Here is a 45,289-nt window from a genome sequence, read left to right as displayed (position 1 = left end):
GCGACCCTCATTCCAAAAGAATGTTCGAGCGTTAGAGAGGGAAATGCGCAGCGCTGAACAGCTAACAAGCTTCGAAGCATCAGCATACAAGGGATGAGCCCCAGCGAAGCATATCCGTCTCTAAAAGCGACCCTCATTCCAAAAGAATGTTCGAGCGTTAGAGAGGGAAATGCGCAGCGCTGAACAGCTAACAAGCTTCGAAGCATCAGCATACAAGGGATGAGCCCCAGCGAAGCATATCCGTCTCTAAAAGCGACCCTCATTCCAAAAGAATGTTCGAGCGTTAGAGAGGGAAATGCGCAGCGCTGAACAGCTAACAAGCTTCGAAGCATTCAGCATAAATGATTACGATTGGAGGAACGACTATTATGAGAAACGTAAAAGTAGCAGCTACACAGATGAGCTGCGCGGCAACGCGCGAGGAAAATATCGCGAAAGCAGATGCATTTGTACGTGAAGCTGCCAAGCAAGGTGCACAGATCATTTTGCTGCAGGAGCTGTTCGAAACGTATTATTTCTGCCAAAAGGAAAAGGCGGATTACTACGCTTATGCTACCGAGCAGGAGAAGAATCCAGCGATTTTGCATTTCCAAAAGGTCGCGAAGGAGCTGCAGGTCGTATTGCCAATCAGCTTCTATGAAAAGAAAAACAATGCACGCTATAACTCCGTTGTCGTCATTGACGCAGACGGCGAAATTTTGGGAAAATATCGTAAAAGCCATATTCCGGATGGACCGGGCTACGAGGAGAAATTCTACTTCAACCCTGGCGACACTGGATTTAAAGTATGGGATACAAAATACGCTAAAATTGGTGTGGGCATTTGCTGGGATCAATGGTATCCTGAAGCCGCTCGCTGTATGGCGCTGATGGGCGCAGAAATTCTATTCTACCCAACTGCAATTGGCTCGGAGCCGCAGGATAGCGGCATTGACTCCAAGGATCATTGGCAGGTTTGCATGCTCGGACATGCTGGTTCTAACCTTGTTCCAGTCGTTGCTTCCAATCGTGTTGGAACAGAAAGCGATGAAGATTCATCCATCACGTTTTACGGTTCCTCGTTTATTGCAGGACCGCAAGGCAACAAGGTGACAGAGGCTGGTCGCAGCGAGGAAACCGTGCTGGTTGCTGAATTCGACCTAGACCAAATTGAAACGATGCGCATTGAGTGGGGTGTATTCCGTGATCGCCGTCCTGATTTGTACGGCATTATCGGAACGTACGATGGCAGTGAGCGTTTTGTGAAATAAACAGAAAAAAGCAATTCAAAACACCTTCAGACTTGTCGTTCATGCTATAGGCCAACAGCCATAGTAGAATTGGCGGCTTGAAGGTGTTTTTGCTTCAATCACAATGCTAGTTAGCGAAGGAAGAAGGTGGAATGGCATGGATATTGCAGTGAAAAACATTGTATCGAAAAGCATTTTAAGCAAAGCGCAAGGCTATTTGGATATTGGATTTACACACTCGCTCAACCCATACAGCGGCTGCATCTTCGCTTGCAGCTATTGCTATGTAAGAGAGATGCCGATTCAAACGTTTAAAGAAATGTCTTGGGGAACATGGCTGGAGATAAAAACAAACGCTGCGGAGGTTTATCGCTCCGAGCTTCGCAGGCTTCGGCGTAATGGTAAGCCAGTCAATCTTTTTATGTCCTCAGCTACCGATCCGTACCAGCCGATTGAACGGAAGGCGCAAGTATCTCAAGCGATTTTACAAGCTATGGTCGATGATCCGCCAGATCTGCTGCAAATCCAGACCAGAAGCCCTCTTGTTACACGAGATCTTGATTTATTAGTCGAGCTGAATAAAAAATGCGAGCTGCTCGTTTCGATCACCGTTGAAACAGACCGCGAGGATATGAAGCGAATTTTTGCACCGTATGCACCAGGAATTAAGCTGAGGCTGAAAGCTTTAGGCACACTACATCAAGCGGGAATCCGCACGCAGGCTGCAATTTCACCAGTGCTGCCATTTACTCCGAATTTTCCCGATGCGTTACACGGCATTGTTGATCGCATTTGGATCGATACGCTTATGCTTGGCGATGGCATGAAGGGCAAACGCTCGGAACGGCTGGGCATGCCTCAATTATTTGCCGCACACGGGCTGGAGGAATGGTATCGTAGCGACATTCATACGCGAGTTGAAAGCTATTTTAAGAAACATTTCGCGAAAACGATGATCCATGTCTCCAAGCAGCAGGCTTTTCCTAATCGCATCTAGCTATTAGCACAACGACTAGAATGTCTTATAATAAGGATGTATTATACGAATTCAGCATTACGAATTAATGCTGCTTATGAAAAGGTGAAAACAGGTAATAAAGTTGAACGAGTTCAAGGTTGAATAGGATAATCCTAACAAGGTGTTCGGACAGTAAGTAGAGTTCAGTAAGTAGAGTAAAGCTTGAAAAACTCGCTAACACTTTTGGTCGTAAGGAGGATTTTCGTGCCACATCAATGGCAAGGTAAGTGGATCATAGATCCGGAGTTTGCTGACTATCAGCCGCTCGCTGTTTTTCATAAGGAAAATGAGGCGCGAGAAGCAGCGTATCATCCAGCGCATTTGCGCAACAGACATATGCTTGTGCGAAAAACGTTTGTGCTTGAGCATCAGCCCTTGCAGGCGATGCTGCGGATAACAGCTGATGATTATTATAAGCTCTATATAAATGGTCAATTTGTAGGTCAAGGCCCTGCTCAAGGCTATCCTTTTCACTACAACTATAATGCGTGGGATGTTGCTTCTCATTTGCAAACCGGGGTTAATGTCATTGCCGTGCATGTCTATTATCAAGGACATATTAATCGCTCCTATAATAGTGGGGACTTGCGGCAAGGCATGATTGCAGAGCTGTATGTTAATCGGGAGTTGTTTCTTCTAAGCGACAGCTCATGGAAGTATCAGATTGCAAAGCATTATGGCAATGGCGAGATGGTAGGCTATGAGACGCAATATTTGGAGCATATCGACCAAAGGCTTGCTGAGCCACAGTGGCAAACGATAGATTACGACGATGGGCATTGGGCAGGTGCAGCGGAAAAACAGGGCGTGGATTATAAGTTGGTTGCACAGCAGACGCCGCCCGTTTCTGTGTATGAGCATGCTCCCGAGCAAGTGATGGAACTGAATAAGGGGCATTATTTGATCGACTTTGGGATGGAGCTAACAGGACAGTTCACGCTGAAGGCTTGCGGGCTGGAAGGTCAGCAGCTCGAAATCCGCTACGGAGAAGAGCTGCTGGAGAACCAGCAAGCGGTTCGATATGATATGCGCTGCAATTGCTTGTATAAGGAAACATGGATATTATCAGGCAGAGAAGAGTGGTTTGAACCCTTTGAGTATAAAGCGTTCCGTTATGTCGAGGTAATCGGACCACCAGAGGCTCTGTTGCCAACCAGCTTTAAAGCTATTGTTAGACATTATCCGCTTGATCCGCAAGCAAGCAGCTTTCGATCTACTGATGTTATGCTTAATCAAATTTGGGACATATGCAAGCGGGGTGTTCAGCTTTGCGCTCAGGAAAGCTTTGTCGATTGTCCGTCACGTGAAAAAGGGCAGTATTTAGGCGATAATACGATCATGGGACATACCCATATGTATATAAGCGGAGATTTGCGGCTGTTTAAGAAGGCAATTTATGATTTTGCGCGATCCTCTGTAATTTGCCCAGGGCTCATGGCGGTTGCGCCAGGCAACTTTATGCAGGAAATTGCTGATTTTTCCTTGCAATGGCCTCAGCAGGTGCTGCTTTATTATGAGCATAGCGGGGACCTGTCATTTTTAAGAGAAATGTATCCCTATGCTGAAAACGTGCTGGCTTATTTCCACAAATATCGCCGCAGTGACGGCTTGCTGGAAAGTGTGCAGGAAAAATGGAATTTGGTTGATTGGCCCGAAAATTTGCGTGATGGCTATGATTTTCCGTTGACACGACCAGTAAGCGACGGCTGTCATAATGTTATAAATGCCTTTTATTACGGCTGCCTTGCTGCTGTGCAAAAAATGAAGGATGTTCTCGGAATCTCTTATTCCGACGAGCTTCCTGCGTTGCGCAAAGCGTTTATCGATGCATTCTACCGGCAAGAAACGGGGCTGTTTGTTGATGCTGTTCATTCAGCTCATCACTCGCTGCATGCGAATATCTTGCCGCATTATGTTGGTCTTGCGCCTAATGAGGCGAAGCCAGCCTTTGTGGCGATGGTACGCAGCAAAAGGATGAGCTGCGGCGTATATATGTCATACTTCCTGCTTAAAGCCCTAGCTGCATGCGGGGAGACCGATTTGCTTTATGAGCTGATGACTTGCAGTGATGAGCGTTCATGGGTCAATATGATCAATGAAGGAGCGACTGCGTGCTTTGAAGCATGGGGCAAGGAACAGAAGTGGAATACCAGCTTATGTCACGGCTGGGCAAGCTCGCCGATTCCTTTACTGATTGAGGAGATCATAGGCATTAAGCCTGCGGCGCCAGGCTGGTCGGAGGTTGCCTTCGATCCTCGTCTTCCTGAAACAATGCCTGATTTCAAGCTTGAGTTTCGTACAATGCGCGAAGTGATTCGTGTCGAGTATAAGAACGGCGAGCTGAGCTTTGAACAGAAATAAATATGAGCGAATTAAAAAAGGATCTCCATCCCTGCCAATACCAGGGGAAGATCCTTTTGTCATACATATGAACAGTCTTGGTTATACGATTAGCTGTCAATCGATTCGGAGCTGTTAGCGCCGTGCTTTTTCTTGACGCTCCATGGCGTACCAAGCTTCGGCAGTGCCCAGCGATCAAGTCCATACCAGCCTGCATTTTTCCAAGCCAATACCAACCAAGTTGCAAGAACGAAAAGCAGCGGGTTGGAGCTGACTGTACCTGCGAATAGAAAGCTGACGTTCATCAAGCTGCCGCAAAAAGCGGCAATACCCGTTAGCAGGCCTAGAATAAGGCCAAGACCTACAAGCACTTCACCGAAAGCAACCACATAGGAGAAGACTTTCGCATTTGGAATAACAAAGTGTTCTAGAAATGCTGCATACCATGCGGAAACATCCTTGCCTTCCTCTGCTTTAGCCAATGCCCCTTGCATGAAGCCCTTTACAGCCGCACCTGCATTTTCGCCAGTCCATGCATCGCTGTTTACTTTTTTCCAACCTGAAGTTAACCACACGTAACCGACATATAGACGAACGACCAGCCAAATCCATCCAGCTTGCGTACTGCTGAATAGGAAGCGTGAAACCGGGTTTTCTGGAATATGAATCATTTTATCAGACATCTTGTACCTCCTGTATCAATTGGTGATCATTACCACATTTACTATAATAAATGTACAAAGTCCAAGAAGTGATTTTTGTCACAGGTGCTGTTCTTTTTCTCCAAGAAGGGTTAGACTCAACGCGGCCTTTAATCTATGCTATAATCGTATAAAGAAACGAACGGATGAAGGTAGGGGCGTAGCGTGAAAGCAAAGATGAAATTTTGTATAAGCTGTGGTCAAGAAAAACCGCTCAATGATTTCCTTCGTAGAACAGGCAGACGCGAGCGTCCTGACAGCCGCCGAGGAACCTGCAAACAATGCAGACAAGCTGGTACGGCAGTTGGACAACCGACCGATGAAGCAAAATTTTCAGTTGCATTACCGCTAACGCCGAGTAGAGCTCGCTGGAATCGGAAAAAGAGACAGCTCCTTACCTATTATCGCCAGCCGGACAGTAGTGGGCTGCAAGCAGATGATCTACGCCCAATTTGGCGCGGCGTTGTGCGCATGCGTGGTCGTTCGGACACGGGTCGCCGCTGGATACAGGAAATTGATCCTGCTCAAGCGAGATTGCTCGTTAGGGAAGGCGCGGCTGTCATCATTAATCCGTATACGATTCGAATGATATATAGCAGTAAGGAGTTTCGCCGTTTTATATTGGCGCGTGATCATCATACCTGTCATTACTGCGGGGAGTATGGCGATACGATTGATCATCTGCTTCCCCGAGCCAAAGGCGGACATACGACACCGGTCAATTGTGTCTGCGCGTGTTTAAGCTGCAACCAGCAAAAAGGCAATTTAACGCCAGAGCAATTTATGCAGTATTTGCTGAGTCAGAACCCAAAAGAACAATCATTAACGTGACTTTATTATTCATCATTATGAGTAATGAAGTCTTTTTTTATATTTAAATGCATATGTTGGTATTGATAATAATTATCAATCTCGATATAATGATGAAGATCAACACTGGTAAATTTTATATAGAACCGTAGGAGGTGCGAATCTGTTGTCAGAGGGATCAATACGAAAAAAGGCAGCTGTGATAGGGAGTGCAGGGCTTCTCTTGATCCTTTCCACACTTCTTGCAATCGGATTAGGCAGTGTAAGCGTCAATCCTTTGACAACCTTACTAACACTGTTTGGCTACGGTGATGATACAAGCTCCGTTATTTTATGGGACATTCGTATTCCAAGAGTGCTGCTAGCGCTAATTGTTGGTGCTAACCTCGCGATTTCTGGGGCGCTAATGCAGGCTGTGGTGCAAAATCCGCTGGCAGACCCAGGTGTTACGGGCGTATCGAGCGGTGCAGCCGTAGCGGCTTTGTTCATTATGTTGGTTCGACCTCAAGATAGTGGCTGGATTCCTTTAGCTGCTATTGCCGGAGGATTACTGGCTGCTGGTATTGTGTATGGGATGGCTTGGCAGCGCTCGATTGGCTTTCAGCCTGTTCGAATTATTTTGTCTGGAGTGGCGGCGAATGCGATATTTGGTGGAGTCATCGGTTTATTATCCTTGCTTTACAGTGATCGTCTGCCTTCAGCAATCCATTGGATGAATGGAAGTCTTGCAGGCAAGCAAATGAGTGATGTGTGGACGATCCTTCCTTATTCTGCTGCAGGTTGGCTGCTGGCCCTGCTTTGTATAAGACACATGAATATTATTAGGCTGGGCGAACAAACTGCCCATAACCTGGGACATAACATGAACCGAATCCGTCTGCTGCTTAGTCTGCTTTCGGTAGGCTTGGCGGCGATTTCGGTATCTATGGTAGGGTTAGTAGGCTTTGTTGGCTTAGTTGTTCCTCATATCTCACGGATGCTGATTGGTTCTAATTACCGCTACAGCTTGCCGTTAAGCATTCTGCTTGGTGCTGTCATTCTGCTAGTAGCCGATATGCTTGGACGATCATTGTTCGGCTCCATTCAAATTCCCGCCGGCATTGTAATGGCGATGATCGGAGGACCGTATTTTCTATACTTGATGAGAAAGGGAGGGGCTTAGCTTGCTGGCGCTTAACGAGATTGCAATTCAATATTCCAACCAGAGCATTATAAAAAATGTATCGCTGCATGTGAAGGAAGGTGAAATCGTCAGTATTATTGGACCGAATGGAACAGGGAAATCGACGATTCTAAAGGCGATATCAAAGCGCATGCCAGTTGCAAGCGGCTCGATCCAATTTCATCATCAGGCGTTAACGGATATGTCAGTCAAGGAAATTTCAAAGCTGATGTGCATGGTTTCGCAGTCCAATTCCAGTCCTCAGGATATGACAGTTGGTGAACTCGTTACATACGGTAGAATTCCATTCAAAAAGTGGTATGAACGCATGACCAGAGAAGATGAGGAGATTGTTCAGTGGGCGCTGGAGCAGACGCATATGGAAGCATATCGAGATCGTCTCGTCGTTCAGTTGTCAGGCGGGGAATCACAGCGTGCATGGATCGCAATGGCACTAGCACAGCAACCGAAAATGCTGCTGCTTGATGAGCCGACAACCTATCTCGATATTGCCCATCAGCTTGATGTGCTGGAGCTTGTCAAACGATTGAATGAGGAGCTTGGCATTACAATTATAATGGTGCTGCATGATTTGAATCATGCGGTTCAGTACAGTGATAACATATGTGTCATACATAACGGAGTCGTGCACGCCTATGGTGCTCCAGCTCATATTATGACACCGCAGCTTATTGACGAGGTGTACGGCGTGAAGGCAGATATTGATTACGTTGACGGGACGCCGCGTATTCATATATTAAAAAAATAGTAAAGGATGAGTGAGTTGCATGATGAACATTAAGCCTATGGATGTTGCAGTTCTCAAGGAAAACTATCAGAATCTGGTTAAGAGCACGAAATCAATATTTTTGAGCACAATTGCCCTTGATGTGGCCCCGTTTCTATCCTATGCACCCTTCGTTGAGCATGAAGGCAAGGTGTACGTATACTTAAGCAGAATTGCTGAGCATTACCGCAATCTTGAAGCGAATCCCGCTGTTGATGTGATGCTGATTGCTGATGAATCGGCTACGAAAAACATTTTTGCCAGAGAGCGTGCTCGCTTTAAAGGCCGTGCAGCTAATGTAGGCAATGAGGGCTATGAAGAGGTATTTGCCAAATTCGAACAAAAATTCGGTGCGCCTACTTTCAATATGCTGCGCACGCTAGATTTTTCGTTATTCGAGCTGGAACTGGCACAAGGACGTTATGTGGTAGGCTTCGGGCAAGCGTTTGACGTGGATTTCCCTGGTCAGCACTTCGAGCACGTGAATCGCGATGCGCATGGAATCGACGTTAAACAAGGTGAAAAATAGGAGGAGCAGCATGGATACCGTAACAATTATCGCAATGTGGCAAGCGACGCAAGCTCGCTTTCACAATATGGTTAAGGAGCTGCCGGAAGAGGCGTTGTCGCTGGCAATCGGTCCAGCCTCTATTGGGTACATGATTCGTCATAGTGCAGAGGTTGAGTATGTTTATGCCGATTGGGTATTCGGCAAATCGAAGCCAGATGCACTTGAATACGTTACACTGCGGGGACCGGGACATACTACTGCTTCCTTTACTAATTTAGCAGAGCTCGTTGCGCTTTTGGAAGCGTCTAATGCTGTCATTGTTGAGGCGATTGAGTCCTTGCCTGCTGAGGACTGGACGAAGGAAGTGAAAACACCAAGAGGTACCTTTACACCGCTGGACGCGATTGCACAGCTTATGTATCATACAGGCATTCATGCCGGACAAATTTCATTAATTCAGAAGTATGCGTAACCAAGCATGCTAAAATAGAACGGTAATCTGATGGCATTCCTCAGATTGCCGTTTTTTATGTTGGATTTTTTATGTTGGATTGAACGAAATGATTCAGTCGTGCGTCTAATGGGTGGAAAGAGGTGAAAAGCATGTTGGATGAACAGCTGATCCGCGCTGCGATGAAGGGTGAAGATGAAGCGTTGATTGCTCTGCTTCGACATTACGAAGCGCCGTTGTATCGCGTGGCGTACAGCTATTTGCATAATGAGCATGATGCAATAGAAGCGATCCAAGAGCTGAGTTATCGCTGCTTCCGCAGTATTGGCGCCGTAAAGGAGCCGCGTTATATCGGAACGTGGCTGACGAGGATCATGATGAATATATGCCGCGATATGCTGCGCAAGCGAAAAAGAGAATTGCCAAGCTCCCTTGAACAAGAGCAGCTTGCCTACGTACAATCAATGGATGTTGAATGGCTTGATCTGCTGTCGGAGCTGGATGAGCAGCAGCGCGAGCTTATTTATATGAAGTATGTAGAGGATCGGACGAATGCTGCGATTGCCCAGCAGTTAAGCTTGCCTGAGGGAACGGTGAAGTCTAAGCTTCACTATACGCTGCGTAGGCTTAGGCATCTTTTTAGAGAGGAGCGGTTGTAATGGATGAACATGGACGTTATATGGCTCAGTTAGATACGATTGATGTGCCGCAGCTTGAGCATGCGATTCTCGCAGGTCAGCAGCGTGCCAAGCAGGAGCTGCGTCAGGCTCGACTTATGAAGTTGAAGAAAAGACTTATTGCTTCTACGGTAGCGGTATGTCTGATGCTGGCCTTAATTGTGGGTATTCGTGTATCGCCTGTGCTTGCGAGCACACTATCACACATTCCGTTTGTCTCCGAGCTGGTCGAGCTGATTGCAGGCAGTCAAGATAAAGGGATACTGGATATTATAGATAATGAATATTATGAGGTGCTGGATACGACCGTAGAGAAGAATGGTATATCGTTAACGATTAAAGGGGTTGTCGCTGATGAATCGGGAATGATTGTCTTCTATCGGGTGACGACTGAGGAGCCCAGTATGCTTTTAGGTCTTAATACTAGCAGTCTTCAGATCTTACAAGATGGCAAGGATTTTGAAGCGAGCAGTGGTTATTCGTTTTTCTATCGCGAGGGTGATGATGCGATAGAGGATCAGTTCAGAATGGATGTCCCGGATAAAATAGATTACAGCTCTAAGCAATTTGAGTTTGTTGCAAGCTTTACCGATCGGCATAAGACAGTGATCACGATACCATTCGAATTGAAACAGCCGATTGCAGAAACGAAAAGCTATCCCATTAACAAGAAAGTGGAGATTAGCGGGCAAACGATATGGTTGGATAATCTGAACATATCTCCGATACGTGCTGAGCTAAAGCTGCGTGCTGATGAAAGCAACAGCTGGAGGCTGCTTCATATTGTCAGTTTAGAGCTAATCGATGAACATGGTGAGCAGTGGGGAGCGATTAAAAATGGTATTACAGGTAGGGGTTCATTCGATGAAGGCTACTCGCTTTTTATTCAAAGCAATTATTTCCGTAATCCACAGCAATTAACGCTGCGGTTAGGGCAGATTGAGGCGTTGCCGAAAGGCGAGGATTACATCGAGGTAGATTTCGAAAAGCAAGAGGTGTTGTATCAGCCTTCCTATATCCAAGGTGAGCTTTCCGTTATGAACGATATGGTCTTATATGAAGGGGTACAGGAGCTGAACGAGCATTATCGAGGTACTTTAGTCTCGACAGGAATAGATGCTTCAGGTAAAGAGATCTTTAGCAGCTTTGGTTCAGCGATTACAGGTGACCAATACATCATACGTAAACGGTATGAGCTTGAGGATTATACGAATCCTGTTCGTCTGTACATTTGGTCCTATCCGCATTATCTGCCAGGTTCCATCGAAGTGGACATTCCGATGTTGCCTCAATAAAGCCACTTGTATTGTGTCGCTAATTTTGGGAAAATAGAGAGCGAACACATTTATGGAGATTATGAGCTTGGAGGCCGGCAGGCTTATGTTGGCAACGAGGCGAAATGAGGATAGAGAGTATGAAGTCATCAATATATGGGTTAACCTTCGAGCAGCTGTCCCAGTGGCTGGAGGAGCAAGGAGAGAAGCGCTCGCGTGCGCTTCATATATGGCGCAATCTGTATCGCAATCGGGTGCGCAGCTTTGAGGAAATGACTGATGTCAATCCGGCTGCTATTGCGTTGCTGCAGGAGCATTTTGTAATAGAAACGCTAACGGAGCATACGCGCCAGCAGTCGCAGGATGGAACCGTGAAGTTTTTATTCCAGCTCACTGACGGCAACTTAATTGAAACTGTGCTTATGCGTCATAAGTTCGGTTTGTCAGTATGTGTGACGACTCAGGTTGGCTGCAATATTGGCTGCAGCTTTTGCGCTAGTGGTCTTATTGCAAAAAGCCGTGATTTGACAAGTGGAGAGATTACGGAGCAGCTGATGCAGGTGCAGTTTTTCTTGGATGCTGAGGGCAAGGGTGATCGTGTCAGCCATATCGTTGTAATGGGGATTGGCGAGCCGTTCGATAATTTCGAGCATATGTCGAACTTTATTCGTACGGTAAAGGATCATCAAGGCTTGGCTATCGGACCGCGCCATATTACTGTATCTACGAGTGGTCTAGTGAATAAGTTCAAGGATTTCACCGACAGTGATCTTGGAGTGAATCTGGCGATATCACTGCATGCGCCGAACAATGAGCTTCGTTCGCGGATTATGAAGATCAATAAGGCATACCCGCTTGAAAAGCTGATGCCTGCTATTGATTACTATCTAGAGCATTCCAATCGTCGTGCTACGATTGAATATATTTTACTGCGCGGTGTAAATGATCAGCCTGAGCATGCTGCTGAGCTTGCCGAGTTGATGCAATCGCGCAAGCAAATGGTGAATGTTAATCTGATTCCGTACAATCCTGTTGATGAGCACAGTCAATATCAACGCAGTACACCAGAGGACATCCGCACATTTTACGATATATTGAAGAAGCATAAAATCAGTGTCAGCGTTCGTCTTGAGCATGGCACAGACATTGATGCTGCATGTGGTCAGCTGCGCAGCAAGCAGCTCGACAAAGCTTCGAACGGTTAGATTACTACTATTTAATAGTAGCCATACAAAAAGAGGGTGCACATCGCGTGCGCCCTCTTTTTTGGTATATATAATAGGAAAGCTTAATTTAAACTGCCTCGTTTGAGCACGATATCCACCTTTTGCAGATGCGCTGAAATGAGCTGCTCTGCACGCTTGGCGTCCTGATCAGCAATTGCATCATAGATCGATTGATGCTCCTTCAGCAATTGGCTCGCAGAAGACTTATCCTCGAAAAACCACAGCTGTCTTGATTTGCCGATTGTTTCGGTCAGCTTGCTGGACAGCGAGCTCATCAATGCGTTCAGAAGCTGGTTATGCGATGCGCTCGCGATTGCAAGATGAAAGTCAATATCTGCTTTCTCGCTTAGTGCAGTATCGTCCTGCTCAAGCGCCAGCTCCATCGTGCTCACAATATGCTTCAAGGCTGCTAGATCCTGCTCTGTTCTGCGCGACGCAGCGCTTGCTGCAGCACCGCTTTCCAAATAAATGCGCACCTCCAGCAGCTCCTTCAGATCATCCGCATCAGCGAAGGGGTCCTTCGGCTCCAACTGTGTACTAGGCAGCACCTTGCTTACAAAGGTGCCGCCCCCATGCTTGACATCGATCCAACCTGTTGCCTTCAGCGCACTAAGTGCTTCACGTATGGTGGAGCGTCCTACGCCATAAACAGCTGCTAGATCGACAACCGAAGGCAGGCGCTGACCCGGCTGCAGTGTTCCATCTTCTATTTGTGAAAGGATCATGCGTTTTACGATTTCATGTCCTTTTTCTGTCTCAACTTTAATTGATTGCATACGGCCTCCAAAAATTTGTAGCGTATGACTATACTGTACACTGGATTTCAGCTATAATCAACAATAAAGTCATCAGATGACCTGCTCACTTATCATAAGGAGGATGTATATGATTACGGAATCAATTAGCAAACAATTAAAAGCCATCGTTGGCGATAAATACTTTAGAACCGATCAGGAGGCGCTTATTGCGCATTCCTATGATGGAACACCTATGCTTCAAGCACTGCCAGATGGTGTGATCTATCCGGAAACGACAGAGCAGGTAAGCGAAATTATGAAGATCGCCAGCGCGAACCTGATTCCGATTGTAACGAGAGGTTCGGGATCTAATTTGTGTGGCGGCACAACTCCGCTTCAAGGCGGCATTGTGATGGTCATGCATCGCATGAACAAAATTATAGAGGTCGATATGGAGAATTTGACCGCTACGGTGCAGCCCGGTGTCATTACGGCGAAGTTCAGCAAGCACATCGAGGATCTTGGTCTGTTTTATCCGCCTGATCCAAGCAGCATGAAAATATCAACGATTGGCGGCAATATCGCTGAATGCTCAGGCGGCTTGCGCGGCTTAAAATACGGCACGACCAAGGACTACGTGCTTGGGTTAACGGCTGTGCTTCCTAACGGGTCGGTTATTCATACAGGCGGCAAGCTGACAAAGGATGTAGCTGGCTACGATCTTACGAAGCTGCTGGTTGGTTCCGAAGGAACGCTCGCTGTTATAACGGAGGCGATTCTTAAGCTCATTCCACCTCCAAAAACGAAAAAGACGATGGTAGCAATGTACAAGGACATATATGGTGCGGCTCGTACAGTATCTAAAATTATTAAGCAGCAAATTATTCCTGCAACACTCGAAATATTAGACAATCCGACAATCCGCGTAGTGGATGACTTCGCTAAAATCGGTTTGCCGCTGGATATGGCTGCGATTTTGATTATTGAGCAGGACGGCGAGCTAGAAATGGTTGAACGCGATATCGAAAGCATCTACAAGATTTGCCGCGAGGAGCAGGCAGATCGCTTGGAAATCGCAAAAACACGTGAGGAAGCAGAAAAGCTACTAACGGCACGCCGCAGTGCATTTACGGCATTAGCACGCTTGCGTCCAACTACGATATTGGAGGATGCGACTGTGCCACGCTCCAAAATTGCCGAGATGATCCTGAAAACGAATGCGATTGCGCAAAAATACAATGTTAATATCGCCACCTTCGGTCATGCAGGGGACGGCAACCTGCATCCTACTGCAACAACAGATGCAAGGGATACGGAAGAGGTTCATCGCGTAGAGGAAGCATTTGCAGAAATTTTTGAAGCAGCGATTGAGCTGGGCGGAACGATTACAGGCGAGCATGGTGTTGGAATTGTGAAGGCGCCATACCTGGAGTGGAAGGTAGGAGAAGCGGGAATCGAAGTAATGAAAGGGATTAAGGCTGCCTTCGATCCGCTTAATATATTGAATCCAAGCAAAATGTTTGCGAAGGAAACGAAGAAAAGAGTGGTGATTCATCATGGCTAATTCATCTGCGAAATTTGGCAAGCCAGCTATTGAGCACAGCAATCCGCTTGCGCGGACGCTGCTGGAGAAGCTGGATTATGACCAGCTGACCAACTGTATGCGCTGCGGCTTTTGCTTGCCTGCATGTCCTACCTTTAATGAAACAGGAATGGAGCCTGCCTCTCCTCGCGGTAGAATTGCGATGATGAAGGCGGCAGTAGACGGCCTTATGGTACCGGATCAGCAATTCGAGGATCAGATGAACCTTTGCCTGGGCTGCCGCGCTTGTGAGCCTGCATGTCCAGCCGATGTGAAGTATGGTCAGCTTATTGAGCAGACGAAGGAAGCAATTGAGGAGCATGCCCATCATTCCGCACCAGTAAAGGTTATGCGTAAAACGTTATTTAAAGGGGTTTTCCCTAAGCGTGGCAGCTTGAAGCTGCTAGGCGGCTCACTTGCTTTCTACCAAAAGTCAGGCTTACAGAAAATTGCGCGCGGCACAGGCATTATGAAGCTGTTTCCTAAGCATTTGGCAGAGATGGAAAGTATTTTGCCGCCAGCAACCAGTAAAGGTGTTGTTGAGCAGCTCGGTACGTTTTATGCAGCCAAAGGCGAGAAGGTGGGCACCGTTGCGATGTTCCGCGGCTGTATTATGGATGTGATGTTTGCAGGAACGAATGTGAATACCGTTGAGCTGCTTTCGGCGGCTGGCTTCGATGTGCATATTCCTGATGCGCAAGTATGCTGTGGCGCCTTGCACGCACATAGTGGCGAGATGAATGATGCAAGAGCTCTTGCCAAGGTCAATATCGAGGTGTTCAAGAAGCTGGGCGTTGACTACGTCGTATCTAATGCTGGTGGCTGTGGCGCGCTGTTAGTGGAGTACGATCATTTGCTGGAGCAGGATGAGCAGTACCGCGAGGATGCAAAATGGTTTGCAGAACGCGTCATTGATGTGAGCGCGCTCTTAGTAGAAAAGGGGAACCCGCTGCAGTTTGCTGAACAGGAAGCTGCGCAGGAAGGCGTAAAAGTAACCTATCAGGACTCCTGTCATTTGCGTAATGTGATGAAGGGCTCCAGTGCGCCGCGTGTGCTGATGAAGAAGGTTGCCAATACGGAATACATCGAGATGGTTGATGCTGATCGCTGCTGCGGCTCCGCAGGGGTATATAATGTCGTACAGCCTGAGATGGCAGGGTCGATCCTTGAACATAAGATGGAGCATGCCAACAACACGCAGGCTAGCTATATGCTGACGAGCAATCCAGGCTGTCTGTTGCAGATGAAGCTAGGAATTGAGAAGCACCAGCCAGAGCAGACAATGAAGGCGATGCATATTGTTGACTTTTTGCATGAGCGAATGATATCCTCGAAATAGTCAAAATAAGTCGAATTGTGAATCGCGCACAACTAGTACAGCTAGATGATAACATTCATTCAGCGAGTTTTGCTTTTGTCTTGCTTATGATGGAATTAGAAAGAATAAAATCGTGAGTAGGTAGATTATGAGTATTAATAATAATGTGCTAATAAAAATTCGTGACATGAAGGATAGTCTAACGCCGGTTGAACGCATGGTCGCAGACTATATTTTGGAAAACACCGAAGAAATTCCACATCTTTCCATCAAGGCGTTGGCACAAGCAAGCAAAACAAGCGATGCTTCCGTGCTTCGTTTTTGCAAAACGATGGGTTATAGCGGCTATCGTAATTTTATTGTAAGTATTTCCGCCTCGCTGGGCTCTCGCGAGGATGACCAAAAGGCGCAATACACCGATATCCAGCCGGGGGACGACCTTTCTACGATCATATCGAATATATCCTTGAACAATTGTCAGTCGATCGAGGATACGCTTAGTGTTATTGATCGTAAGGAAATTGCGAAGGCGGTCGAGGCACTTCGCTCCAGCAAAAGGATCGCATTTTTCGGCATCGGAGCATCAGGTCTTGTGTGTATGGACGGCGAGCAGAAATTTTCGAGAATTAATAAAATGTGTCATTCCTATACAGATGGGCATAGTCAGCTTACGGCAGCAACGCTGCTGGAGGAGCAGGATGTCGCCATATTTGTATCCAATTCAGGAGAAACAGTTGAAATTCTGGATGCGCTCGACATTGCACAGCGAAATAAAACAAAGTGTATTGCCATTACGAAATATACAAAAAGTGAGCTTTCAGAAAAAGCAGATATTGTGCTAAGCATCTCAACGCCTGAGTTGACGATACGCAGCGGCGCAATGGGCTCGCGCATCGCAATGCTGACCATCATAGACATACTGTTTGCAGGTGTAGCCAGTGCTGAATACGAGCGTATTAAGGTGTATCTGAAAAAGACGCATAATATTCTATTAAAAAAGCATAGGCATTAATCGTGTTAAGAGAATAATAGAGAGACATTGATCGCATTTGCAGATTGATGTCTCTTTTTTGTAGTTTTTGAAATAAAACATCAAAATTTTATTTTTATTTGAAATTTTATTTCAAAAACTATTGACGTTGTGTAAGCGTTACATTAATATATAAGTATAGGAGTTGTGAAAAAACCTAACACACTAAGTTAATATGGTGTTAGTATTAGACAGCGAGGAGGGAGACTATGAATGACTACCTTGCGGGATTGACAACTGAGGCGATTAACCCGGAAACATTCAAGATTGATGAATGCACAACAGAAGAAATGGTGCAAATTATGAATCAACAGGATGCACTGGTGCCTGCAGCTGTCGCAAAAGAAATTCCGCAAATTGCGAAGGCGGTAGATATTCTACACCAAAGGTTATCTCATGGTGGGAAGATGTTTTATATAGGAGCAGGCACATCTGGACGATTAGGCGTATTGGATGCTTCTGAATGTCCACCAACATTTGGTACTGACCCTTCCTTAGTTCAGGGGTATATCGCAGGTGGAGACATTGCATTGAGAAATGCGGTTGAAGGCTGCGAGGATAATTCAGAAGAGGGTATAGCCTTAATCGACAGCATTGGTGTAACAAACAAAGACGTGGTCATCGGCATATCGGCTAGCGGCAGTGCAAAATTTGTCATTGGCGCGTTAACCAGAGCAAAGGAGTTAGGCGCAACCACTATTGCAGTTTGCAATAATAAGGGCTCCAAGCTCGAACCGATTGTTGATGTTGCCATTGCACCAGTTGTCGGTCCAGAGGTCATTAGCGGCTCCACTCGTTTGAAGGCAGGAACTGCTCAAAAGCTTGTGCTCAATATGCTCACCACCTGCACAATGGTGAAGCTGGGGAAAACCTATAACAACTTAATGGTAGACCTGAAGGCAAGCAATCTTAAGCTTGTGGATCGCTCTGTTCGCATCATTATGAGAGCAACTGGCGTAGATTCTACAACCGCTTCTGCAGCGCTTGAAAAGGCATCTATGAACTGCAAGCTAGCCATTATGATGGTGAAGACAGGACTAGAAGCCAGCGAAGCAGAAAAAGTGCTAACTCAGCATGATGGTCGCTTAAAACTTGCGATACATGCACTAATGTCGAGTTAGACGAAGAGAAAACAAGAAGGCTAGGTTTGATGCAATTAAAAATCGGGGAGGCAAGTATCTATGAAAAAAGGATTTCGCAGTTTTACTCTGTTTTTAACCGTAATTATGCTCGTTTCATTATTGGCAGCTTGCGGAAGCAACAACAATAACAGCCCTAATTCAACAAATACTGGATCATCTAACACAGGCAGCTCTAACGGCAACAGCGGTGAAGATTTGGAAAAAGATACAATCACTGCATTGCTGCCGCCAGTATCTGCTAACTATCAAGCAAGATTCTCAGACATGGAAAAAGAATTCAATGAGCTTTATCCGCATTTGACTTTGAAAATTGAACCAGCGAGCTGGGAAGATATGACGCAAAAGCTTGACACTCAAGTTAATGCAGGTTCTCCTCCAGATATCGCATGGGTAGGTTCTACAGCAGTTTCCAAGTATGCTGCGCTTGATGTTCTTTTGGACCTAAACGGTGTGCTTACAGATGACATGAAAGTAGACTATGATCCAATTCCAATGAAATACTTCCAATTGGGTGATGCACAATACGGCTTGCCAGCTTACATGGCGATCCACTCTATCGGCGGTAACAAGCAATTCCTTGAAGAAGCTGGTATTGACTGGAGAGCTGTACAGCAAAACGGCTGGACGTATGATGAGTTCCGTGAAGCGATTAAAGCAGGCGTAGTGAAAAATGACAAAGGCGAAACAACTCGTTATGGCTTCGTATTCGCAACTGCTGGTGTTACTTCTAAAGACTATCTAAGCATTATGGCTAAATCTGCTGGTTTGCCAGAATACTTCGATGAAAACATGAAATTCACGTACACGAGCAAAAACTTCCTAGGTCTACTTGAAGCGATTCGTGAAATGATCGACGATGGTTCTATGCCTAAAGAGCTAAGCTCTATCGATGCTGGTAAACGTTGGAACATGTTCCTAACTGGTCAAACGATGATTACTGGTAAAGGTCTAGCAAGCTTTGAAAACTCTGCTCGTCTAAACAATGAAAAAATTCAAGCAAATGATGGCTCTGCAGTTGCCGATTCTATCGAAGCTGAATATATCGCGCTACCGGTTCCAACATTCAACGGTGCTGAATATGTACCTACAACGGTTGTTGATGGTTACATCGCACTTCGTGGTAAAAAAGAGCCAACAGAGCAGCATGTTAAAAATATTGCTCTAGCGATGCACTTCTTGTCTTCTGGCTCTATCGCAGCAAATTACAGCAATGAGCTATTCCTAACTCCAGTTACAGAATCTGGTCGTAATGCAGCAGTAATTGAAGAGTATCCTCGTAACGAAGATAACATTAAAGCAGACCAAGCAATGATGGCGAAAGCAGTTGCGGCTCGTACGGATATTCCTACAAACCTAGCTGCTGAAGCAATTAAAATCGAAACTGAGGTTATCGTACCTAAGCTTCAGGCATTACTTGCCAATGAAATTACACCACAAGACATGTATGATGCAGTTAAAGACGCTGCAGTTAAATCATTCGGTGAAGATGGCGTTGTAGTTGACTAATCTGTAAAAAGTAAGCAGATGAAAGCTGTACGTATCTTGAACGTACAGCTTTCATTCTGAATATCGTCTATCGTTTTAACTGTTCTAGGAAGAGAGGTGCGGCCCAATGAATCAAACGTTGACTAGAAAAAGAAGATTAAAACTCGAAAGTGATACAGGTTGGGGATATGCATTCATAGCGGTAGCTCTGATTGCGTTTAGCTTATTCACCGCATATCCGGTAATCAATGCTTTTGTGATCAGCTTGCAAGAATATAGACCATTAGGGTCCACTTATGTAGGATTAGAAAACTTCAAGGAATCATTTACTGATTCACTGTTTTGGAAGGCTGTTAAAAATACAGTCGTTTATACCTTGCTGACAGTTCCAGCAAATATTTTCATTTCGTTTTTAATTGCGATCTTGATTATTCCATTCAAAAAAAGAACACAGACAGTATTCAAAGCGATTTATTACTTACCGGCTGTAGCTTCAGGTGTAGCGCTAGCGGTCGTATGGCTTTGGATCTTCGATCCGTTGAAATCAGGTATTGCCAATCAAATCGTAGCATTTTTTGGGATGAGCAATCAAAACTGGCTTGGCTCCAGTGCAACTGCAATGTTTTCACTCGTATTAATGTCATGGTTATCCAGCCATGGTACAGCGATCATTATTTATCTAGCTGCATTACTCGGTATTGATAACAGCTATTATGAAGCAGCTGAAATTGACGGTGCGACATTTCTACAAAAGCTATGGTATATCGTCGTTCCTTTCCTTAAGCCAACAACGCTTTTCCTACTCGTTACAGGCCTTATCGGCTCCTTCCAGGTATTCCAGAACGCTTACCTAATGACAGGCGGCGGACCAGACCATGCAACGACAATGGTAGGATTGTTAATTTTTAACAACGCGTTCACATATTTTGAATTTGGAAAGGCAGCAGCACAATCATTGGTTCTTGCAGCAATTATTGCAATTATATCCTTCATCCAATTCAAATTCATGGGTAAAGATATCGAATACTAGGAAAAGGGGCGGAACATATGGCTTTATATAATAACAACTTTAAAAGCAAATGGGCTTTGTTCGCTCGCAATGGTTTGATAATTGCGTTCCTGGTTCTGTTTGCCTTAGCTACCATTTTCCCTATTTACTTTATGATTATCTCCTCTTTTGGAGATCCAGTGGAAGCTGGAGCAATGAGCTATTCCATCATACCAAATAAAATTTCTTTCGAGTCTTATAAATTCTTCTTTGAATTCAGTCCGCATTCCTGGGATTGGCTATTGAACTCATTAATCGTGGCAGCATGTATAACGATCTCGAACGTGTTTTTTGCAACGTTAGCAGGTTATGCTTTTGCAAAAATGAGATTTAAGGGCAAAAATATTTTGTTTGCAATCCTACTAGGTTCCATGATGATCCCGGGCCAAGTAACGCAAGTACCGCTTTATATTTTGATTGTTAACATTTTTGAATTGCAAAATACGTATGAGGCCTTGATTATGCCAAGTATCGTAACGGTATACAACATCTTCTTGGTTAAGCAGTTCATGTCTTCTATTCCAGGTGAAATTCTTGAGGCTGCTAAAATCGAGGGCTGCTCTCAGCCTAAAATTTTCTGGCACATTATTTTGCCACTGTCCAAAACAGTTATGGCTGTACTGGCGATCCTGACGTTTATGGCGGCATGGAATGATTTCTTCTGGCCATTCCTCGTAACCAATACGATGGATATGCAGACGATTCAGGTCGGCTTGAAAAGCTTCCGATTTGCCAATACGACATACTTTGCGCCAATGATGGCTGGTGCGACAATCTCTGCTGTACCAATGTTTATCCTGTTCTTCAGCTTGCAACGTTACTTCCTTGAAGGGGTAACAGTAGGAGCGGTGAAGGGATAATGTATGGATCAAAAGCATACGCTGTTGGGTTAATGTCAGGGACATCCGTTGATGGAATTGATGCAGCTGTAATAGAGATAGACGCTGCAAGTGAGCAAGAGGTTAGCGTTCGACTGCTGGCTTTCGAAAACACGCCTTTTCCAGATCAGACACGAAACCAAATATTTGAGCTTTTTGATCCAGCAAAGGCAACGATCGATAAGGTCGGAATGATGAATATGTGGCTAGGCGAGCTATACGCTAACGCCACATATTCTGTTATTGCCAAGTGTGGATTAAAGCCAGAGCAAATCAGTGTGGTAGGCTCACATGGACAAACCATCTACCATGCGCCATGGGATCAAGCAATTGACGGTCATACGGTCCGTTATACGGTGCAAATCGGAGACGGTGCTGTAATTGCTAATCGAACGGGTATTCCGTGCGTATCAGATTTTCGCACGGCAGATATGGCAGTAGGTGGTCAGGGCGCACCGCTTGTGCCGTTTACCGAATACTTGCTTTATCGAAGCGACAAGCAAACAAGATTGCTGCAAAATATTGGCGGTATTGGCAATGTAACTGTGCTGCCCGCAGGAGCTTCTGCTGAAGAGGTCTATGCCTTTGATACGGGCCCTGGAAATATGATTATTGATGCGCTTATTGCACAGCTGTATGCACCGCTTGCGATGGATATCGGTGGTCAAATTGCAGCTAAGGGTCAGGTAATTGAAGAACTGCTCTCTTGGATGCAGCAGGACGAGTACTATGCGATGCCCCTTCCTAAATCAACTGGACGAGAACGGTTTGGCACACAGTATACAGAGCAGATTATTGCTATGATGCAAAATAAACAGTGGCGTGCAGAGGATGTTATCGCGACTGCAACCTATGTAACGGCATGGTCGATCTATGACAGCTACAAGCGATTTATTGCCCAGCGGAACCCGGCGCAGCAGCTGCTGGTCGGAGGTGGCGGCAGCTATAACGCGACGCTTATCGGTTACTTGAAGCAGCTGTTTTCACCGCTTGGTGTAGATGTGCTGACGCAGGAGGATATTGGCGGCAACAGCGATGCAAAGGAAGCGGTTGCATTTGGTCTGCTCGGCTATTATACGCTTCAGCAGCGGCCCAACAATATTCCGAACGTAACCGGAGCAAGCCGTCCTGTCATTATGGGCAAGCTGAGCTGGCCAACACGTTAATTAGTTATTGTAACGAACGGTAATTGACGAATGAAAAATGAACACATGCGTGTGAAAACGCTCCGTACTGGAGGGAATCAGATGATCATAAGACAATATGCAGCAGATGATTTACCGGAAGTTGTAGCGCTATGGAATGAGGAAGCGGTCAAGCATCATTATAAGGGCTTGACGAATGAATCGTTTAACAGCACATTTATCGAGCAGCCTTACTACGATCCAGAATGTGTGCTTGTTGCATGCAGTGAGCAAAATGAGCTTGTTGGTTTTGCAGCAGGTTGCACTGGTGATGATTTGCCGCTTGGCGATGTTGCTGGATACATTACATGTGTTTGGGTGAAGGAAGGCAGCGACCAACAGCTTGTGCATCAATTGGTGGAGCGGCTTGAGCAGAGATTTGTTCAGCTTGGCAAGGTACAGGCTGAGGTGCTCTTTTTCAACCCGATCAAGCTGGTGTGGAATATGCCTTCAGAGCCTAAGCATGAGCATAACAATGCTCCTGGCATAAGCAAGGATTTACCGTTGTATCACTGCTTGATTGAGCGAGGATACGCCGATCGCGCGACACAGTGCGGCATGTACTTGAAGCTGGGAGAGTTTGTAGTGCCAGATGATATTGTCGCGAAGGAGCAGCGAGCTGCAGAAAAGGGATATACGGTGACGCGTTTTGATCCTGCCGTGCATCACGAGCTTCAAGGCTTGCTAGCAGCACTAGGCAATCCGCAATGGCAGCGTGAGATTTTGGAAGCCGCAGCGCAGCGCGTTCCTTTTGTTGTAGCTGCATTAGATGACCAATGTGTCGGCTTTGCAGGACCAATCGTAAGGCAAGACAATGGTCGCGCTTATTTTAGCGGGATTGGCGTGCATCCAGAGCATGAAGGACATGGGCTTGGAAGTGTACTGTTCTTCCGAATGGTAGAGGCGTTCCAGCAAGTAGGCTGCGAGTATTCCTCGTTATTTACAGGCAGCAATAACCCGGCAATCCGAATTTATGAGAAGGCCGGCTTTACGATAGAGAAGCAGTTTTCCATATTGCGAAAGGAGCGATTAGCATGAGTGAACAACAAACGATTTTAGCAATTGGTGCACATGTCGGAGATGTGGAGCTTGCATCGGGCGGCGTGCTGGCTAGTCACAGCTTGAAAGGAGATCGCATCGTAACGCTGGCATTAACGGCTGGAGAGCGAGGCGTACCGGCTGGGCAAGATATGGCGCAATACCGTGAGCAGAAGGTTCAGGAGGCTAACATATTTGCCGAGATGCTGGGTGGAGAGGCAATCGTGTTCGATTATCAGGATGGCGAGCTTCCTGATACTGAGCAGGTTCGGATGGAGGTTTGTGATGTGATCCGCCGCGTAAAGCCGAATGTCATTATTACGCACTGGAAAAACAGCATGCACAAGGACCATGCGCTTACACATCATATCGTCAATGATGCTCGCTTCTATGCAAGCATGCCTACTATTGAGCGCGAGCTGCCTAATCATTTTGCAGCAAAATTGTATTACTCCGAGAACTGGGAGGATGCCGTTGATTATGTGCCGTATGTATATGTTGATTTCGATCAGGCTGCGTTTGATCTGTGGATCGAAGCGCTTAGCAAGCATTGGTTCGTAACAGGCAGCAAATCATTCAAGTACTTGGATTATTATAAGGCGTTAGCAGTTGTTCGCGGCTGCGAGGCAAGAAAAACGTATGCGGAAGCCTTTATGGTTCCTGCTGAAACGATGAAAATAAGACAATCAAGTCTACTATAAATGCATAAAAAGAGGGAGTGTTTCTTGGATTAGCAGGATGCATTCCCTTCTTTTTCACATTATACTGCGGCAATGCTGGCAATGCAGGCACAATAGCTGTCGCATGCAGGCTGATTAATATAGAGTATGGGATTAGGAGGCAGCACGAAATGGTACTTAATGGAGTCGATTCGCTATTGAACTACCGTCATCTGCTGGAAGGCAAACGAGTAGGCTTAATTACTACTCCTACGGGCATTACAGCAGACTTTAGATCGACGATTTCTATATTGCATGAGCATTTTCACCTGGCGGCGATGTTTTCGCCAGAGCATGGCGTTCGCGGGGATTTGGACGCAGGCGCGCTAGTTGATACGTATATTGACCCTTATACGCAGGTTAAGGTTCACAGCCTGTACCGCAAGGATTCCAAGCGTCTTACGCCAGAGATGCTGGAAGAGGTGGATGTGCTTGTCTATGATATTCAGGACGTTGGCGTACGCTACTACACGTTTATTTATACGATGCTCTATGCGCTTGAGGACTGTGCGAAGGCGGGGATTCCTTTTGTTGTGCTTGATCGCGTGAATCCGCTCGATGGCGTAACCATTGAGGGTAACATCTTGAAGCCGGGCTTTAAGTCATTCGTCGGCAACTATGAGCTGGCTGTCCGCTATGGATTGACGGCTGGCGAGGTTGCGATGATGGCGAATGATCAGAAGGGCTGGAATGCGGAGCTTCACGTTGTACCGCTTACGGGTTGGACACGCGATATGCGTTTTCCACAGACGGGCTTGACGTGGGTGCATCCATCGCTTGGCATGCCGCGTTATGAGACGGCGCTGCTCTATGCAGGTACGTGCTTATTCGAGGGGACGAACTGTTCAGAAGGAAGAGGCACGACCTTCCCGTTTGAAATGATCGGTGCGCCTTACATCGAGGCACAGCAGCTGGCAGATGTGATGAATGCGAAGCAGCTTTCGGGTGTTCGCTTCCGTCCCGTACATTTTAAGCCGACTGCATCAAAGCATGCAGGCGAGCTGTGCGGCGGCGTTCAGCTGTACGTAACAGACGACCAGTTGATCAGGCCGCTTGAGATCGGCGTAACGCTGCTGTTTGCCATTCGCGATATGTATGAGCAGTTCTCGTTCTTGCCGCCGATTAAGGAGGGCTCTCGTCCGTTTATTGATCTTCTGTGCGGTGACAGCCTGTATCGTGAGTCACAGGTATCCGCCAAGCAGCTGCTTGAGCAGTTTACTGAGGAAAGCAAGCAGTTCGCCGATCTGAAGAAGCAATACCATATTTATTAGTAAGGGCTGGGATATGCAATGAAAACAATAGAGCAAATGACCTTGCGCGAAAAAATTGGACAGATGTTTGTAACTGGCTTTCCGTCCACGACATTATCTGATGAGCTGAAGGATGTTATTGAACATTATAAAGTAGGCAATATTATATTATTTTCCCACAATGTGCAGAACAAGGTGCAGCTCGGAGAGCTGGTCGCGGATCTGCAGCATGAATTTACGACACATACGGGCGTTCCTGGATTCATTACAATCGATCAGGAGGGTGGACGTGTAACGCGCATGCCAAGTGATGCGACAAATGTGCCCGGTGCGATGGCGATTGCATCGACAGGCCGACCTGAGAATGCGTATGCTGCGGGGCGCATAACAGCGCGAGAGCTGAAGGCACTGGGTATTAACTTCAACCTGGCACCTGTAATGGACATTAACAACAATCCGCTTAATCCGGTTATTAATGTCCGTTCGTACGGCGACTCGGCTGAAGTGGTGCAGGAGTATGGCATTGCGATGATGAAGGGGCTGCTGGATGGGGGCGTTATGTCCTCGCTGAAGCATTTTCCTGGACATGGAGATACGAATGTTGATTCCCACATCGGGCTGCCGACCATCGACAAGTCGCTGGAGGAGCTTGAAGCGCTTGAGCTTCGTCCTTTCGTAGAGGCGATCAAGCAAGGCGCCAAGGCGATTATGAGCGCGCATATTTTGTTCCCGCAAATTGAGAAGTCAGGCGTACCTGGAACAATGTCTTACGCCATTATTACTGAGCTATTGAAGCAAAAGCTTGGATTCAAGGGGCTAGTTGTGTCTGATTGTCTGGAGATGGATGCGATCAAGCGCTTCTACGGTACGGCTAAGGGTGCGTTAGGTGCGGTGAAGGCTGGGGTTGATCTGGTCTTTATCAGTCATTCGCCTTCCGTTGTGAAGGATGCAATTCATTTGATTGAAGACGCCGTTGCTGCTGGAGATCTGGAGGAGGCCGTTATTGATCGAGCGGTAAGCAATATATTGAAGTATAAGGCTGAAGTGGCAGCTGTAACTCCGCCTCAATATGAAGTGGTTGGCAGCGACGTGCATCGTCGGGTGAATGAGCTTATGCGTACAGAGACGATTTGTCTTGTAAGCGGGGAGCTGGTGTCCGTACAGGCTGGCAGCAAGGACGTGCTGTTTATTGGCTCTTATTCTTATCGTACAGACTTGGCATCGAGCAGCGTAAATGAGGAGGAGCAGTTTGCCTATTATATGGGTGAACGATTGCAAAACGATTATGTTGCAATTGACATTAATCCAGCTGCAGAACAGATTCAAGCTGTATTGGAGCAGGCCAAGGGCTATCAGCATATCGTGCTGGGCATGTTCAACGGACGCGAAAACAAAGGGCAGCTGGAGCTTGCTAATGCGCTTGTCGCTGCTGGTTGCAAGGTAACGGTTGTTGCGCTAGGTCGACCTTATGATCTGGCACTTATTCAAGGAGAGTGCGCGAAGCTAGCTGCCTTCGAATATTCGAGAAATGCATTTGCTTCCTTGGTTCCTGTTTTAACGGGTGAAGTTCTTCCTACTGCAGCCTTGACGATTGAGCTATAAGCGCGTACAGTAAGGCTGCACTCGGCTTAGGTGAAGGAGGATATAAAGTGGCATATGTCATTGGTATAGATGGTGGTGGAACGAAAACCGCGGTAGCAATTGCTTCTAATCAAGGTGAATTGATCGAGCAGTTCCATGTAGGAGCGATTAATTACAACGGCGGTGATGCCGAGACCATTGCAGCATCCTTTCAAGAGATGTTCGATCGAATAAAGGCATGCTGTGGTTCGCTTGGCGATATTCAGCAAATCGTAATTGGAGCGGCAGGCATTAGCAATCCGCAAGTCAGCATGAGGCTTGAGCAAAACGTTCGCAAGCAAGGCTATGAGGGAGCGATATGGATTACTGGTGATCAGGAGACGGCACTGTATGGCGCGCAAAATGCCATGCAGGGGATTATATTGATCGCAGGAACAGGTTCAATCTGCTTTGGGGTGAACGGCAGCGGCGAGAAGCATCGAAGCGGAGGCTTTGGACATCTCATCGATGATGAGGGCAGCGGCTACAGCATTGGCAGACAGCTGTTGTCAGCGCTTGTTCAGGCGGAGGATGGCAGACTGAAGCATTCGATAATTCCGGCGATGGTGTACGAGCAGCTTGGGCTGAAAACCGTGCAGGAGATTATCGGCTTCGTCTACAGTAAGGAGACGACGAAGAAGGATATTGCTGCACTAGCGCCAATTATGACAGCAGCATGCGAGCAAGGAGATGAGCAGGCACTGCTCATTGCAAAGCGCAGTGCAGACAGCTTGCATGAGCTGCTTGCACCAGTTATCGACAAGCTTGGGCTGCACCATAGTCCAATTGCAATGGCTGGCAGCGTGCTGCAAAAATCTCCATTTGTCCAGAAGGCGCTGGAGAGCAAGCTTCAGGAAACGTATCCGAACACATGCTTGATGCTGCCAATTAAGGATGCCGCTTATGGAGCAGTGCTCATGGCATGCAAGCTGATAAACGAACGTTAATCTGTTTCTTCGTGAGCAGATGAGCTGTTTGAAGACAGCTTAAAAGGTATAACAAAAGGCAGATTGCCATTGATCCTCGCTGGGATCACGGCAATCTGCCTTTTTGTTATGCTGCTCGTCTGGTCATTGTAAGTAACTGATCAAGGCTATGAGTAAACTCTTAAGCCGCAAACTAAACGATCAGAAAGCCCATATTGCGTTTGGCTTTCAACAGCGTTTCATTGGCCACAGCAGCAGCGCGTTCAGCGCCATCGCGTAAAATCTGATCGAGCTCATCAGAGTGAAGAATTTCATTAAACCGCTGCTGGATCGGCTCCAGCTTCGCTATAACCACCTCTGCAAGCTCCTTTTTGAAGTTGCCGTAGCCCTGTCCCTCGAAATGCTTCTCTACCTCAGGGATAGACAAGCCGGAGAAGACGCTGTAAATTTCAATCAGATTGCTGACGGCTGGCTTTGTATCCCAATCATATCGAACAGACATATCGGAATCGGTTACCGCGCGCGAGAACTTCTTGCGAATAATGGCTGGCTCATCTGTCATTAGAATGTAGCTGCTCGCATTAGGATTGGACTTGCTCATTTTTTTGGATGGATCATCCAGTCCCATAACGCGCGCGCCTGTATCTTGAATAATCGGCTCTGGTACAATAAAGGTTTCGCCATAGCGGTTGTTGAAGCGGTTGGCAAGGTCGCGGGTTAGCTCTACATGCTGCTTTTGATCATCGCCAACAGGCACATGCGTAGCTTGGTATAATAGAATATCGGCAGCCATTAACGCAGGGTACGTGAATAACGCCGAGCTGACCGTATCTTTGCCGTCGGACTTATCTTTAAATTGCGTCATACGGCTTAGCTCGCCAAAGTGTGCCTGTGTTTCCATCAGCCAGCCCATTTCAGCATGTGCGGATACATGGGATTGAAGAAAAACGGCTGAGCGCTTCGGATCAATTCCGGCTGCAATATATAGGGCAGCCAGCTCGCGAGAGCGTTCATTTAGTTCCTTTGGATCCTGATATACAGTAATGGCATGCAGATCGGGAATAAAGAAAAAGCATTCGTGTTCTTTCTGATTGCGTACAAATTGACTAAGCGCACCTGAATAGCCGCCGATATTCAGAACGCCGCTGGGCTTAATGCCTGACAACATGCGTTTCATTCAACTACACCTCATTTTATTTAGAATGATAAAACAAAAAAGCTCCGTCCCTTATAAATAAAAGGGACGAAGCATGAACTCCGCGGTACCACCCAAATTCGACGAATTGTCGCACTTGCGCCTATGACAGCTCTGCTGTCAAAGCAGCTCGGATAACGGCGAGCTCCGGCAATGCCTACTGATCTGCTGCTTGCGCAGCCTGCGTTCGGATTGCAGCGAACAGACCCATTCATCATGTGACATGTACCGATCTTCGCACCAACCATCGGCTCGCTATAACATGCCCTTCATGATTACTCTTTCTATTCATTGCTTTAGCATATAGAACATATGGATTAAATTCAGCATACTGATTATTGCGAATCAAGTCAAGGGAAGATAGCATTGACATTAGGCGCTTTATTTGTTATCTTAAATTTAAGATATTAACAGGAAGGAAGGCTTCAATTGAGCGAAACGAATCGTTACAAGCAATCGGAAGCTGCACTGGATTTGTATATTGCACTCTCTCGAGCGAATCAGTGGGTTATGGCTCACGGCGATCGTGATATTCGTCAGCATGGTCTGAATCGAACTGAGTTTGGCGTACTCGAGCTGCTTTACCATAAGGGACCGCAGCCGCTGCAGCAAATTGGCAGCAAAGTATTAATGAGCAGCGGGAATATTACGTACGTTGTCGATAAGCTTGAGAAAAAAGGGCTGGCAAGACGTAGAGTCTCAACAGAGGATCGAAGATTGATCTATGCAGAGGTGACCGATGCAGGCTCGTCTTTTATTGAAGAGGTATTTCCGAAGCATGCGCGCAGCATTGAAGCATCTGTTGAAGGATTGACGGCGGAGGAGCAGAAGCAGGCTACGGAATTGCTGAAGAAGCTGGGCCTGCATGCAGAACGCACGTTTAAGGAAGGCAGCTCTCCATCTTAGTACCAGCTGCTTTTGTTGCATACAAATCTTAATTTAAAGATATTATAGTAGAGCAGGGACTTGCAGCTTGCAGGTTACCAGCAGCTAAGGAGGTTAACATGAATTTGACTATGAAACATATTTACCAGGCGGGCTCCAATCCGAATGCGCCAGTATTGCTGTTATTGCATGGAACAGGCGGAACTGAGCGGGATTTGCTTGGGGTAGCTCAACATATTGATGCAGAAGCGTCTATTTTAAGTGTAAGAGGAAATGTGCTGGAGAACGGAATGCCGCGTTTTTTTCGTCGGCTTGCTGAAGGGGTATTCGATATTGAGGATTTGAAGCTTCGGACAGAGGAGCTGAAGTCCTTTATAGCGGGTGCTGCTGAGCAGTACGGTTTCGATCGTCATAACGTAGTTGCGATCGGTTATTCCAATGGTGCGAATATCGCTGCAAGTCTGATGTTCCACGATAAGGATGTGTTGGCAGGAGCCATGCTTCATCATCCAATGGTGCCGCTGCGCGACCTGCAGCTGCCTGATCTTAGCGCAGTCAAGGTATTTATCGCAGCTGGTGATAATGATCCGATCTGTCCACCGCAGGAAACAAATGAACTGAATGAGCTGCTGACAGGAGCGGGGGCAAGTGTGGAGCTGCTGTGGGAGAGCTATGGACACCAGCTTTCCAGAAGCGAGATTGAAGCGGCTAAAGCGTGGTATAGGAAGATGTTTAGATCGTAATCATAGGAAAAGCCAAGAAGCAAGTTTGCATCCAGCAAGCTTGCTTCTTTCTCATTCATGTATACCGCAGGAAGTCGTCTCATACATTATACAAATGAGATAAGGGTGTGAGAGGATGATTGTTGCGATCATTGGCGGAGGCCCAGCAGGACTGAATGCAGCACTTGTGTTGGCACGCGCCAATCATCAGGTGCTGCTATTCGACAATCAGAAGCCTCGCAACGCGGTCACAGGTCATATGCATGGCTTTATTACAAGAGAAGGGATTGCGCCTGGCAAATTTCGCCGACTGGCTCATCAGGAGCTGGAGCGGTATCCGAACGTAAAGCGATATTACGCTACAGTTGTTGATGCAAAGCGTATGTCTGACGGTACATTTTTGCTTGCCACGAAGAAAGGAAGGCAGGTTAGGGCAGAACGACTGCTGCTCGCCACAGGTCTTAAAGAGACGCTGCCGCAAATTCAAGGGCTGTCACGATACTACGGAAAATCGATCTTCAGCTGCCCGTACTGTGACGGCTATGAGCTTAGAAATAAGCAGCTTGCAATTATGACAGAAGGAAGCAATGCCGTCGCGCTTGCTGCAACGATTCAGCAGTGGAGCAAACGGCTTCATCTGTTTACGAATGGAAAGAGCAAGCTTCAGAGCAGTGAGCAGGAGCTGCTGCGGCTAATGGGCGTTGCCTTTTATCAGGAGCCTATTCATGCACTAGTTGGACCTAACGGAAAACTGCGACAAGTGGTGCTGCAGAGTGGAAAGCGAATAGCATGCAGCGGAGGCTTCGTATCCACGTATTGGAAGCATGCAGGGTCTTTGGCGGAGCAGCTTGGCTGCAAGCTTGCCGAGCACGGAGGGATCTGGCAGGATGGGAAAGGAAGGACAAGTGTAGCTGGCATATATGTTGCTGGAGATGCGATGAGTATTTCTCCTGCACAAGCTGTGCTTGCGGCGGGAGATGGGGTAAGAGCCGCGATTAGTCTTAATCAGGACGCAGCTCAAAGTCTGCTTAATGAGCATGCGAAGCATCTTCAAAATTCACAAACGTAACGAGGTCAGTATACGACTAACAAAAAAGAACTATCGAAATGCTGTTACAGCATTTCGATAGTTCTTTTTTTTGTAAAATATTTCAGAGGTATAGCTTATTGTTCACGGTAATCTTCAACCAGCAATTCTAATTGGCCAGTTAATGGGTCCATAATAAAGCCGTGGACGGGTACGTGTGCCGGGAACAATGGATGGTTGCGAATCATTTTGACACTGTGCATAACGCCGTCTTCTGGAGCGCTGAAGCCTCTTAAAAACTTTTCCATGCGGATGCCTGAACGCTCTAGCGTCTCGATCACAAGCGGATCAATGTTTCCTTGATCGATCATTTTATTAACAAGACCTTCACTGTCCAGGTTCGTCATACCGCAGCCATGATGGCCAATTACAACAACCTCTTTTGCATTAAGCTCATAGACAGCAACAAGAATACTGCGCATTGCAGAACCAAAAGGCTGAGTAAGTACAGCGCCTGCATTTTTAATGAATTTAGCATCGCCATTACGAAGATTTAACGCTTTTGGCAACAGTTCCATTAAACGAGTATCCATGCAAGTTAGGATTGCGATCTTTTTTTCTGGGAATTTGTCTGTAATATAGCGTTCATATTCCTTCTTCTCAACAAATGCCTGATTGAATTCCATTAATTGACTAACGATGCTCATTGCTTTCATTCCTCCTGCATTACCAATCTAAATAAAATCAATAATGTTATTATTCTCTTATTTTTTTATGAAGTCAATCTCTGAAAGAGACAGTACAGTAATTTTATAATTTTCTCAGCCTATCCGGAGTATCGCGAAAAACAAATGCGGATTAAACCCCTTCGCCTGGCAGCAATATCGTAGCGGTTGTGCCAATGCCAAGCTGGCTGCTGAAGGAAAGTGTGCCGCGATGATTGGATATAATTTGTTGGCAAACAAGCAGCCCAAGCCCGGTCCCATCTTCCTTATTGGTGTAAAATGGGTCAAAGATTTGCTTAAGCTCTTCCTCAGAAATACCTGTACCTGTATCGCGTATGAAAATAGCCATTTGTTCAGTTTCGTCGCATTGCCTCATCTCGATAAACAACTCGCCACCTGCGCTCATCGCTTCTATGCTGTTTTTAATCAGATTAACAAATACCTGCTTCAAATGCTGCTCAGAGCCTAGAACTTTAGGAAGCAATTGATCGGCTGTCAGATGCACCTTAACGTTTTTTAGCTTTCCTGAAGAATCCATCAGCGTAATAATGTCATGCATGATTTTTTCCACACGAACTGGGAGCCATTGCTCCTTTTGCGGTTTAGACATGCTTAAAAATTGACTAACGATCAGATCCACATGATGAATTTCCTGCATCACAAGTTCCATATGATGCTCTGGAATGTTACCCTTGGTTTTGTTCAGCGAAAGGAACCCTTGCACCGTTGTCAGCGGATTGCGAATTTCATGAGCTATGCTTGCAGCCATTTGACCGATCGCAGACAGCTTTTCATTATTCCGGCGCAGCTCCTCATAGTGCTTGCGCTGCGTAATGTTTCGCGTAATAGAAGCAAATGCGACTATGTCGCCATACTCATCAATGATGCCGGAAAGCGTAATGCTCACATCGATAGGCGTACCTGATTTCGTGAACATGACGGTTTCGTAGTTGGAAATGCCGTTATTGTCTACTACCTGCATAAGCAGAGAGTTATAGTTTTGCTGCTGCTCTTGCGCATCGCGGAACAATGGCTTGCCGAGCAATTCTTCGGCATCGAACTCGAACATTTCCTCGAATGCTTTATTCACTTGAATAATATTGAAGTCCAAATCCATAATGTGAATGGCATCCTTCGTATGGTCGAAGAATGATTCCAGATATTGCTTAGTACTCATTAGCTCAAAATTGGTCTGCTTTAATTCCTCGGTGTAACGATACAGGTTGTCACCCATCGTATTGACCTGAGAAGCTAGTAAGCCCAGCTCGTCCTTGCTGTTATGCTCCAGCTTCGTGTTAAACTGGTTCATCGAAATCGCATTGACCTTGACCATAATTTTTGTCAATGGAGCGGTGAGCAGCTCGGCAATCAGATAGCTGCCAACAATCGTAATCAACAGCAGCATAATACCAATCATCGTATGATCCAGCAGCTGTTTCGTAGTACTTGATAGAAGAAGCTCTTTATCAACTACGATGCTAATCACATAAGGCTTGCTGGTTGCGATAGGAATAAAGGTGCGGGTTAGCTTATGTTCATCATATGTGAAATCAGATGCAAGATACTCACCTGTTTCAATAGCTTGTTGAACGAGTGGAAGATCTCTTTCCACGTCGCTGAATTTATAGGTGCCGAATCGCACATCGCGAACATCGAGATTGTAAATGGGCTGTCCCTGCTTTAGCTTAATAATTTTTTGCTTTCCAAAAAATTCGGGATCGAAAGCAGTAATTTCAAGCAGTGTATCATTTTCATTAATAAGCTCTTGTATAATATTTTCCTTACCGTCAACATATCCATCAGGAAAGGAATGATCAGTATTGATCATCGTGTTGATCATATAATTTGTTTTCCCCGAATAGTAATAGCCCCACTTATTGACCTTGGATGGGTCGGTTACTGCGAAATTAATAGGACCAGCGTAGAAATTTGTTGAGAACTGGCCTTGGTTAACTGACACAGGCTTAAGATGGTAGACTTCCTTCATCGCTACATCCCAGTAATCCCATGTCTTGGAATGCAAATTAATTTCATCAGGATTAGAGGAAAGAAGTGAAACAAGCTCACCATTTTTCATAACCCAGAGTGTAATATCTGTCACGCCCAGCTCATCCCTGACCTGCTCAAGCTCTTCAATCGTAACATCTTCAATATTAGGATCAAGAAGCTGCTCTGCTGCTTGCGCAGCGGCTTTCAAGCGATGGGCAAGCTCAGTTTCAATGCTGCGATTCGTATTCTCAATGAGCTCTATAGAAACAGCAAGCTGCTTGGCGATATTCGTTATTTGCTGCTCAATGTTTTCGTCTTGTACTCTGACCGCATTAATTTGGGAGAAGACGACATTGAGAATTAATACGACAGATACTATTAGAGAGATAGCGAGTGATAGTTTCATTCGAATAGACAAAAATTATCCCTCCAATTTCTTAGATGAATGAATCTATAAAATAACTTGGACAAAAATCGACAAAATCCTTCAATTCTAGTAAGTATAATTGAGAAAAACCAGTATTGACAACAAGAAAATTAAACTATAAAATAACCTATATAAACTTTATTAAAGTAAGTTGATATAAAAATTATATATACGGAGGTTTTTGGAATGGCAAAATGGGTAGTAGATGCAACACATAGTTCGATTGAATTTTCGGTAAAGCATCTTATGATCGCAAAGGTAAAAGGCTCTTTTCACAAATTTGATGCAGAAATCGAAGCGGATCTGAACGATCTAACTTCAGCTAAAGTTTCGCTAGATATCGATCTTGCAAGCGTTGATACTCGCAATGAGGACCGTGATAATCACTTGCGTTCTGCTGATTTCTTCGATGTTGAAAACTCGCCAAAGCTTAACTTTGTCGTTACTTCCGTTACGAAAACAGGCGAAGACGAATATGATGTTGTTGGAGATGTAACACTTCACGGCGTAACGAAGCAAGAAACGTTTAAGCTGACATTCGAAGGGACATCAACAGATCCTTGGGGCAACAATAAAGCAGGCTTCAGCGCAACTGGCGTTATTAAACGTAGTGATTACGGCCTAACATATAATGCTGCGCTTGAAACAGGCGGCGTATTAATTGGTGATGACATTAAAGTTAGTATCGAGCTTGAAGCACAACAGGCATAATACGATTTGTTGTAATGTACAATATAAAGATCAGGGCTTATGAGCCTTGGTCTTTTTTTATATGATGTTTGTCGGAAAATGTTAAGCAAGTATCTACAGAAAATGGATTGACAACAATGATTATCCAATGATATTGTTGTAACAGATTTTAACTTGAAGAGAGGAGGGTTACGTATGATTAACTTTAATATGGATTCATTTATCGCAGTATCTCATAATCATGACGTAATCCACGCCAGAAACGTTTAATACGTACATATGGCGCATGATTACGTATCGTAGTCATGCGCCTTTGATATCATAGGACTCGTATCTCGTTTTAGCTGGATACGATCAGCCTGTTGAAAAAGAGCATGCCTACGGAGGCATGCTCTTTTTGTGTGCTTATTTTGTTTGAACAAGGGGTTGTTTGACCACATGCTAACCGTATTAAAAAAATTAGGCTGGTTTTTTAAGCGCGAGTGGAAGCGATACACATTAGCGATTGGGCTGCTGTTTTTTGCTGGCTTAGTCGACCTGCTTCCACCGTGGCTGATTGGTGTTGTCATAGACGGCATTCAGCAGGGGCAATTCTCATCCAAGCAATTTCAATGGATGATTATCGGATGGATTGCGGTCACGTTAGTGGCCTATGTCATCAACTATGTGTGGCACTATTTGCTTTTTGGAGGAGCATTTGTGTTGGAGCGCATTTTGCGGACCAATTTGATGGCTCATTTTATGCGGATGAAGCCATCGTTCTATGAACGCAACCGTACAGGTGATTTGATGGCTAGAGCAACTAATGATCTTGGTGCGGTATCCAACACAGCGGGCTTTGGAATATTGACGCTGTTTGACTCTACGATTTTTATGATCTGTATCATTGCTGTGATGAGCACGATGATAAGCTGGAAGTTGACGCTGGCGGCATTGCTGCCATTGCCATTTATCGCACTGCTGCTATCGATTTTCGGCAAGCAGATTCATAAGCGCTTTATGGCGGCACAGGATGCATTTGGAGAGCTGAATGATGATGTGCTGGAGTCTATTTCAGGGGTGCGCGTCATTCGTGCCTTCGTTCAGGAGAAGGCTAGCGAGAAAAAGTTCCGTGCGAAAACCGAGGAAGTGCTGGCGAAAAATTTAGCGGTTGTTCGCATTGATGCGTTATTTGAGCCAGGTATTAAAGTCATTGTTGGAATTAGTTACTTGATCGGGATAGGCTACGGGGCATATCTGGTTTTTCATAGCGAGCTGACGCTAGGACAATTAATTACGTTTAATATGTTTCTGGGAATGCTGATCTGGCCGATGATTGCGATGGGCGAGCTTATTAACATTATGCAGCGCGGTAACGCTTCATTGGATCGTGTCAACGAAACACTTTCCAGTGAAGCTGATGTGCAGAATAAGGCTGACACTGCCAAGCAGCATCAGCCTTCGCAAATTGCTTTTGAAAGCTATTCCTTCCAATACCCAAGCTCACCTAATCCGAACTTAAGCAAGCTGAAATTCGCCATTCGGCAGGGGCAGACGCTTGGAATTGTCGGAAAAACAGGAAGCGGTAAAACAACGATTCTGAAGCAGCTGCTTCGTGAATATCCGTTAGGTGAAGGAATGCTAAGGCTAGGCGAGCATCGCATTGATGAGCTGAAGCTAGAGGATGCGCTCGGTTATGTAGGATACGTGCCGCAGCAGCCATTCTTATTTTCACGTTCGATTAGAGACAATATTTTGTTTGGCAAGTCCGAAGCAACAGAGGAACAGCTGCAGCAAGCGTTGGAGCGAGCTTCCTTTGCGAAGGATATTCAATTTTTGCCGGATGGTCTGGAAACGATGGTCGGAGAACGCGGGGTAGCATTGTCTGGAGGACAAAAGCAGCGCGTAAGCATTGCACGCGCGTTAATCGCTGATCCAGAGATTTTGCTGCTGGATGATGCGCTGTCCGCTGTTGATGCAAAAACAGAAATGGAAATTATATCTGGTATTAAAAACGAAAGACAGAACAAAACGACGATCATTACGACTCATCGTTTGTCGGCGGTGCAGCATGCGGATTGGATTGTTGTACTTGAGGATGGAGTCATCATCGAGGAAGGCACGCATGAACAGCTGCTGCAGCAGAACGGTTGGTATAAGGAGCAATATGATCGTCAGCAAATCGAGATGGAGCTTAGCTCTTAGAGCGCTCTGGGGGCAGCTCCAGCGATTGGGGCGAATAGAGAGGTGAACACGTTGAACAACGAGCAATTCGAGCCGCAGCAGACACCTGTAAAGGGCGGTACCGGTAAACGACTGCTGCAATACGGCTTATTGTATAAAAAAACGATTATTATAGCACTTATCTTTCTAATTATAGCGGTGTGCGCGGAGATTGTTGGTCCATTAATTGCAAAAAGAATGATCGATCAGCATATTTCAGGCATTAACCAAACGTGGTATTACGTAGAAGAGGGAACGGCTGAGGCAGTACCTTATCAAGGACAATGGCTTGTTCGTCAGGATAAGCTGGAGACGAATGCAGCTGTTTTGGGCAGTGCCGAGTTTGAGCAAAAAGGCTTGACGTTTACGATGGTTCAGGACAATGGACAACGCACCGATCTGACGAAAGAAGAGCTGTATCAATTTTACAAGCCGGAAATTAAGCCTATTATTCACTTGTCAGGCCTCTATCTGGCATTACTAGCAGTTTCAGCAATCTTCATTTATATCCAGCGCTTGCTTCTGCAAAATGCAGCGAACCGTATTGTTCAGAAGCTGCGCCACGATGTTTATGCGCATACGCAGCGCCTGCCTGTAAAGTACTATGATCATTATGCGGCAGGTCAGATTGTATCGCGTGTCACGAATGACACAGAGGCAATACGTGAGCTTTATGTTGGCGTTATTGCAAACTTCAGCATGGGGATTGTCTATATTGTGGCGATATTTGGTGCAATCTTTGTGATGGATACAACGCTAGGGTTCATTACCTTGCCATTAATTCCGATCCTGCTATTATGGATCTACGTTTACCGACGTTATGCGGCGAAATACAATCGCGTGCTTCGGGCAAAGCTGAGCGAGATTAACGGGACGGTCAATGAGTCGATTCAAGGAATGACAATTATTCAAGCTTTCCGCAAGGAAGAGGCGATGGAAAAAGAGTTTAGCGAGCTGAACTCCTACTATTTCAAGTTTCAAAACAAGATGCTGAGCTTAAACTCTTTAACGTCGCATAACTTATTAAATGTCATTCGCAATATTATATATGTCGTTGTTATCGTGCTCTTTTTTACGAATCAGTTTGCAGAGGCAATAACAGTTGGTTTATTGTTCGCGTACATTGATTACTTGAACCGTATGTTCAATCCGATTGTAGGGATTGTCAATCAGCTGTCCAATTTGGAAGTGGCGCGAGTATCAGCAGAGCGTGTATTTAAGCTGATGGATGAGCCGGGTATGGAAGTAGAGGAAGAGTCAATGCCTCGTTATCGTGGGGATGTGGCCTTCAACAAGGTTTCATTTGCCTATAAGGATAAGGAATATGTGTTGAAGGATATTAACTTTGCAGCGCAGCAGGGTGAAACGATTGCTCTTGTAGGTCATACTGGATCGGGCAAAAGCTCTATTTTGAATCTGCTGTTCCGTTTTTACGATATTGAAGAAGGCAGCATTACGATTGATGGTGTGGATATTCGAAATTATTCCAAGCAGCAAATTCGTGAGCATATGGGAATCGTGCTGCAGGATCCGTTTTTATTTACAGGCACGATTGCTTCTAATGTCAGCTTGAACAACCCGGACATTCCACGAGAGCGCATTGAACAGGCGCTTAAAGATGTAGGAGCTTATGACATGTTTATGCAGCTGCCTGATGGACTGGATACAATAGTTATTGAAAAGGGGAGCACCCTATCTGCAGGACAGAGACAGCTCATATCATTTGCGAGAGCACTTGCGTATGATCCAGCTATCCTGATACTGGATGAAGCGACTGCCAGCATCGACACCGAAACAGAAGCGATGATTCAGTCAGCTCTCGATGTACTTAAGCGAGGTCGGACAACGTTTGTGATTGCCCACCGCTTGTCTACGATTCGAGCCGCTGATCAAATTCTTGTGCTGGATCGTGGCGTAATCGTAGAACGCGGCAATCACGATCAGCTCATGGAGCAACAAGGGAAGTACTATTTGATGTATCAGCTGCAAGCAGGAACAGGCGCAGGGACTGTGCCAGTATAACTAAGAGCTGCTATTGGCTTCATTCGAGGCTAATAGCAGCTTTTTTGTCGTAAAGATGTGAACCTATTGTGAAATTTAGGTAAAAATCATTCTATAGTCAAACTGTTTGATGGTAGAATAGTTTCATCGTAAAACTAATAGGACAGGAGGTGAAGGGATGTCAAACAGCGTGATGGCTGAAATCGTGGACCGCTATGAGCGCGCGACTTACATGATCAACCGAAGGCTAAGCAGTAAAATTAGAGAAGGCTTGCCGAATGATATTACACCCGAGCAGATGTTTATTTTGCGATACTTAAAGCATAATACTTTCGTCAGTTCATCGGAGCTGGCTGATTTGCTTTGTGTAGAGAAGAGTACGATCTCGTCGATTATTAATCGCATGGTGAATAAAGGCTATGTGGAACGGATTCCTAGTCAAGAAGATCGCAGGGTCGTATATCTGCAGCTAACGGAGGACGGTAAACAGCAATATGAGGGCATGGAGCACATTATTTATAGCATTATTGAACCCTATATAAGCAAAATAGGCGAGAAAAAAGCATTTGAGTATATTGAGGTGTTGGAGCATATAACCGAAGTGTTAATGCTTGATTTAGAGGAGTAGGTTCAAACGTCCAACGTTGATTACGAAGATATGTTCTATAGCGTAGTCGACATCGAATATGGCGGTCTTCAGATGCGCTGTGGTGCTCACGTACCAACCCCGTACGCTGCGCGCCTCGCTTTCAGGAATCCAGCCATCTTCTCGGTACTGAACGCCGAACGCTTGAACCCTTATTAGAAGTGTAGGTTCAAACGTCCAACGTTGATTACGAAGATAGGTTCTATAGCATAATCGGCATCGAATATGACCGTCTTCAGATGCGCTGTGGTGCTCACGTACCAACCCCGTACGCTGCGCGCCTCGCTTTCAGGAATCCAGCCATCTTCTTGGTACTGAACGCCGAACGTTTGAACCCTTATTAGAATAGGAGGCATTTGCTTGAAGGGAATTTTGAAATTCAGATGGCTTGTTATCGCAATATGGATTGTGGCTGCTGTCGGCTTGTTTATTGCAGCGCCTAATCTAGCAACGCTTGTCAGAGAAAAAGGTCAAATTACTGTGCCCGATCACGTATCGTCATCGCTGGCGGCCCAGCTGCTTGCAGAAAAGGATGGTGAATCGGACGGTGGCGGAAATTCGACTGCGCTTGTTTTTTATAAGGAGGGTGGATTAACGAGCCCCGAGCTGGCAGAGATTCAGTCGGCATTAGAGGTGCTTGAGCAAAACAAAGAGCAGCTAGGCATTATATCCGTAACTTCCTATTTCGACAATGAAGAAATGAAAGAGCAAACAGTCTCCGCGGATGAATCTACGATGATTGCACTTGTAAATGTGCAGATGAACGGAAGAGAAGCGGTTGACGTTCAGCACGACCTGTATGAAGCAATCGATTTTCTTGAGATTGAGCATTATTATACTGGCAACTGGCTAATCAATGAGGATGTGCTGCTAAGCTCCGAAGAAGGGCTTAAGCGTACAGAGCTGATTACCGTCGTATTTATATTGATTGTTCTGTTTTTAGTGTTTCGTTCTGCGGTCGCTCCGATTGTGCCACTTATTACGGTGGGGCTTTCCTATATCGTATCCCAATCGATCGTCGCATTTCTTGCGGATCAATTTGACTTTCCGCTATCAACGTTTACCCAAATCTTTATGATGGCCATTCTGTTTGGTATCGGTACAGATTACTGCATTCTATTAATCAGTCGTTATAAGGAAGAAATGAGCAAGCATGGCGATAAGCATGAAGCCATTCTGACAACGTACCGAACTGCTGGCAAAACAGTGCTTGTATCAGGTATCGCAGTGCTAGTCGGATTCAGTGCGATAGGCTTCTCGACATTCATTTTATATCGCTCTGCTGTAGCGGTAGCGGTCGGGATTGCCGTAATGATTGTTGCATTGTACACAGTTGTTCCATTTTTCCTATATACGCTTGGCAACAAGCTATTTTGGCCTGCCAAAGGCAAGATTGACCATGGCAAGAGCAAGCTATGGGATAAGGTCGGTTCATTCTCCTTAAATCGCCCGATGGCAGCATTACTTATTGTAGCGATTATCGTCGTACCGTTATGGCTTACGAAGGATGATCTTATTTCCTATAACTCCTTGGACGAAATTGGCGATAAATACGATTCCGTGAAAGGCTTTAACTTGATCGCAGATAACTTCGGACCTGGTGAAGCGATGCCGACTACGATTGTTGTGAAAAGCGCTCAGCCTTTCGATACTCCAGAGGGAATGGCCTTTATCGAGAAAACATCACGCGCTCTGTTGGAGCAGGATGGTGTAGCAGGAGTGCGAAGCGCTACACGTCCACTTGGCGAGGCTATGGAGGATTTCTTGGTAACAGATCAGGTTGGATTGCTTGAGGAAGGCTTAACTCAGGGTCAAGAAGGCTTGATGGAGATTCGCGATGGCTTGGCGGAAGCTGAACAGGCGCTATCAGAAAATACCCCGCAGCTTGATGCTGCTGTAGATGGTGCAGAGCAGCTTGTGTCAGGCAGCAAGCAGCTTCAAGCAGGTGTCGATCAGCTGTATACAGGGCTAACGGAGTTGAGCTCTGGTATGAAGCAGGGCGCACTTTCATCGAAGCAGCTTGAAGAAGGCTTGAAGGAGCTTGAAACCAACGCAGCTGCACTTGCCTCAGCAAGCGATGAGCTGCTGGGAGGCTATAAGGAGCTTCAAACTGGAGTAGAGCAGCTATCCAGTGGCTATGGTGCGATAGCGGAGCAGCAGGCTGCACTTGCATCGGGCTTGTCAGATGTGAATCAAGGCATGGCAGCGCTGCAGGCCCAGCATCCAGAGCTTGCCAACGATCCAACGTATGTAGCACTAGCTGCATCTATTGAACAGCTGGCGCAAGGAGCGGGTCAATTAAGTACAGCGATCTCCGAGCTGAATCAGGGGCTGGCTGGTATTGTAAGCGGCTTTGCGCAGGCGAATACTGGGCTGGCTGAAGCGACAGCAGGTCAGCAAGCTTTCGCAACTGGCATGAAACAGGTTGCAGGTGGCATGACTGCTTTGCGTCAAGGGCTTGAACAGCTTGCTTCCGGAAGCGAGCAGGGGAGCTCCCAGGTGCCGCAATTGTCTGCTGGACTTGGCGGAATTGCAGATGGTGGGGCTGAGCTTCAAGCTGGCTTCTCCAGCATTCAGGAGCAGCTTGAGCAGCTGACTGAAGGTCTAGCCTTAAGCGTCGATGGCTTGGAACAGGTGACCGATGGTATTGGCTCTGCTGAAGGATACTTAAAGGGCTTGGTAAGCTCGCCTGATAAGCAATTAGCAGGCTGGTACATGCCGGAGGAAGCAATCGGAAGCGAAGAGTTTGCACCAGTGCTGGATCAATATATGTCTGAAGATCGCAAGCTGATTACATTTGATGTCATTATGGAGCATAATCCATATGCGCTGGAATCGATCGAGATTATAGATAGCTTGTCGGTCGTTGTGAACGGTCAGTTGACGGATACGGCACTTGAAGGTGCTGATGTTCAAATTGGCGGCGTAACGAGCATGAATAACGACTTGATGCATATGAGCAGCGACGATTACAGCAAAACGGTAACGCTCATGCTGATCGGAATATTCCTGATTCTGCTGCTGCTGTTCCGTTCGATCGTTATTCCAATTTACGTAGTAGCATCACTGCTGATTACGTATAGCACATCACTGGCCATTACTGAGCTAGTTTTTGTAGATATTGCTGGTCTAACTGGCATAAGCTGGGCCGTTCCGTTCTTCGGCTTCGTCATGCTGATTGCGCTTGGCGTCGATTACAGCATTTTCTTAATGGATCGCTTTAAGGAGAATGCGGATATGCCGCCTACAACTGCGATTCACGAGGCAATGAAGAGCATGGGCTCGGTCATTATGTCAGCAGCTATCATTTTAGGCGGTACCTTTGCGGCAATGCTCCCATCGGGCGTTATGAGCTTGCTTCAAATCGCAACGCTTGTCCTCTGTGGACTTTTCCTTTATGCCTTAATTATGCTACCATTGTTTATACCTGTAGCAGTCAAACTGTTCGGGAAGTATAACTGGTGGCCATTTGTAAGTAGAAAGTAGAGAGGGTATCGAGCATGAAGGATATAATGGTTGTATTTACCGGAGGAACAATAGGGAGTACGAGTCAAGGGAGCGCAATTGATGTTGAAGCTTCCGGCTCCTATATGATTATCGATCAATTTAAGGAGCAGTATGACCTCGAAGCAACATTTGATACGATACAGCCAATGAATATATTAAGTGAAAATTTAACGGCTCAGCAATGGCTTGTCCTTGCTGAGCAAATAAGAGCAATTCCGCAGGAAAAGTATGCGGGAATCATTGTTACCCATGGCTCAGACACACTTGCCTATTCTGCAGCCATGATGGGCTATCTGCTGGCGGATACGACCATTCCAATCGTACTTATTGCGAGCAACTATCCATTAGCAGATGAACGGGCCAATGGATTGCGCAACTTTAGTGAGGCAGTACAGTGGATTACTTTAGAAGCGCCCCCTGGTGTTTTCGCGACTTATGAGAATGACCGGGGCGAATGTCAGCTATATTTGGCAACTCGTCTAATGCAATGTGAACCTTTTACTGATCAGTTTCGCAGTCCATATGAACTGACACTAGGGACTTTGAAGCAGGGCAGCTTGAACTGGACAGAGGATGAACGCAACCCTGCGTTACATCAGCTGGGGCCGGCAAATAGTGTATGGACAGAACGCCTGAAACAAGTTCGTGAGCTGGCTGATTCCATCGTTTACATTAAGCCATTTCCCGGGTTGAACTATGATCTGTACCAGTGGAACACCAGCAAGCCAAAAGCGATTGTACATGACTTGTATCATTCAGGAACGGCATGCTCACTGGAGGAAGGCCCTTATTCGTTGCCGGCATTTATTCGCAGATGTCGCGCAGAAGGGATTGATGTTTATTTAACGCCTGCGAAGCGCTCGGAGGATATGCAGTACGCAACGACGACGAAGCTTTTTGAAGCGGGCGCAGTATTGCTTGGCGGGATGGCGCCAGAGGCTGCCATGACAAAGCTGATGCTTGCTTATGCACTACTGGATTCACACGACTATGAGCAGATTATTACCTTTATGACGCAGGAAGAGCTATATTACGAGCTGCATCTTCCGAGTAGACCTTAGAAGTAATGAACACGTCGCATCATTAAGCTGACAAATGATAACAAAACAGCCCATTGATCCGCTAATCAG

At 46.0% G+C, this 45,289-nt stretch carries 38 protein-coding genes and 1 other annotated feature; of the genes, 33 read left to right on the top strand and 5 right to left on the bottom strand.

What is annotated here, in order from left to right; genetic code table 11:
- Nucleotides 1-368: 368 nt before the first annotated feature.
- The 3 genes from aguB (at nt 369) to ACFP56_RS15365 (ending at nt 4,608) form a co-directional block, all read left to right on the top strand.
- The gene (gene aguB, locus ACFP56_RS15375; RefSeq protein WP_379236101.1) at nt 369-1,250 is read left to right on the top strand and encodes an N-carbamoylputrescine amidase; all 882 of its coding nucleotides are present in this window, start codon (nt 369-371) and stop codon (nt 1,248-1,250) included.
- Between the two features lie 136 nt (nt 1,251-1,386).
- Nucleotides 1,387-2,226, top strand: coding sequence for an SPL family radical SAM protein (locus tag ACFP56_RS15370; protein ID WP_379236099.1), 840 nt, complete (start codon nt 1,387-1,389; stop codon nt 2,224-2,226).
- Between the two features lie 225 nt (nt 2,227-2,451).
- A complete protein-coding gene (locus tag ACFP56_RS15365; protein WP_379236097.1) occupies nt 2,452-4,608 on the top strand; it encodes a family 78 glycoside hydrolase catalytic domain in 2,157 nt (718 codons plus the stop codon).
- A gap of 89 nt (nt 4,609-4,697) precedes the next feature.
- Here ACFP56_RS15365 and ACFP56_RS15360 read toward each other — a convergent pair whose 3' ends face one another.
- Nucleotides 4,698-5,270, bottom strand: coding sequence for a DoxX family membrane protein (locus ACFP56_RS15360; protein ID WP_379236095.1), 573 nt, complete (start codon nt 5,268-5,270; stop codon nt 4,698-4,700).
- Between the two features lie 183 nt (nt 5,271-5,453).
- Here ACFP56_RS15360 and ACFP56_RS15355 point away from each other — a divergent pair, with 183 nt between their 5' ends.
- The 8 genes from ACFP56_RS15355 to rlmN all read left to right on the top strand — a co-directional run bounded on the left by ACFP56_RS15355 (nt 5,454) and on the right by rlmN (nt 12,165).
- Entirely contained in the window at nt 5,454-6,119 is a 666-nt protein-coding gene (locus ACFP56_RS15355; RefSeq protein ID WP_379236093.1) for an HNH endonuclease, read from the top strand.
- Nucleotides 6,120-6,264: 145 nt separating this feature from the next.
- Complete coding sequence (locus ACFP56_RS15350; protein WP_379236091.1) at nt 6,265-7,260, top strand: FecCD family ABC transporter permease; 996 nt, start codon at nt 6,265-6,267, stop codon at nt 7,258-7,260.
- A 1-nt stretch (nt 7,261) separates the two neighbouring features.
- Entirely contained in the window at nt 7,262-8,029 is a 768-nt protein-coding gene (locus ACFP56_RS15345; protein ID WP_379236089.1) for an ABC transporter ATP-binding protein, read from the top strand.
- A 19-nt stretch (nt 8,030-8,048) separates the two neighbouring features.
- Entirely contained in the window at nt 8,049-8,576 is a 528-nt protein-coding gene (locus ACFP56_RS15340) for a HugZ family pyridoxamine 5'-phosphate oxidase (RefSeq protein ID WP_379236087.1), read from the top strand.
- Nucleotides 8,577-8,586: 10 nt separating this feature from the next.
- Entirely contained in the window at nt 8,587-9,030 is a 444-nt protein-coding gene (locus tag ACFP56_RS15335) for a DinB family protein (RefSeq protein WP_379236085.1), read from the top strand.
- Between the two features lie 131 nt (nt 9,031-9,161).
- Nucleotides 9,162-9,668 carry a sigma-70 family RNA polymerase sigma factor gene (locus tag ACFP56_RS15330; RefSeq protein WP_379236767.1) on the top strand — a complete coding sequence of 169 codons (507 nt, stop codon included), beginning with the start codon at nt 9,162-9,164 and terminating at the stop codon, nt 9,666-9,668.
- Nucleotides 9,668-10,981, top strand: a complete 1,314-nt coding sequence (locus tag ACFP56_RS15325; protein ID WP_379236083.1) for a DUF4179 domain-containing protein — start codon at nt 9,668-9,670, stop codon at nt 10,979-10,981. The genes ACFP56_RS15330 and ACFP56_RS15325 overlap by 1 nt, the downstream gene beginning before the upstream one ends.
- A 119-nt stretch (nt 10,982-11,100) precedes the next feature.
- Entirely contained in the window at nt 11,101-12,165 is a 1,065-nt protein-coding gene (rlmN, locus tag ACFP56_RS15320) for a 23S rRNA (adenine(2503)-C(2))-methyltransferase RlmN (protein WP_379236081.1), read from the top strand.
- A gap of 83 nt (nt 12,166-12,248) precedes the next feature.
- Here the strand turns inward: rlmN and ACFP56_RS15315 are convergent, their stop codons facing one another.
- On the bottom strand, nt 12,249-12,962 hold the full coding sequence (locus ACFP56_RS15315; RefSeq protein ID WP_379236079.1) for a FadR/GntR family transcriptional regulator: 714 nt from the start codon (nt 12,960-12,962) through the stop codon (nt 12,249-12,251).
- 109 nt (nt 12,963-13,071) lie between these two features.
- Between ACFP56_RS15315 and ACFP56_RS15310 the strand changes: the two genes are divergently transcribed.
- From ACFP56_RS15310 to ACFP56_RS15250, 13 genes are all read left to right on the top strand, one after another.
- Entirely contained in the window at nt 13,072-14,487 is a 1,416-nt protein-coding gene (locus ACFP56_RS15310; RefSeq protein WP_379236076.1) for an FAD-binding oxidoreductase, read from the top strand.
- Nucleotides 14,480-15,844 (top strand): (Fe-S)-binding protein, encoded by a 1,365-nt coding sequence (locus ACFP56_RS15305; protein ID WP_379236074.1) that lies wholly within the window; start codon nt 14,480-14,482, stop codon nt 15,842-15,844. The genes ACFP56_RS15310 and ACFP56_RS15305 overlap by 8 nt, the downstream gene beginning before the upstream one ends.
- A 127-nt stretch (nt 15,845-15,971) precedes the next feature.
- On the top strand, nt 15,972-16,835 hold the full coding sequence (locus ACFP56_RS15300; protein WP_379236072.1) for a MurR/RpiR family transcriptional regulator: 864 nt from the start codon (nt 15,972-15,974) through the stop codon (nt 16,833-16,835).
- A 227-nt stretch (nt 16,836-17,062) separates the two neighbouring features.
- A complete protein-coding gene (gene murQ / locus ACFP56_RS15295; RefSeq protein ID WP_379236070.1) occupies nt 17,063-17,974 on the top strand; it encodes an N-acetylmuramic acid 6-phosphate etherase in 912 nt (303 codons plus the stop codon).
- A gap of 60 nt (nt 17,975-18,034) precedes the next feature.
- Entirely contained in the window at nt 18,035-19,501 is a 1,467-nt protein-coding gene (locus ACFP56_RS15290) for an ABC transporter substrate-binding protein (RefSeq protein ID WP_379236068.1), read from the top strand.
- A gap of 106 nt (nt 19,502-19,607) precedes the next feature.
- Nucleotides 19,608-20,510 carry a carbohydrate ABC transporter permease gene (locus ACFP56_RS15285; RefSeq protein WP_379236065.1) on the top strand — a complete coding sequence of 301 codons (903 nt, stop codon included), beginning with the start codon at nt 19,608-19,610 and terminating at the stop codon, nt 20,508-20,510.
- A 17-nt stretch (nt 20,511-20,527) separates the two neighbouring features.
- Nucleotides 20,528-21,388, top strand: coding sequence for a carbohydrate ABC transporter permease (locus ACFP56_RS15280; protein WP_379236063.1), 861 nt, complete (start codon nt 20,528-20,530; stop codon nt 21,386-21,388).
- Nucleotides 21,388-22,572 (top strand): anhydro-N-acetylmuramic acid kinase, encoded by a 1,185-nt coding sequence (locus ACFP56_RS15275; protein ID WP_379236061.1) that lies wholly within the window; start codon nt 21,388-21,390, stop codon nt 22,570-22,572. The genes ACFP56_RS15280 and ACFP56_RS15275 overlap by 1 nt, the downstream gene beginning before the upstream one ends.
- An 81-nt stretch (nt 22,573-22,653) precedes the next feature.
- Nucleotides 22,654-23,628, top strand: a complete 975-nt coding sequence (locus ACFP56_RS15270) for a GNAT family N-acetyltransferase (protein ID WP_379236059.1) — start codon at nt 22,654-22,656, stop codon at nt 23,626-23,628.
- Entirely contained in the window at nt 23,625-24,329 is a 705-nt protein-coding gene (locus tag ACFP56_RS15265) for a PIG-L deacetylase family protein (protein ID WP_379236057.1), read from the top strand. Before ACFP56_RS15270 ends, ACFP56_RS15265 begins: the two co-directional genes overlap by 4 nt.
- 149 nt (nt 24,330-24,478) lie before the next feature.
- Entirely contained in the window at nt 24,479-25,618 is a 1,140-nt protein-coding gene (locus tag ACFP56_RS15260; protein ID WP_379236055.1) for an exo-beta-N-acetylmuramidase NamZ family protein, read from the top strand.
- Between the two features lie 18 nt (nt 25,619-25,636).
- Nucleotides 25,637-27,199, top strand: a complete 1,563-nt coding sequence (locus ACFP56_RS15255; RefSeq protein ID WP_379236053.1) for a glycoside hydrolase family 3 protein — start codon at nt 25,637-25,639, stop codon at nt 27,197-27,199.
- 47 nt (nt 27,200-27,246) lie between these two features.
- The gene (locus ACFP56_RS15250) at nt 27,247-28,164 is read left to right on the top strand and encodes an N-acetylglucosamine kinase (protein ID WP_379236051.1); all 918 of its coding nucleotides are present in this window, start codon (nt 27,247-27,249) and stop codon (nt 28,162-28,164) included.
- Nucleotides 28,165-28,336: 172 nt separating this feature from the next.
- Here ACFP56_RS15250 and trpS read toward each other — a convergent pair whose 3' ends face one another.
- Entirely contained in the window at nt 28,337-29,320 is a 984-nt protein-coding gene (gene trpS / locus ACFP56_RS15245) for a tryptophan--tRNA ligase (protein ID WP_379236049.1), read from the bottom strand.
- A 59-nt stretch (nt 29,321-29,379) separates the two neighbouring features.
- Nucleotides 29,380-29,639, bottom strand: a binding site (T-box leader).
- Between the two features lie 209 nt (nt 29,640-29,848).
- Between trpS and ACFP56_RS15240 the strand changes: the two genes are divergently transcribed.
- The 3 genes from ACFP56_RS15240 to ACFP56_RS15230 all read left to right on the top strand — a co-directional run bounded on the left by ACFP56_RS15240 (nt 29,849) and on the right by ACFP56_RS15230 (nt 32,014).
- The gene (locus ACFP56_RS15240; RefSeq protein ID WP_379236765.1) at nt 29,849-30,244 is read left to right on the top strand and encodes a MarR family winged helix-turn-helix transcriptional regulator; all 396 of its coding nucleotides are present in this window, start codon (nt 29,849-29,851) and stop codon (nt 30,242-30,244) included.
- A 110-nt stretch (nt 30,245-30,354) separates the two neighbouring features.
- Nucleotides 30,355-30,966 carry an alpha/beta hydrolase gene (locus tag ACFP56_RS15235; protein WP_379236763.1) on the top strand — a complete coding sequence of 204 codons (612 nt, stop codon included), beginning with the start codon at nt 30,355-30,357 and terminating at the stop codon, nt 30,964-30,966.
- Nucleotides 30,967-31,081: 115 nt separating this feature from the next.
- Nucleotides 31,082-32,014, top strand: coding sequence for an NAD(P)/FAD-dependent oxidoreductase (locus tag ACFP56_RS15230; RefSeq protein ID WP_379236047.1), 933 nt, complete (start codon nt 31,082-31,084; stop codon nt 32,012-32,014).
- A gap of 95 nt (nt 32,015-32,109) precedes the next feature.
- Here ACFP56_RS15230 and ACFP56_RS15225 read toward each other — a convergent pair whose 3' ends face one another.
- Together ACFP56_RS15225 and ACFP56_RS15220 are read right to left on the bottom strand one after the other, a co-directional pair.
- Nucleotides 32,110-32,679, bottom strand: a complete 570-nt coding sequence (locus ACFP56_RS15225) for a beta-class carbonic anhydrase (RefSeq protein WP_379236045.1) — start codon at nt 32,677-32,679, stop codon at nt 32,110-32,112.
- A 151-nt stretch (nt 32,680-32,830) separates the two neighbouring features.
- Complete coding sequence (locus ACFP56_RS15220; RefSeq protein WP_379236043.1) at nt 32,831-35,104, bottom strand: ATP-binding protein; 2,274 nt, start codon at nt 35,102-35,104, stop codon at nt 32,831-32,833.
- A 195-nt stretch (nt 35,105-35,299) separates the two neighbouring features.
- Between ACFP56_RS15220 and ACFP56_RS15215 the strand changes: the two genes are divergently transcribed.
- The 6 genes from ACFP56_RS15215 to ACFP56_RS15190 all read left to right on the top strand — a co-directional run bounded on the left by ACFP56_RS15215 (nt 35,300) and on the right by ACFP56_RS15190 (nt 45,220).
- Nucleotides 35,300-35,824 carry a YceI family protein gene (locus tag ACFP56_RS15215; RefSeq protein WP_379236041.1) on the top strand — a complete coding sequence of 175 codons (525 nt, stop codon included), beginning with the start codon at nt 35,300-35,302 and terminating at the stop codon, nt 35,822-35,824.
- 417 nt (nt 35,825-36,241) lie between these two features.
- The gene (locus tag ACFP56_RS15210; RefSeq protein WP_379236039.1) at nt 36,242-37,987 is read left to right on the top strand and encodes an ABC transporter ATP-binding protein; all 1,746 of its coding nucleotides are present in this window, start codon (nt 36,242-36,244) and stop codon (nt 37,985-37,987) included.
- Nucleotides 37,988-38,038: 51 nt separating this feature from the next.
- On the top strand, nt 38,039-40,027 hold the full coding sequence (locus ACFP56_RS15205) for an ABC transporter ATP-binding protein (RefSeq protein WP_379236037.1): 1,989 nt from the start codon (nt 38,039-38,041) through the stop codon (nt 40,025-40,027).
- Between the two features lie 157 nt (nt 40,028-40,184).
- Nucleotides 40,185-40,634 carry a MarR family winged helix-turn-helix transcriptional regulator gene (locus tag ACFP56_RS15200; RefSeq protein WP_379236035.1) on the top strand — a complete coding sequence of 150 codons (450 nt, stop codon included), beginning with the start codon at nt 40,185-40,187 and terminating at the stop codon, nt 40,632-40,634.
- Nucleotides 40,635-41,012: 378 nt separating this feature from the next.
- Nucleotides 41,013-44,138, top strand: a complete 3,126-nt coding sequence (locus tag ACFP56_RS15195) for an MMPL family transporter (protein WP_379236033.1) — start codon at nt 41,013-41,015, stop codon at nt 44,136-44,138.
- Nucleotides 44,139-44,152: 14 nt separating this feature from the next.
- Nucleotides 44,153-45,220: an asparaginase gene (locus ACFP56_RS15190; RefSeq protein WP_379236031.1), complete on the top strand. Its 1,068-nt coding sequence runs from the start codon at nt 44,153-44,155 to the stop codon at nt 45,218-45,220.
- Nucleotides 45,221-45,289: the final 69 nt, after the last annotated feature.

The sequence above is a fragment of the Paenibacillus septentrionalis genome (assembly GCF_042659865.1).
GTDB lineage: Bacteria > Bacillota > Bacilli > Paenibacillales > Paenibacillaceae > Pristimantibacillus > Pristimantibacillus septentrionalis.
Note: the sequence above shows the minus strand (reverse complement) of the source record. Positions and strands in the feature narration are given on the sequence as shown.

Bases quoted from the DNA above. Each gene is read 5' to 3' on its own strand.
- aguB (WP_379236101.1), top strand. From the start codon at position 369: ATGAGAAACGTAAAAGTAGCAGCTACACAGATGAGCTGCGCGGCAACG.
- ACFP56_RS15370 (WP_379236099.1), top strand. From the start codon at position 1,387: ATGGATATTGCAGTGAAAAACATTGTATCGAAAAGCATTTTAAGCAAA.
- ACFP56_RS15360 (WP_379236095.1), bottom strand. From the start codon at position 5,270: ATGTCTGATAAAATGATTCATATTCCAGAAAACCCGGTTTCACGCTTC.
- ACFP56_RS15340 (WP_379236087.1), top strand. From the start codon at position 8,049: ATGATGAACATTAAGCCTATGGATGTTGCAGTTCTCAAGGAAAACTAT.
- ACFP56_RS15335 (WP_379236085.1), top strand. From the start codon at position 8,587: ATGGATACCGTAACAATTATCGCAATGTGGCAAGCGACGCAAGCTCGC.
- ACFP56_RS15330 (WP_379236767.1), top strand. From the start codon at position 9,162: ATGTTGGATGAACAGCTGATCCGCGCTGCGATGAAGGGTGAAGATGAA.
- ACFP56_RS15325 (WP_379236083.1), top strand. From the start codon at position 9,668: ATGGATGAACATGGACGTTATATGGCTCAGTTAGATACGATTGATGTG.
- rlmN (WP_379236081.1), top strand. From the start codon at position 11,101: ATGAAGTCATCAATATATGGGTTAACCTTCGAGCAGCTGTCCCAGTGG.
- ACFP56_RS15315 (WP_379236079.1), bottom strand. From the start codon at position 12,962: ATGCAATCAATTAAAGTTGAGACAGAAAAAGGACATGAAATCGTAAAA.
- ACFP56_RS15310 (WP_379236076.1), top strand. From the start codon at position 13,072: ATGATTACGGAATCAATTAGCAAACAATTAAAAGCCATCGTTGGCGAT.
- ACFP56_RS15305 (WP_379236074.1), top strand. From the start codon at position 14,480: ATGGCTAATTCATCTGCGAAATTTGGCAAGCCAGCTATTGAGCACAGC.
- ACFP56_RS15300 (WP_379236072.1), top strand. From the start codon at position 15,972: ATGAGTATTAATAATAATGTGCTAATAAAAATTCGTGACATGAAGGAT.
- murQ (WP_379236070.1), top strand. From the start codon at position 17,063: ATGAATGACTACCTTGCGGGATTGACAACTGAGGCGATTAACCCGGAA.
- ACFP56_RS15290 (WP_379236068.1), top strand. From the start codon at position 18,035: ATGAAAAAAGGATTTCGCAGTTTTACTCTGTTTTTAACCGTAATTATG.
- ACFP56_RS15285 (WP_379236065.1), top strand. From the start codon at position 19,608: ATGAATCAAACGTTGACTAGAAAAAGAAGATTAAAACTCGAAAGTGAT.
- ACFP56_RS15280 (WP_379236063.1), top strand. From the start codon at position 20,528: ATGGCTTTATATAATAACAACTTTAAAAGCAAATGGGCTTTGTTCGCT.
- ACFP56_RS15275 (WP_379236061.1), top strand. From the start codon at position 21,388: ATGTATGGATCAAAAGCATACGCTGTTGGGTTAATGTCAGGGACATCC.
- ACFP56_RS15270 (WP_379236059.1), top strand. From the start codon at position 22,654: ATGATCATAAGACAATATGCAGCAGATGATTTACCGGAAGTTGTAGCG.
- ACFP56_RS15265 (WP_379236057.1), top strand. From the start codon at position 23,625: ATGAGTGAACAACAAACGATTTTAGCAATTGGTGCACATGTCGGAGAT.
- ACFP56_RS15260 (WP_379236055.1), top strand. From the start codon at position 24,479: ATGGTACTTAATGGAGTCGATTCGCTATTGAACTACCGTCATCTGCTG.
- ACFP56_RS15255 (WP_379236053.1), top strand. From the start codon at position 25,637: ATGAAAACAATAGAGCAAATGACCTTGCGCGAAAAAATTGGACAGATG.
- trpS (WP_379236049.1), bottom strand. From the start codon at position 29,320: ATGAAACGCATGTTGTCAGGCATTAAGCCCAGCGGCGTTCTGAATATC.
- ACFP56_RS15240 (WP_379236765.1), top strand. From the start codon at position 29,849: ATGGCTCACGGCGATCGTGATATTCGTCAGCATGGTCTGAATCGAACT.
- ACFP56_RS15235 (WP_379236763.1), top strand. From the start codon at position 30,355: ATGAAACATATTTACCAGGCGGGCTCCAATCCGAATGCGCCAGTATTG.
- ACFP56_RS15230 (WP_379236047.1), top strand. From the start codon at position 31,082: ATGATTGTTGCGATCATTGGCGGAGGCCCAGCAGGACTGAATGCAGCA.
- ACFP56_RS15225 (WP_379236045.1), bottom strand. From the start codon at position 32,679: ATGAGCATCGTTAGTCAATTAATGGAATTCAATCAGGCATTTGTTGAG.
- ACFP56_RS15215 (WP_379236041.1), top strand. From the start codon at position 35,300: ATGGCAAAATGGGTAGTAGATGCAACACATAGTTCGATTGAATTTTCG.
- ACFP56_RS15210 (WP_379236039.1), top strand. From the start codon at position 36,242: ATGCTAACCGTATTAAAAAAATTAGGCTGGTTTTTTAAGCGCGAGTGG.
- ACFP56_RS15200 (WP_379236035.1), top strand. From the start codon at position 40,185: ATGTCAAACAGCGTGATGGCTGAAATCGTGGACCGCTATGAGCGCGCG.
- ACFP56_RS15190 (WP_379236031.1), top strand. From the start codon at position 44,153: ATGAAGGATATAATGGTTGTATTTACCGGAGGAACAATAGGGAGTACG.